This is a genomic window from Allochromatium humboldtianum, assembly GCF_013385175.1.
Classification (GTDB): Bacteria; Pseudomonadota; Gammaproteobacteria; order Chromatiales; family Chromatiaceae; genus Thermochromatium; species Thermochromatium humboldtianum.
Map to the genome: position 1 here is coordinate 114,283 of NZ_JABZEO010000009.1, position 57,671 is coordinate 171,953.

Sequence of the window (57,671 nt, forward strand, 5' to 3'; positions counted from 1 at the left end):
TCGAGACGCCCGAAGGCGTGCGGCTCGGCGAGCATCACGGGCTGGCCTATTACACCCTCGGCCAGCGTCAGGGACTCGGGATCGGCGGAGTCAGTCAGGGACGCGAGGCGCCCTGGTATGTCGCTGTCAAAGACAGCGCGAACAACCGGCTGATCGTGGTCCAGGACAGCCGGCATCCGCTGCTGATGTCGACCGGGCTGGAGGCGCTCCAGCCCCACTGGATCAGCGGCCGGGCGCCCGAGACGCCGTTTCGCTGTCTGGCGCGCCTGCGCCATCGCCAAGCGTTGCAAGCCTGCGAACTGGTCGAGATCGGGGCCGATGGATGCCGGGTGCGCTTCGACGAGCCGCAGCGTGCGGTCACGCCCGGTCAGTCGGTCGTCTTCTATCAGGGAACTGAGTGTCTGGGCGGGGCCGTCATCGAGCGTGGCTTGGCGTCCTGAGCCTCGAATGCGTTGTAAGATGGCGTCATCTGCCACAACGTATTGCGATCGAGATCCCTGTCCATGCCCCATACAAACCTGGAGCGCACCATCGCCCTCGCCGGCCTCTATCAGGCCGTCAACTGCGTCATCCGCATCGCCCGCCAGGGTTCGGTCGATGCCGAGATCATGCAGCCCTGCATCTACAGTCTGTTCCAGGTCGATGCCGAGAACGTCGAGTCGGTCTTCGGCGAGCCGGGCGTGCTGGCCAATGGCGCGCGCCGGCTCGTCGCCCAGTTGACCGGCCGGCCCGAGCGCGACCTGGAGCTGACGCGCTATGCGGTCCAGGTCATCAAGCTCGAACGCGAGCTGGCCAGACGGCCCGACCTGCTCGACATCATCGCCGAGGGCATCCGCGAGGCGCAGTCCAAGCGCGTCCATTTCGACCTGCTCCACCCCAATCTGCTGGCCCATTTCGCTGATCTCTACAGCCAGACGCTCAGTCATCTGCAACCGCGTATCCTGATCCACGGCGACCCGTTGCATTTGCGCAATCCAGACAACCAGAACCGGCTGCGCGCGCTGCTGCTGGCGGCGGTGCGCGCGGCGCGGCTGTGGCGTCAGGTCGGCGGCTCGCGCTGGCAACTGCTGTTTCGCAACCGGCCGATCCTGGAAGACGCACAGCATTATCTACAGGGAGCCTCATACTCGGGTTCGGGTTCTGAGCCTGAAAAATGAAACCGCTCGCGTTACCCGCCTCGCAGCTCATCTGGCTGGCCACCGCCGGCCTGGCCGTGGTCGTCGGCATCGGTCTTGCCACCCATGCAGCCACCCGGCAGACCCTCGATCAGCTCGCCTTCGAGAGCGAACAAGTCGTCACGCTCAATACGGAAAATCTGGAACGGATGCTGATCGAGGTCAGCCGCGACCTGGGCTATCTGGCGCGCGGCCGTCCACTGAGCGAAGCGATTGCCGACACCATCCCTGGCAAACTCGACAGCGTGCAGCATGACTGGCGCCTCTTCGCCTCGGCCAAGCCGCAATACGACCAGATCCGCTGGATCGACGAGAACGGACAGGAACGCGTCCGCGTCAATCAGTCGCCGAACGGCCCGGTGGCCGTCGCGGAGGCTGAGCTACAGAACAAGGCCGATCGCTACTACTTCGTCGAGGCCATGCGGCTGTCACCCGGCGACATCTATGTCTCGCCGCTGGACTTGAACATCGAGCACGGCATCATCGAACAGCCGCGCAAGCCAATGCTGCGTCTGGCCAAGCGTCTGTTCGACCGTGACGGCCACAGTCGCGGCATCGTCATCGTCAACTATCTGGCGCTCAATCTGCTCGAGGCCCTGGCCAATCAACACCGCTCCAACATCTGGCTGCTAAATCCGGACGGCTATTGGCTTCGCGGCCCTGATGCGGCCGACGAATGGGGCTTCATGTTCGAGCGTCCGGATCTCTCGCTGGCGCGACGCTATCCGATGGTCTGGGCGCGCATCCTCCAGGAGCGAAGCGGGCAGTTCGAGACGGCAAACGGGATCTGGAGCTTCGATACCGTGGTCCCGGCGGTGGTGATGGCCGGCGATCAGGGTGCGCGCCCGCTCCAGTCCGGAACCGACGCATGGCCGGGCGACACCTCGCTCACCGGCCAGGGCGACGCCTTCTGGAAAGTGGTCAAGAATGTGCCCCGGACCGAATACCGGGCCGAGCTTCAGGCGGTCTGGCTACGCTATGGCAGTTTGTTGCTCGGACTGCTGGCGATCGTCTTTGGGGCGGCGTATTCGCTGCGGCGCAGTCAGCAACGCGAGATCGAGGCGCACCAGACGCTGGCGCATCGCGAAACCGCCGAGGCACAGGCGGCCAACGAGGCCAAGAGCGCCTTTCTGGCCAACATGAGTCATGAAGTGCGAACACCCATGAACGCGGTGCTCGGCTTTCTCGACATGCTGCTCGACACCCCGCTCGATCAGGAACAGCGCACTCTGGTGCAAAAGGTCAAGCACTCGGCACGGGCGCTGTTGGGTATCCTCAACGACATTCTCGACTTCTCCAAGATCGACGCCGGCAAGGTGGAACTGGAGTCCACGCCGTTCCGGCTCGAACAGGTACTGCGTGAATGCGTCGAGCTGTTCGATATCACGGCGACCGAGAAAGGTCTGGAGGTGATCATCGACGCCCCGGCGGCACTCATCGGACGCTATCGCGGTGATCCGCTGCGCTTGAGCCAGATCCTCAACAACCTGCTCGGCAACGCCATCAAGTTCACTGAGCACGGGAGCGTGGTGATCGCCGTGCAGGCCTGCGGCGACGACGAAGACCGACAGCGCCGGCTGCGCTTCGAGGTGCGCGACACGGGGATCGGTCTGAGTTCCGAACTGACCGCGCGATTGTTCCAACCCTTCATTCAGGCCGATGTCTCCACCACGCGCCGCTTCGGCGGCACGGGTCTCGGACTGACCATCTGCAAGCGTCTCGTCGAACTGATGGGTGGAGCGATCGGCGTCGACAGCGAGGCGGGCGCCGGGGCAACGTTCTGGTTCGAGCTGCCGCTCGAGATCGAGGCGGGCGGAGAGGCGGCACCGCCGTCGCGTCTCAGACGCGAGCGCGTACTGGTGGTCGACGATCACGACGGCGCGCGGGCCGTCCTGGAACGCCGTCTGGTGAAGTGGGGGTTCGATGTCGACTGTCTGGCGGATGCCGAAAGCGCGCTCCAGTCGATCCTTCAGGCCGCGACCACCGGGCGCCCCTTCTCGCTGCTGCTCGTGGACTGGCGAATGCCCCACAAGGATGGTCTGTGGCTGCTGGCGCAGCTGCACGCCGCTCAGACCACCGGACGACTCAAGCGCACGCCGAGCGTGGTCATGGTCACGGCGCACGAGCGCCATGCTCTGTTGCGGGCGGCGGCCGACGGGCCGGTGCTTCCGGATGCCGTTTTGAGCAAGCCCGTCACCTCCTCGCAACTCTTGGACACCATCGCCGACTTGCAGCGCCACGGTTTCGTGCATCTGCCCGAGACCGAGTCCGGTGTCGTTGATCTCCAGACCCGCGCCGCGCGTATCCGAGGGGCTGAGTTGCTGCTGGTGGAGGACAACCCGACCAATCAGGAGATCGCCCAAGCGATGCTGCGCAAGATGGGATTGCGGGTGAGCCTGGCCAACAATGGTCGCGAAGCCTTGGACTGGCTCGCCGAGCACGAGGCCGACCTGGTCCTCATGGATCTGCAGATGCCGGTGATGGGCGGACTCGAAGCCACGGCCGCCATTCGCGCCACGGATCGGGGGCGGGAACTGCCGATCATCGCCATGACCGCCGCCGCCTTTGCGGACGACCGTCAGCGTGTACTCGACGCCGGCATGAACGATTATGTCAGCAAGCCCGTCGACCCCCAGCAACTGCTCGTCACCCTGCTGCGCTGGCTGCCGGAGCGAGCGGATACGGGCGCCCCGGCACCGACGGTCACGGCAATGCCCTCTGCCACGACCGAGCCATTGGTCGCTGCGCCGCCAGAGCCGGAGATCCGGCTCGCCGGATTCGATCTGACCGCGACCCGGCGCCGGCTGGACGGCGATGAGCCCTTGCTGATCCGGATTCTGCGTGGCTTCATGCGCGACTTTGCGGATTGGCCTGCCGAGTTCGCCGCCGCGCGCGCCGAGAACGATACGAGCCGCCTGCAACATCAGGCCCACACACTGAAGGGGGCCGCCGCCAATGTCGGCGCCGTCGAGGTCGCGACGACGGCCGTGGCCCTTGAACAGGCGCTGATCGAAGGGGCTGAAGCGCACCGGATCGACGCGCTCCAGACACGGTGTCTGACCGCGCTGACTGCCGCCATCGAGGCGCTACGCGACTACTTGGTCGACGATCTGCCGACACCTGTCTTGTATCAAACCGACACCGCGCTCACGGCCGCTTTGGCCGATCTCGCTGAACTGAAATCGCTGTTGACCCGGCATCGGCTGGTGCCGGAGTCGTTGCTTCAGCGTCTGCGCCAACATCTCGGTGTCCATCCGGCCGCGACCATGCTGGAGCGGCTGATCGAGCGGATCCAGTCGTTCGACTTCAAGGCGGCGCTGGACGAACTTGACGCATTGCAACGAACGATCGAATCCTGAACGCATGACCACACCACCCTTGTCCACCTCGAACCTCGACTGGACCCAGCCCCCGAGCATGGCCGTGGACGCCGACGAACTCCCACGCCTATTGCTGATCGACGATGATCCGAGCAGTCTGCGTCTGGCCGCCGGCATCCTCGGATCGGACTACACCCTCATCTTCGCCACCTGCGGTCGTGACGCACTCGATCTGGTGGCCGAAACGCCTGAGCTGATCCTGCTCGACTACCAGCTCCCGGACATCGACGGTTTGGAGGTGTGCCGCCGCTTCAAAGCCGATCCGGCCAGTGCCGACATCCCGGTGATCTTCATCACCGCCGATCAGGATCCGGTCCTGGAGGCCGCCGGACTCGAGGCCGGAGCCGTGGATTTCGTCACCAAGCCTTACTCGGCGGCCGTGCTGCGCGCGCGGGTGCGCACCCATATCCTGCTCAAGCGCAAGACCGACTTGCTCGCGCGACTCGCTCACCTCGATGGTCTCACCAATGTCGCCAACCGGCGGAGTTTCGATCAGATTCTGGAGAAGGAGTGGCGACGCGCTCAGCGCAGTGGCCGCCCCGTATCGCTGGTGATGATCGATGCCGATCACTTCAAGGACGTCAACGACGCCTGGGGGCATCAGATGGGCGACGAGTGTCTGCGCGGCATCGCCCATTTGGCCGCTTCGCAGATCCGGCGTCCGGCCGACTTGCTGGCGCGCTACGGCGGCGAGGAGTTCGTGCTGCTACTGCCGGAGACCGATGCCCATGGGGCCAGACAGTTGGCCGAAGCCATCCGCGCCGGGATCGAATCTGGATTTGCGCAACCGGCCAAGCAGGGAGAAGGTCCGGCACTGACGGCCAGCCTTGGTTGCGCCACCCTGATCCCCAGCCCCGGTGATCGGCCCGAAACGCTGGTACAACTGGCCGACCGCAACCTCTACCTGGCCAAGTCCAATGGACGCAACCGGGTGGAGCCGGCCGAGGACACGCCCTGACCCTCCCCGAGCGCTCGCCTATCCAAACGACAGCCTTTCGTTGCAGTGCAGCATATGGAATATCCCAGCACCGGACGCTAGAATCGAGCGCTCCAAACGATAACTAGCCGATCCATGCCACCGGAGCCCTCGATGCCCAATAGCTTCAACGCCAAGTCCAACCTGAACGTCGCCGGCCAGGAGTACGAGATCTTCAAGCTCGACGCCGTGCCGAACAGTGCGCGCCTGCCGTTCTCGATCAAAATCCTGCTGGAGAACCTGCTGCGCAACGAGGACGGCGTGACCGTCACGCGCGAGGACATCGAGTATTTCAGCCAGTGGAACCCCCAGGCCGAGCCTGACAAGGAAATCCAGTACCGCCCGGCGCGGGTGCTGATGCAGGACTTCACCGGCGTGCCGGCGGTGGTGGATCTGGCGGCGATGCGCGATGCCATGCGCGCGCTCGGCGGCGATCCGACCCGAATCAACCCGCTCCAGCCCGCCGAGCTGGTCATCGATCACTCGGTGCAGGTCGATCACTTCGGTTCGGATGGGGCGTTCGCGCTCAACGCGGAGCTTGAGTTCCAGCGCAATCAGGAGCGCTACAAGTTCCTCAAGTGGGGCCAGCAGGCGTTCGACGGCTTCAAGGTCGTGCCGCCGGATACCGGCATCGTGCATCAGGTCAATGTCGAGTATCTGGCGCGGGTGGTCTTCCCCAAGCCGGTCGACGGCACGACCCAGGCGTATTTCGATACCTGTGTCGGCACCGATTCGCATACGACCATGGTCAATGGCATCGGCGTGCTCGGCTGGGGCGTGGGCGGCATTGAGGCCGAGGCGTCGATGCTGGGTCAGCCGGTGTCGATGCTGGTGCCCAAGGTCGTGGGCTTCAAGCTCACAGGTACGCTCAAGGAAGGCGTGACCGCGACCGATCTGGTGCTGACCATCGTCGAGCAACTGCGCAAGCATGGTGTGGTCGGCAAGTTCGTCGAGTTCTATGGCCCGGCGATCGCCAGCCTGCCGATGGGCGAGCGCAACACCATCGCCAACATGGGGCCTGAATACGGCGCGACCTGTGGCCTGTTCCCCATCGATCAGGTCACGCTCGACTATCTGCGTCTGACCGGACGCGACGAGGCGCAGATCGCGCTGGTCGAGGCCTACTGCAAAGCGCAGGGCGTGTGGCACACCGCCGATGCGCCCGAGGCCGAGTATTCCGAGACCCTGGAGCTGGATCTGGGCGATGTGGCGCCCTCGCTCGCCGGACCGAAGCGTCCGCAGGATCGCGTCGCGCTCACCGACATGGCGAGCCACTTCCCCAAGGCACTCGCCGCGCTCAAGGCCGAACGCAATCTGCCCACCAAGGGCGCGGCCAAGGCGGTGATCGACGGCCAGGAGGTCGAGATCTCGGACGGCTCGATCGTGGTCGCGGCCATCACCTCCTGTACCAATACCTCGAACCCCAGCGTGCTGATCGGCGCGGGACTGGTGGCCAAGAAAGCCGTGGCGCTGGGTCTGAAGCGCGCGCCCTGGGTCAAGACCGCCTTCGGTCCTGGCTCGATGGCCGTCACCCGCTATCTCGACCGCGCCGGGCTGACCGAACCGCTCAAGGCGCTCGGCTTCCACAACGTCGGCTATGGCTGCACGGTCTGTATCGGCAACACCGGCCCGCTGCCCGAGCCGGTCTCCAAGGCTATCGCCGACCATGAGCTGTGCGCGGTCTCGATCCTGTCGGGCAACCGTAACTTCGAGGGCCGGGTCCATGCCGAGGTGCGCATGAACTATCTGGCCAGCCCGCCGCTGGTCGTGGCCTATGCTATCGCCGGTCGCATCGACATCGATCCCTACAACGACCCGCTGACCACGGATGCCAACGGCAAACCGGTCTATCTGAAGGACATCTGGCCGACCCAGGACGAGATCAACGCGGCGATTGCCGAGTTCGTCACGCCGGCTGAGTTCACGGCGGCCTATGCCGATGTGTTCGCCGGGGATGCGCGCTGGCAGTCGCTCGACGCCGTGGCCACCCAGACCTACGACTGGCCGGCTGATTCGACCTATATCCAGGAACCGCCTTACTTCAAGGGCATGAGCCTGGAGGTCGCCCCGGTCGAAGACATCAGCGGCGCGCGCTGTCTGGCCGTGCTCGGCGACTCCATCACCACCGACCACATCTCGCCGGCCGGTTCGATCAAACCCAACTCGCCGGCCGGCCAGTATCTGATCGAAAAGGGCGTCGATCCCAAGGACTTCAACAGCCTGGGTTCGCGGCGCGGCAACCACGAAGTCATGATGCGCGGCACCTTCGCCAACATCCGCCTGCGTAATCTGATGGCGCCGGGCACCGAGGGCGGCGTGACCCTGCATCAGCCCAGTCAGGAACAGCTGTCGATCTATGACGCGGCTATGCGCTATCAGACCGAGGGCACGCCCGCCATCGTCATCGCCGGCAAGGAGTACGGTTCGGGTTCCTCGCGCGACTGGGCGGCCAAGGGTCCGCGTCTGCTCGGCATCCGCGCGGTCATCGCCGAGAGCTATGAGCGCATCCACCGCTCCAATCTGGTCGGCATGGGCATTCTGCCGCTTCAGTTCCTGGCGGGTGACAATGCCGCGTCGCTCGGTCTGACCGGCACCGAGACCTTCGACATCGTCGGTCTGAACGGCGGCGAGGCCAAGCAGGTCGAAGTCCGTGCGACCGGCGCCGACGGCTCGGTGAAGACCTTCCAGGCGCGGGTGCGCATCGATACGCCGAACGAGGTGGATTACTACCGTCACGGCGGTATCCTCCAGTACGTGCTGCGCAAGCTCGCGGCCTGATCGGCCATCCCGCCCGACGACCGTGGCCGGCAAGCCTACGCTTGCGGGAACCCGGTCGTCGAAGTCCGGTCCCACGGGCCGGTTCAGCACGGATCAACTCAACATCACTCGAACGCCGACATCACAGGCGTTCGTCCACCAGAGGTGGCGAACCCATGTCCGTGATCCTCGATCTCACCATTTTCCCGACCGATCAGGGGAGCAGTCTCAGCCGGTTCGTCGCACCCGTGATCGCCATGATCCGCGACAGCGGATTCGAGCATCAGCTCTCGCCTATGGGCACCCAGGTCGAAACCGACACTCTGCCCGAGGCGCTGGCCATCATCGAGCGCGCCAACGCCATCCTGGAAGGATTCGGCGCCGAGCGCGTCTATGTGGTCGCTAAATTCGACATCCGCCCCGGAGCGAGCGGACGTCTGACCGGCAAGCTCGACTCGGTACGCCGCCGGCTCGACGCATCGGCGGCTGGCCAGTCATGAAGGTCGCCATCTTCTCCGATGTCCAGGGCAACCTGCCCGCCATGGACGAGGCCATCAGCCATATCCTCGACTGGGGGCCAGATCTGGTGGTCATGGCCGGGGATCTCATCAATCGCGGCCCCAGCAGTCTGGCCTGTCTAGAGCGCTTCGATGAATTGAGGCGCACGTGCGGCTGGCTGCCGGTCAATGGCAATCACGAGACCTGGATTCTACGCTGCGGACGTGAACCGCCGCGCGATGCGCTCGAAGCCGAGATGCGGCTGTTCGCCGACTGGACCTACCGGCAGATCGAACCCCGGCTCGACGCGCTCGTCGACTGGCCGGATCATCTCTGCTTCAACGCCGGCACCAACGACTCCTGGGTGCATGTTACCCATGGCACCATGGTCAGCAATCGTCACGGCATCGGTGCACGCTCAACAGATGAAGAACTGCGCGGCACCGTGCCCGACGATCTAGCGCTCTTCGTCACCGCCCACACCCATCGCCCGCTGGAGCGGGTGCTCGACGGCTTGCCCATCCTCAATGTCGGCTCGGTCGGCTCGCCTTTCGATGGCGATCCGCGCGGGAGTTTTGCCTTGCTGACGTTCGAGCGCGACGCCTGGAACTGGAAGATCGTGCGCTTCGCCTATGATCGCCAACAGGCCGCGCGCGACTTCGACGACCTCGGCTTCATCGAGCACGGCGGGCCGCTGGCGCGCATCCTGTTCGAGGAATGGAAACGCGCCCGACCGCTGATGCCGCTGTGGCGTCGCGATTTTGAGACGGCGGTGCTGGCCGGCGAGCGCGCGCTGCAACCGGCGGTCGATGAATTCCTGTCGACGCTCGACTGAGCGGCATCGAACGATTGCAATGTACTGAACGATACGCCGACACAACGCCTCGATGAGCAACGGAAAACCGCAGGATCAGAGCCAACTCAAGTGGATCGCTGACTTCATCTGGAACATCGCCGACGATCGGCTGCGCGATGTCTATGTGCGCGGCAAGTACCGTGACGTGATCCTGCCCTTCACCGTGCTGCGGCGGCTCGACGCCGTGCTCGAAGCGACGAAGGACGCGGTGCTGGAGCGCAAGAAGTTCCTCGACACGCACAAGGTGGCTGAGCAGGACGGCGCGCTGCGTATGGCGGCAGGCCAAGCCTTCTACAACGTCTCGGAATTCACGCTGGCCAAGCTGAAAGCCAGTGCGGCAGGCCAGCGCCTACGCGATGACTTCATGGCGTATCTGGACGGCTTCTCGCCCAACGTGCAGGAAATCCTCACCAAGTTCAACTTCCGCAACCAGATTCAAAAGCTGGTGGATTCCCACGTCCTGGGCTACCTGATCGACGACTTCCTCGACCCTGAGGTCAATCTCGCGCCGTTGCCGGTGAAGGATGCCGACGGCCGCATCAAGCTGCCCGCGCTGGACAACCACGGCATGGGCACGGTGTTCGAGGAGCTGATCCGCCGCTTCAACGAAGACAACAACGAAGAGGCCGGCGAGCACTTCACCCCGCGCGACGTGGTGCAGCTCATGGCCAAGCTGTTGTTCCTGCCGGTGGCCGACCGGATCGAGTCCAGCACCTATTCGCTCTATGACGGCTCCTGTGGAACGGGTGGAATGCTGACCGTTGCCGAAGAAGCCTTGCATGAACTGGCCGAGCAGCACGGCAAGGACGTGTCGATCCACCTGTTCGGACAGGAGATCAGCGACGAAACCTACGCCATCTGCAAGGCCGACCTGCTCTTGAAGGGCGAAGGCGCGGAGGCCGAGAACATCGTCGGCGGCGCGGACAAATCCACCTTGTCCGCCGACCAGTTCCGCAGCCGCGAATTCGATTTCATGATCTCCAACCCGCCCTACGGCAAGAGTTGGAAGACCGATCTGGAGCGCATGGGCGGCAAGAAGGGATTCGACGACCCGCGCTTCATCGTCAGCCACGCGGGCAACAACGAGTTCAAGCTCATCACCCGCTCCAGCGACGGGCAGCTCATGTTTCAGGTGAACAAGCTGCAAAAGATGAAGCACCACACGCTATTGGGCAGCCGCATTGCGTTGGTGCATAACGGCTCGGCGCTGTTCACCGGCGACGCCGGCCAGGGCGAGAGCAACATCCGCCGCTGGGTGCTGGAAAACGACTGGCTCGAAGCCATCATCGCCCTGCCGCTCAACATCTTCTACAACACCGGCATCGCCACCTATATCTGGGTGCTGGCCAACAAGAAGGCCGAAGCGCGTCGTGGCAAGGTGCAGTTGATCGACGCCTCGCCGTGGTTCCAGCCACTGCGCCGCAACCTAGGCAAGAAGAACTGCGAACTCTCGGATGGAGACATCCGGCGAATCCTCGACCTCTACCTCGGCGAAGTGCAGGAAACCGCCCAGTCCAAATGGTTCGACACCCTGGACTTCGGCTACTGGAAGATCACCGTCGAGCGCCCGCTGCGCCTGAAAAGCCAGCTCTCCGACGAACGCATCGAGCCGCTGCGTTTTGCCTCCGGCGATGAGGCGCTGCGCGCTGAGATCTACGCCACCCACGGCGAGGCGCTCTATACCGAGTTCGCCAAGCGCAAGCCGGCCATCGAGGCGTGGCTCAAGGCTGAGGACGAGAACGAAGACGACGACGGCGATGACAGCGGTGATGACAGTGAGGCGCCCGTCGCGCGCAAGGCTGTGCCCGCCAAGCGCCGCAAGAAGCTGCTCGACGCCTCGACGTGGCAGCGTGACAAGGGGCTGATGGAGGTGGCGCGACGGGCGCAGAAGGCTTTGGGCAGCGCCGTGTTCGACGATCACAATGCGTTCCGCTCCCGCTTCGATGCGGCGCTCAAGGCGCAGGGCGACAAGCTCGGGGCGTCGGAGAAGAAGGCCATCTACAAGGCGGTGAGCTGGCGCGACGAAACTGCGCCGCCGGTCGTCGCCAAGCGCAGCAAGCTCAAGGCGGGCGAGCATTTCGAGTCCGGCTTCGATGGCGTGTACCTGGAAACCGTGGGCAAGGATCGCTTCATGGTCGAGTACGAACCCGACAGCGAGCTGCGCGATACCGAACAGGTGCCGTTGAAGGAACCGGGCGGCATCGACGCCTTCTTCGCTCGCGAAGTGCTGCCGCATGCGCCGGACGCCTGGATCGCCACGGACAAGACCCAGATCGGCTACGAAATTTCCTTCGCTCGCTACTTCTACAAGCCCGCGCCGTTGCGCACGCTGGCCGAAATCCGCGCCGACATCCTGGCGCTGGAACAGCAGAGCGAAGGGTTGCTGCATCGGATCGTGGGGGGCGCGTGATGGCAGTGGCGTTTGCAAGCCCTTACCCGAGCTATCGGGAGTCTGGGCTGACATGGTTACCAAGCATTCCCAGCCACTGGGCGACGGTCAGGGCAAAGAATCTAGCTTCGCTTATTCAAACAGGCCCGTTTGGCTCCCAATTACATAGCGATGACTACGTTTCTGGCGGAATTCCTGTCATCAATCCATTGCATTTGGTGGCAGGGCGTATCAAGCCAAATGCCAAAGCAAGAGTATCGAAAGAAAAAGTGGCGGAACTTTCTCGTCACAAACTGCAGTTTGGTGACATTGTCTTTGCGCGCCGTGGAGACTTGGGGCGTTCAGCGGTCGTCACAGAATCTGAGGTCGGTTGGCTTTGTGGCACTGGCTCAGTGCTTTTTCGCCCACTGCACGATGGGCACCCGGAGTTCATTTCTCGTTTAATACAAACGCCGATGTACAAAGGGATGTTGGTTGCTTCATCCGTTGGCTCAACGATGGCCAATCTTAATCCAGCAACGCTAAGCGCGCTTCCAATCACACTCCCTCCGCGCCCCGAACAAGACCAGATCGTTGCCTACCTGCGCGCGCAGGACGCGCACATCGCCCGCTTCATCAAGGTCAAGCGCGAACTCATAAAGCTGCTCACTGAGCAGAAGCAAACCATCATTGAGGGAGCGGTAACGCAAGGTCTTGATGCCGCCACGGAGAAGCGTGATTCAGACATCGGCTGGATGATGCATATCCCGGCACATTGGGAAACGTGTAAGCTCAAGCATGTTGCGATTTTCAATCCATCGCGATCGGAGAGCACTGCGTTTCGCCTTAGCGACGCCTCGGTGTCGTTCCTGCCGATGGAGTGCATTACGACAGATGGAAAACTACAGCGTGTTGAGAACAGAAAGACCTCGGAAGTTTGGGAGGGCTACACCTACTTCCGTCGCAACGATGTGGTGATGGCGAAAATCACGCCGTGCTTCGAGAACGGGAAAGGCGGATTGCTTGACACGCTACCGACCGAAATTGGCTTTGGCACAACGGAGTTCATTGTGCTCAGGGCGATGGAGCGGCGAATTCGACCGGCGTTCTTGGCGACGTTGTTGTCGCTCAGGATATTCCGCGCTCTTGGCACCGACGCGATGACGGGAGCAGCTGGTCAGCAGCGCGTGCCGCTCAGCTTCGTCAAGAACTTCGGAATCGCTCTGCCCCCGCTGGACGAACAGGACCGGATTCTGGGCGCGCTCCAAACTGCAACAGCAGAACAAGACATCATCATCGAAAAAACTCGGAGCGAGATCGCCCTGATCCGCGAATACCGCGACCGCCTGATTGCCGATGTGGTCACGGGCCAAGTGGACGTGCGCGGCTGGCAGCCCGGCCCGGATGACGTTGTGGATGATACGGCGCTGGCTGCGCTCGGCGATGACCCGGAGGATGGGACCGAAGCGGAAGATGGCGATGGCGACGAGTAAGAAATCCACCGCCAAGAAGCCCGCGCCAGCGGCACAGGAAACCACCGCCGCGCCCGCACCGGACGCGCTGATGCAGCGTGTTGTCGAGATTCTGGAGGGGGCGCGCGGACAGGTTGTTCGTGCGGTCAATGCCTCCACCGTCACCGCCTACTGGCTGATAGGGCGTGAACTGGTCGAAGCCATGCAGCACGGCGAGCAACGCGCCGCCTACGGTCAAACGCTCATCGCACAGCTGGCGGAGCAACTGACGGCACGTTACGGCAAGGGCTTTTCGGCGGCCAACCTGAAGAATTTTCGCCAGTTCTATCTGGTCTATGCCGACCGGATTCTCTCCCCGCCGAGTAGAGAATCGGCGGCTCCAATTCGCTACCCGGTGGGTAGCGAATCCCTGGACTTGCCAGTGAGTCACCCGCCGGGCGGCGAATGGCCCGCCTTCGACCCCCAGTTGAGCTGGTCGCACTACCGGGCGCTCATGCGCGTGGACAAGCCCGAGGCGCGGCGCTTCTACGAGCAGGAGTGCGTGCGCGCCCAGTGGTCACGCCGCGACCTGGAGCGGCAGATCAACAGCCTGTACTACGAACGCCTGCTCGCCGGCAGCGACAAGGCGGGAATGCTGGCCGAAGCGCGCAGCGATGCGGATCTGCTACGCCCCATCGACGTGCTCAAAGACCCTTATGTGCTGGAGTTCCTTGACCTGCCGGACGTGCCGCGCCTGCGTGAAAGCCAGCTTGAAGACGCCATCATCACCCGCTTGCAGCAGTTTTTGCTGGAGTTGGGACGGGGCTTTTCCTTCGTGGCGCGGCAGCAGCGGCTGCGTTTCGAGGACAAGGATTTCTATGTCGATCTGGTGTTCTACAATTACCTGCTCAAATGCTTCGTGCTGGTGGATTTGAAGATTGGCGAGCTGACACATCAAGACATCGGCCAGATGGACGGCTATGTGCGGATGTATGAGGAGCAACGCCGTATCGACGGCGATAACCCCACGATTGGCCTGATTCTGTGCTCGGAGAAGAACGAGGCCGTCGCCCGCTATTCCGTGCTGCAAGACAGCCAGCAGCTTTTCGCCTCGCGCTACCGGCTGACCTTGCCCAGCGAGGAGGAGTTGCAGCGCGAACTGCAACGCGAACGGGCCTTGATCGAGAACCGTGCACCGCAAGGAGAGGAAGATGGCGATGGGGAAGAAGACTGAATCTGCTGTGGCCTCGAACGCACTGCTTGCCGAACTGCGTGACCTGATCGAGTCTGCTCGCCAGCACGTTGCGCAGACCGCCAATGCCACGCTGACCATGCTGTATTGGCATGTGGGGCAGCGCATCCGGGGCGAGGTTTTGAAGGAGACACGCGCAGGGTATGGCAAGGAGATTCTTGCGACACTGTCGCAAGAATTGGCAAAGGACTACGGCAAGGGCTTCAACATGTCGGCATTAACCCGCATGGCCAAATTTGCCGAGGTGTTTCCGGACGAGGAAATTGTCGTATCGCTGTCGCGACATTTGAGCTGGAGCCATTTCATCGAAATCCTGCCGCTCAAACAGCCGCTGGAGCGCGAGTACTACGCCGAGTTGTGCCGCGTCGAGCGCTGGAGCGTGCGCACCCTGCGCGAGCGCATCGGCAGCCAGTTGTATTTGCGCACGGCCATCGCCAAACAACCCGAAGCGGTGGTGAAAGCGGAAATCAGCCACCTGCGCGACGGCGGCCAGATGACCCCAGACCTGGTGTTCCGCGACCCCTACATGCTGGACTTTCTGGGCCTGCCGCAGGACTACAGCGAGCGTGATCTGGAGGACGCCATCCTGCGGGAGATGGAGCGCTTCCTGCTGGAGCTGGGCGTGGGTTTCACCTTCGTGGCGCGGCAGAAACGCATCAGTGTCGGCGCGGACGACTTCTACCTCGACCTGCTGTTCTATCACCGCCACCTGAAAAGACTGGTGGCGGTGGAGCTAAAGCTGGAGAAATTCCAGCCCGCGCACAAGGGGCAAATGGAGCTTTACCTGCGCTGGCTTGACCAGTACGACCGCGCCGCAGGCGAGGAAGCGCCCATCGGGCTGATTCTGTGCGCCAGCAAGGACGCCGAACAGGTGCAGTTGATGGACATGGAAGCGTCCAACATCCGCGTAGCAGAGTATCTGGCGCACATCCCAGACATGAAGGTGTTGCAGGCGCAGTTGCACCGCGCTGTGGAGCTTGCACGCGAACGCGCGGCGCGGGGCATGTTGTCGAACGAGAAGCGGGGGGCCAGCGAATGAAGCCCACCGACACCAGTGAAAAAGAACTGGAAAGGCTGATCGTGCGCCATCTGGCGGGCATCAGCGAGCATTCAGCCGTTGCGACCAATGCAGCGCAGGAGCCGGGGCCGGTGTATGCGCCGGGCGGTTATGTCCTGGGCCGGGCCAGCGACTACAACCGCGACGTGGCGCTGGATGTGGCGCAGTTGCTGGCCTTCTTGCAGGCCACCCAGCCCAAGGCGGTGGACACGCTGGAACTGGCGGCGGACGGCATCAAGCGCACCCAGTTCCTGCATCGGCTGCAGGGCGAGATCACCAAACGCGGCGTGGTCGATGTCTTGCGCAAGGGCGTCAGTCATGGGCCGGTACACGTCGATCTCTACAAGCTGCTGCCCACGCCGGGCAATGCGGCCACAGCGGACGCCTTCGGCAAGAACATTTTCAGCGTCACCCGGCAGGTGCGCTACAGCAACGATTCCGGCAACGCACTGGACTTGGTGATCTTCATCAACGGCCTGCCGGTGCTGACGTTCGAGTTGAAGAACTCGCTGACCAAGCAGACCCTGGCCGACGCCATCGTCCAGTACCAGACCACGCGCGACCCGAAGGAGCTGCTGTTCCAGCCGGGGCGCTGCATGGCGCACATGGCCGTGGACGACGCCGAAGTGGCTTTCTGCACCGAACTGAAGGGCAAGGCGTCGTGGTTCCTGCCGTTCAACCAGGGCTGGAACAGCGGCGCGGGCAACCCGCCCAACCCGGAGGGTCTGAAGACCGATTACCTGTGGAAGCAGGTGCTGACCCGCGAATCGCTGGCCAACATCATCGAGAGTTACGCGCAGGTGGTGGAGGAGGAAGAAGCGGACGCCAGAGGCAAGAAACGCAAGAAGCGCAAGCAGATCTTTCCGCGCTTCCATCAGTTGCGCACGGTGCGTGCCCTGCTGCGCCGCGCCCATACCGATGGGGTGGGCAAGCGCTATCTGATTCAACATTCGGCAGGCAGCGGCAAGAGCAACACCATTGCCTGGCTGGCGCACCAGTTGGTGGAGCTGCGCCGCAAGGACGACCCGATGACGGCGCAGTTCGACTCCATCATCGTCATCACCGACCGGCGCGCGCTGGACACGCAGATCGCCCGCACCATCAAGGGTTACGACCATGTGGCGTCGATCTTCGGCCACTCCGACAACGCGCAGGAACTGCGCGAGTACCTGCACCGGGGCAAGAAGATCATTGTCACCACGGTGCAGAAATTCCCGTTCATCCTCGACGAGCTGGGCGACCTCTCAGGCAAGCGCTTCGCGCTGTTGATCGACGAAGCGCATTCCAGCCAGGGCGGCAAGACCACGGCACGGATGCACGAAGCCCTCGGCGGCAAGGTGGTCGAGGAGGCGTTCGAGGAGGACAGCACGCAGGATGCGGTCAACGCGGAAATCGAGCAGCGCATCGCCTCGCGCAAGCTTCTGGCCAACGCCAGCTACTTTGCGTTCACCGCCACACCCAAGAACAAGACGCTGGAGTTGTTCGGCGAGAAGTTCCTCGTCGGCGACACGGTGCAGTTCCGCTCGCCCAAAGAACTGACCTATACCACCAAGCAGGCCATCCAGGAGAAGTTCATCCTCGACGTGGTGGAGCACTACACCACCTACGACAGCTTCTACCAAGTGGCCAAAACGGTGGAGGACGACCCGGTATTCGACAAAGTGAAGGCGCTGAAGAAAATCCGCCGCTACGTCGAATCGCACGACAAGGCCATCCGCCGCAAGGCCGAGATCATGGTCGATCACTTCATCGCACAGGTCGCGGGCAAACAGAAGATCGGCGGCAAGGCGCGGGCCATGATCGTGTGCAACGGCATCGCGCGGGCCATCGACTACTGGCGCGAGGTGTCGGACTATCTGGATGACATCAAGAGCCCGTACAAGGCCATCGTGGCGTACTCGGGTGATTTCGAGATCGCGGGCGAGAAGAAGACCGAAGCCGATCTGAACGGGTTTCCGAGCAAGGACATTCCGGCCAATCTCAAACAAGACCCGTATCGCTTCCTGATCGTCGCCAACAAGTTCGTCACCGGCTTCGATGAGCCCTTGCTGCACACGATGTACGTGGACAAGCCGCTGGCGGGCGTGCTGGCGGTGCAGACTCTGTCACGCCTGAATCGTGCGCACCCGCAAAAGCACGACACCTTCGTGCTCGACTTCGCCGACAACGCCGAGGCGGTGAAGGCGGCGTTTCAGGACTACTACCGCGCCACCATCCAGACCGGCGAAACCGACGCCAACAAGCTGCACGATCTGAAGGCTGAACTCGACGGGCAGCAGGTGTACAGCCGGCAGCAAGTGGAAGACTTGGTGGCGCTGTACTTGAGCGGCGCTGACCGGGACAAACTCGACCCCATCCTCGATGCCTGTGTGGCCGAGTACACGGACAAGCTCGGCGAGGACGATCAGGTCAAGTTCAAGGGCAAAGCCAAGGCCTTCGTGCGCAGCTACGGCTTTCTTGCCGCGATCCTGAGCTATGGCCACCCGACGTGGGAGAAGCTGTCGATCTTCCTGAACTTCCTCATCCCCAAGCTGCCCGCGCCCAAGGAGGAAGACCTCTCCAAAGGGGTGCTGGAGACCATCGACATGGACAGCTACCGAGTGGAGGCGAACGCGGCGCTGAAGATGGCGATGGACGACGCGGATGCCTCAGTCGAGCCGGTGCCGCCCAGCGGTGGAGGCGGCAAGGGCGAGGCAGACATCGACAGGCTCTCCGCGATCATCAAGACCTTCAACGACCTCTTCGGAAACATCGAGTGGAAGGACGAGGACAAGATCCGCAAGGTCATCGCCGTGGAGATCCCGGCGCGTGTGGCGCAGGACAAGGCGTACCGGAACGCGCAGGCGAACTCCGACAAGCAGAACGCCAAGCTGGAGCACGACAAGGCGCTCAACCGCGTGGTGCTGGAACTGCTCGCCGACCATACCGAACTTTTCAAGCAATTCAGCGATAATCCGAACTTCAAGCACTGGCTCACAGAGACGGTCTTCGAGGCGACCTATCAGAGTCCCCTCACCTCCCTCGCTGGAGAGGGTGGGTAAGCGCTGCCGGTTGTTGCACGATTACAGATTGAACGCACTCCAAACATGAACGACTCGGATACACTCTCACGCTTTCTCTTCGAACACGCCGGCATTCGCGGCAATCTGGTCCATCTGGACGCGAGCTGGCGCGCCGTGCTGGAGGCGCATCCCTACCCCGAGCCGGTGGCGGCGCGGCTGGGTGAAGCGCTGGCGGCGGCCTCACTGCTGGCGGCGACCATCAAGTTCGAAGGGTCGCTGATCCTCCAGATTCAGGGCTCAGGCCCGATCCGCACCCTGGTCGCTCAGGCCACGCATGCGCGCACGGTGCGCGGTCTGGCGCGCTGGGAGGGCGAGGTTCCGGCGGTCGAGTCGCTGAGCGATCAGTTCGGCGCCGGACAACTGGTGCTGACCATCGACCAGGGGCGCGGCCAGCCCTATCAGGGCGTGATCCCGCTGGCCGGTGCGCGTCTGACCGATGCCATCGAGCACTATTTCACCGACTCCGAGCAGATCCCGACCCGACTGTGGCTGGCAGCGGGTCCGTCGCGCGCCTCGGGCCTGCTGCTGCAACGCTTGCCCGAGGCCGGCGCAACCGAAGAGGACTGGAACCGCGTGACCCTGCTCGCCGACACGCTCACGCCCGGCGAATTGTTGGACCTGGCGACCGAACCGCTACTGCACCGGCTCTTCCACGAAGAGACCGTGCGGCTGTTCGAATCAGAGCCGGTCTCTTTCCGCTGCGGCTGCTCGCGCTCGCGTATCGCCGACATGGTCAAGCTGCTCGGCGAGTCCGACATCGACAGCCTGCTCGACGAGCAAGGCGCCATCGAAGTCACCTGCGAGTTCTGCAACCGGCTCTATCGCTTCGACCCGGTCGACGCGCGCCAGCTCTTCGCCAGCCTCACCCGCCATGCCCCGCCGGCGACTCAGCAATGATCCTGTAGCGCCCACTGCCGCCTCATGGACCATCCTGACATCCTGACGCGACTCCAGCCGCTGCTCGGTCTGCTGGCGTTGCTAACGCTCGCCTGGCTGTTGAGCGAGAATCGGCGCGCCGTGCGCCCCCGGCTGGTGCTCGCCGGTCTGGGGCTGCAATTCTTCATGGCACTGGCGCTGCTCAAGCTGCCGGGGGTCAAGGACGGCTTTCTGCTGCTCAACCAACTGGTGCTGTCCATCCAGACCGCCACCCAGGCCGGCACCGAGCTGGTGTTCGGCTATCTCGGCGGCGCGGCTGCACCGTTCGAGACGGTCTATCCGCACAACAGCTTCGTGCTGGCCTTTCGCGCCCTGCCGCTGATCCTGGTCATCAGCGCGCTCTCGTCCCTGTTTTTCCACTGGCGCATCCTGCCGCTGGTCGTGCGTGGCTTCGCCTGGCTGCTGCGCCGCACCCTGGGCACAGGCGGGCCGCTGGGTCTGGCAGCAGCGGCCAATGTCTTCGTCGGCATGACCGAGGCGCCCCTGCTGATCCGGCCCTATGTGTCGAGCCAGTCGCGTTCGGCGCTGTTCGGACTCATGACCTGCGGCATGGCCACCATCGCCGGCACCGTGATGGTGCTCTATGCCAGCCTCATCGGGCCGGTGGTGCCGGACGCCATGGGCCATATCCTCACCGCCTCGCTGATCAACGCCCCGGCGGCGTTGGTGATCGCCGGTCTCCTGATCCCTGAGCCGGCCGGAAACACGCCGGTTCTCGACACTCGGATCGAGCGCTCAACCCACGGCGCCATGGACGCCATCACGCGCGGCGCGCTGGAGGCCATTCCGCTCTGGCTCAATATCATCGCCATGCTGATCGTCATGGTCGCGCTGGTCAGTCTGTTCAATCAGGCGCTGGGTCTGCTGCCGGAGGTCGCCGGTGAACCGCTCACGGCGCAACGGCTGCTCGGCTGGCTGATGGCGCCGGTGGTCTGGCTGATCGGCATTCCCTGGTCCGAGGCCCAGACCGCCGGCGCGCTCATGGGCGTCAAGACCGTGCTCAACGAACTGGTCGCCTATCTCCAGCTCGCCGCGCTGCCGCCCGAAGCGCTCGGCGAGCGCAGCCGGATCATCCTGACCTATGCGCTGTGCGGCTTCGCCAATCTTGGCAGTCTCGGCATCCTCATCGGCGGACTCGGCGCCCTGGCTCCCGAGCGCCGCCCCGAGATCGTCGCGCTCGGCTTCAAGTCAATCCTCGCCGGCACGCTCGCGACCCTGATGACGGGGGCGGTGGTGGCGATCCTGCTGTGAGGCGATCTTCGAGAAGGCATCACCCTCTCGACATTTCAGACTATACTGCTGACCAGACAGACTAGTCTGATACTGGAGGCGATGATGCGTGAATGGGCCTTACAAGACGCCAAGGCGCGTCTGAGCGAAGTCGTGCGCTTGGCGCTCGAACACGAGCCACAGGAGATCACATTGCGCGGCGAGCCGGCCGTCGTGGTGCTGTCGCGTGAGGACTACGACCACCTGACCAAGCCGCGCGAATCATTGGTTGAATTCATGCGCCGCTCGCCGCTGTATGGCGCCGATGACCTCGATTTTGCGCGCAATCCCAGCCTGACACGCGAGATCGAACTGTGAGCTACCTCATCGACACCAACGCGCTCTCGGAGCTGAAGAAGCGCCAGCCCAATGCCAACGTGGAGCGCTGGTTCGCCGATCAGCCAGCGACCTCGCTCTATCTGTCCGTGCTCACGCTGGGCGAACTGCGCAAGGGGATCGCGGCGATGCCGGAAGGCGCGCGCAAGACGTCCTTCTCCGCCTGGCTGGACACCGAAGTTCCGCGCTATTTCTCCAGTCGCATTCTCGATGTCGGTGCGCGTGTGGCGGATCGCTGGGGGCGATTGTGCGCCGAGGCGGGCCGCCCGCTTCCCGCTATCGACAGCCTGTTGGCTGCAACGGCCCTCGAACATGGCCTGACGCTGGTCACGCGCAACCTGGATGATTTCGCGTTGCCGGGCGTTCGGGTCATCAATCCCTGGCAAACCGGGTCAACTACCCCGCCCTGAAGGGCGGAGCTTGTGAGAGCAAGCTGGGTTGACCAGCCTCAGCCCGCCTGACCAGGAGGGTCGAAAGGGGCTACGTGCGCCACAGGTCGTTAAGACTCACCGGCGGATGCTTCCTCAGTCCGCCGCTCTGAAAGGCCCGGATCACGCTGACGAAAGGCAAAGCGTCGAAGGTTCGGGTCGCCGCCGCCCGGTGGGAGCCGGTGGCGCACATTGGCGAGGGGAGCGACCACGCCGCGAGGCGTCGTCCGTCACCAGGCCCTTACGGGCAGAGCCTCACGGCCCGGCAGGTGGAAAGCCTGCACCTGTTTCCGGCGGCTGCACTGTCGTGGCCGCTATCCCTCCCCGCCCTGAAGGACGGGGTTTCTCGCGGAGGAACTGATGACGTCCTGCCATTCAGCATCATAGAATTCGAATGTTCTGAATTGAGAACGGCAGGCAATGCCGCTATCTAGGCCAACCACACGACAATTCTGATGACAGAGAGGAGCAAGACATGGCCATCGAGGTCAACGGCCGCACCATCGCCACGACGGATACAGGTTATCTGGAGAACCACGCCGACTGGAACGAGGACGTCGCCCGCAAGCTCGCCGAGATCGAAGGTATCGAGCTGACCGACAAGCACTGGGACGTGATCAACTATCTGCGCGACGAATACATCAACAACGGCCAGAACCAGCCGATGGAGCGCGTGGTGCTCAAGGACATGGGCAAGATGTGGGGCACCAAACCCACCAGCAAGGATCTCTACCTGCTCTTCCCGCTGGCGCCCACCAAGCAGGGCACCAAGATCGCCGGGCTGCCGGCCGTCAAGCGCAAGGGCGGTTACTAACCCCCGCAACCGTCGAGGCGCGAAGCCGGGCATCGCCATCCCTAGCGTCCTTCGCGCCCTGGCGGTTCAACATCCGCTTCCCCGCCTCATCAATCCGAAATCGACCCCGCCAACTGACGCACACGCCGCACCATCGCCTCCAGTCCGTTGCGCCGTGTCAGGCTCAGATGCTGGTCGAGTCCGATCTGTTTGAAGAACGCTTCGACATCGAACGCCAGGATGTCGCACGCCCGCTGCCCTGAGTAGAGCTGCTGGAGCAGCGCGATCAGACCGCGCACGATGTTCGCGTCGCTGTCGGCCAGGAACTCGATGACATCCGTGGTTCCGGGCCGCACCCGCGCGGCGATGTGGACCTGACTCTGACAGCCGTGGACCGCGTTGGCCTCGGTCTTGAGCGAATCGGGCATGGGCGGCAATCGATCGCCCAGGTCGATGATGTGCTGATGGCGCATCGGCCAGTCGGGCAGCAGTTCGAAGACCTCGGCGATCTCGTCGGCGGCGGCTCGCGGGGAATCGGCCACGGCGGCCGGGTAGCTCAGGGTTGGTCCCGTCCCCTCCCCGCTTCCAGGGCTTGCACTCTCCCCAGCGGCTCCCAATGTCACCTGAGACGCGCCCGATGCGTGCCGCTGACGACTCGCCGAGGCGCGGATCTCGCTCAGCGCCTCGGCGAGCGCCTCGACCTCGTCCGGGCGATTGTAGACGCCGAAGGAGGCGCGCGCCGTCGAGGTCACGTCCAGCCGGTCCATGAGCGGCTGACAGCAATGATGCCCGGTGCGGATGCAGATGCCGCGCAGATCGAGCGCGGTGCCGATGTCGAGGGTGGCGATCGGCGGATCGTTCATCACCCAGGAGACGACGCCGCTCTTGTGCCGGGCCGTGCCCTTGATCGTAAGCCCCGGAATCTGCGCCAGCCGTCCGGTGGCCTGATGCAATAGCGCCTGCTCGTGCGCGCCGATGGCCTCCAGTCCGATCGACTCGACCCAGTCGATGGCCGCCGCCAGCCCGACCGCGCCCGAGATGTGCGGCGTGCCGGCCTCGAAGCGGTTTGGCAGTCCGGCATAGGTGGTGTGCTCGAAGGTGACGCGCTCGATCATGTCGCCCCCGCCCTGATAGGGCGGCATGGACTCCAGCAGCCGGCGCTTGCCGTAGAGCACGCCGATGCCGGTCGGTCCATAGAGCTTGTGGCCGGAGAATACATAGAAATCGGCGTCGAGCGCCTGGACGTCGGTCGGGCCGTGCGCGACCCACTGCGCCCCATCGATCAGCACCAGCGCCCCGACGGCATGGGCTTCGGCGGTGATCTCGCCGACCGGATTGATGGTGCCGAGCGCGTTGGAGACCTGATTGACCGCCACCAGCCGCGTGCGCGGCGAAAGCAAACGTCGATAGGCGTCCAGATCCAGATCACCAGCATCGTCGATCGGGATGACGCGGAGGCACGCGCCCGTGGTCGCGGCGACCATCTGCCAGGGAACGATGTTGGAATGATGCTCCAGGGTCGAGATCAGGATCTCGTCGCCGGGCTGGAGATTGGCGCGGCCCCAGGTGGCGGCGACCAGATTGATCGACTCGGTCGTGCCGCGCGTGAACAGACACTCGACCGGATCGGCGGCGTTGAGGAAGCGGGCGACTCGTTCGCGTGCCGCCTCGTACATCCGGGTCGCGGTGCGCGAGAGCCGGTAGGCGCCCCGATGGATGTTGGCATGATGGCCGCGATGATAGTCGGCCACGGCGTCGATCACGCACTCGGGCTGCTGGGTGCTGGCGGCGCTGTCGAGGTAGATCAGCGGTTGGTCGTCGGTCGGCGTCGTCAGAATGGGGAATTGGGCGCGGATCGCCTCCACGTCGAGTGCGGGGCGATCCGGGTGTTCAGGAGAAGTATTGAGCATGATGTAGGCCGTCTGTCCAAGGGCGGACTCGTCGATTCGAGCCGGTCGCGCGCTGAACCCAGTATGACAGTTGGACAATTCGAGCGGAAGGGGCGTGTGTCGGGCGCGAAGTCGCGCAGAGACTGGTCGCGCGGTCGGCGACGAAAAGTGGGATGCAAAAACGTTATGAATGCATCGGTTTTGGCTGCCGCGACTCCAGTATGGGCACAGGTCACGACAGCAGCCACGTTTAAGATGTCACATTTTTGTGACCCCGGACACTTTACGCATGGGACAAATCCGCTACTCTGGCGCCGAGTAAATCGTTTCGAATCAAATCAGTAAATACTGGAGCAATTCTTGCTTAATTATTTGCAAGTTCATTGAACACTGGGTCCGGCGCACGGCGTCAGGGGCCACGACAGGGGATGGTGTCATGCGCAAAAAGACGATTCTGCTGACGGCCTTGACTGCGGCACTGACGGCGACAGGCGCCTCAGCGGCCACATTCGATGTCTTCAACGATGAAACTCAGTGGGATGAACGCGTCGTCAACTGGACGACAGAGGACTTCGAGGACTCCGCCCTGGCCAAGGGTTTGCAGAACATCGAATCCAAGACCGGAATCGGACGTATCGAGCGCGGCCCCTGGACCATTGAGACGAGCGGCCTGCTGAAGTCCAACAGCCTCAATTTCGGTCCCGAGGAAGGCCAATGGCGAGACGTGCTGACCAAGCACGGCAGTCCGGGCGGTCTGGCCAGGACGACGATCCGCTTCGACATCGACGTCACGAGTTTCGGCGCCCTGTTCGACATCCTGCCCGCCAGCAAGGGCACCAGTATCCTTATGACCTTCAATCACGGCGGCAAGACGGTCTTCAGCACGGAGGTCGCTTACTTCAAGGGCGGCACGGGTTTCTGGGGTCTCGTCTCGGAGAACGTCTTCGACGAAATCGTCATGACCCATGGCGACAGGCCCGCGCTCAAGGAGACCTATGCCATGAATTACATGAAATACGACCGAAAGTCGCTGGCCGCTGACTCGCCGGCGGTTCCGCTGCCCGGCGCGCTCTGGATGTTCGTCTCGGCCCTCGTCGGCATGACCTTCGTCCGTCGCAACCCCCGCGCGAAACGCGCCCGCGCCTGATACCCCCAGAGACCCCGACGCCCCTCGACGAGCCGCGCGCGCCGAGGGGCGTCGCCGTCGCGTCGCCACGAATCCGCCATATCCTTCACCCGCGCCATGCGTTAGCATTGCCGCCGGTTCGGGCGCTCTCCTCCCCGCGCGCCCTGTGATCTCATCCCCGATTCGTCGCGAGGAGCATCCATTGTCCAGTCAAGCCACCAAAACCCCGCGTCTGCTGCTGTCCCTGTTCCTGCTGACCGTCGGCGCCACCGCGCTGGCCGAGGAGCAGGTCCATGTCTACAACTGGAACGACTACTTCGCCGAGGATACGCTCTCCGGCTTCCAGGAACGCACCGGCATCCGCCCCGTGCTCGACCTCTACGACTCCAACGAGGTGCTGGAGGCCAAGCTACTGGCCGGCGCGAGCGGCTATGATCTGGTGTTCCCGACCGCGCATCCCTTCGCCGCGCGTCACGTCAAGGCCGGACTCTACCTGCCGCTCGACAAGTCCCGGCTCCCTGGCTTGGACCAGCTCGATCCGGCCATCATGGCCAGTCTGGCCAAGATCGATCCGGGCAATGCCCATCTGGTGCCCTATCTGTGGGGGACCACCGGAATCGGCGTCAATCCCGACAAGGTCCGCGCCGCGCTCGGCGAGGACGCCCCGCTCGATACCTGGGCGCTGATCTTCGATCCCGAGAAGGCATCGAAGCTCGCCGGCTGCGGCATCAGCCTGCTCGACGACCCCACCGAGGTGTTCGCCGCCGCCCTGGCCTATCTGGGCAAGAATCCCAACAGTCAGGCGCCCGAGGATCTGGACGCCGCCGCCGAGCTGATCAAGGCCGTGCGTCCGCACATCCGCTACTTCCATTCGTCGCAATACATCAGCGACCTGGCCAATGGCGCCACCTGCGTGGCCCATGGCTATTCGGGCGATGTGCTCCAGGCGCGCGAGCGGGCCGAGGAGGCCGACAAGGGCGTGACGGTCGCCTATCGCATTCCGCGTGAGGGCGCCGTGCTCTGGACCGATGTCATGGCCATCCCCAAGGATGCGCCCAACCCGGAAGCCGCTCAGGCGCTGATCGCCTATCTGCTCGACCCCGAGGTGATCGCCGATGTCTCGGACTATGTCTATTACGCCAACCCAAATCAGGCGGCCACGCCCCTGATCGAGGCCGAGCTGCGCGACGATCCCGGCATCTATCCGCCGGCTGAAGTCCGGGCGCGGCTGTTCACGCCCGATGAGCGCAGTGAGCGCGAGATCCGCAACCTCAATCGGTTGTGGACACGCCTGAAGTCCAACCAGTAAGCCGGCGAGTCCTTGCGTGCCCAGTCCCTCCGATCGCCGTCCGCTGGAATCCTGGCAGGATCCCAAGGCCGCGCCCTATGTGCGCATCGACCGCGTCACCAAGCAGTTCGGCGATGTCTATGCCGTCGACGATGTCAGTCTGAACATCTTCCAGGGCGAGTTCTTCTCGCTCCTGGGCAGTTCGGGCTGCGGCAAGTCGACCCTGCTGCGACTGCTGGCCGGTCTGGAGTATCCGACCAGCGGGCGCATCTATATCGACGGCGTGGATGTCACCGACGTGCCGCCCTACTCGCGGCCGGTGAACATGATGTTCCAGTCCTACGCGCTCTTTCCGCACATGACGGTGGAGCAGAACATCGAGTTCGGGCTGAAACAGGATCGGTTGCCGCGCCGCGAGCGTGCCGAGCGCGTCGGCGAGATGCTCGACCTGCTCCGGATCACCGAACTGCGCAAACGCCGACCGGATCAGCTCTCGGGCGGTCAGCGCCAGCGTGTCGCACTCGCGCGAAGCCTCGCCAAGCATCCCAAGCTGCTGCTGCTCGACGAACCGCTCGGCGCGCTCGACAAGCGCCTGCGCGAGAACACCCAGTTCGAGCTGGTCAACCTCCAGGAGCGTCTCGGCATCACCTTCGTCACCGTCACCCACGATCAGGAAGAGGCCATGACCATGTCGAGTCGCATCGCGGTCATGGACGCTGGCCAGATCATGCAGGTCGACACGCCGACGGCGATCTACGAGTTCCCCAACAGCCGCTTCGTGGCCGAGTTCATTGGCTCGGTCAATCTGTTCGAGGGCAAGATCGTCGCGATCCAGGGCGACGACGTCCTGATCGAGGCCCAGTTCGGCGGACTGATGCGGATGCGCAGTCTCCAGCCGCATCCGATCGGCACCCCGGCGGTAGTGGCGATCCGGCCCGAGAAGCTGCGTCTGTGCCAGACACCGAGCGATGACGGCGTCAACCGGCTCCAGGGCGTGGTCGAGGACATCGCCTATCTCGGCGACGTGTCCATCTACCGGATTCGCACTGGCGGCGGCACCCTGGTCGAGATGACCCTGACCAACATCCAGCCGCGCACCGAGCAGGCCCTGACCTGGGAGCAGGAGGTCTGGGTCGAATGGTCGCCGACCAGCGGCGTGGTTCTGACCGACTGAGCGCCCGTCCATGAAGCCTCGACACGCCAGCGACGAACACCGCCTGAGCCGACTGGTCAACATCGGCCTGCCCTATCTGTGGCTGGGGCTGTTCTTCCTCTTGCCCTTTGTCATCGTGCTGCGCATCAGTCTGGCCGAGCCGCAGCTGGCCCAGCCGCCCTACACCGCGCTCTGGGAGTGGGTCGAACAGGGCATCCTGCAAATCCGCCTCAATCTGGGCAACTTCCAGTTGATCCGCGAGGACGACATCTATCTCGCCGCCCTGCTCAACTCGCTCTGGGTGGCTCTGATGGGTACGCTCGGCTGTCTGCTGCTCGGCTACCCGATGGCCTATGCCATTGCCACCGCGCCCGAGCGGCGGCGCATTCCGCTGCTGATGCTCATCATCCTGCCGTTCTGGACCTCGTTCCTGATCCGGGTCTATGCCTGGATCGGGCTGCTGAACGCCAATGGGCTGCTCAACAATTTTCTGCTCCAGCTCGGGGTCATCGACACGCCGCTGAAGATCCTGCACACCCAGACGGCCGTCTATATCGGCGTGATCTATTCCTATCTGCCGTTCATGATCCTGCCGCTCTATGCCAATCTGACCCGGCTCGACCCGACCCTGCTGGAAGCGGCGGCGGATCTCGGTTGTCGGCCGTTTCGGGCCTTCACGCGCGTGACCCTGCCGCTGTCGATGCCGGGGATCGTCGCCGGCAGCATGCTGGTGTTCATCCCGGTGGTCGGTGAATTCGTGATCCCGGATCTGCTCGGCAGTCCGGGGAGTCTGATGATCGGCAAACTGATGTGGACCGAGTTCTTCGCCAACAAGGACTGGCCGCTGGCCTCGGCGCTGGCGATCGTGCTGCTCGCGGTGCTGGTGGTGCCCTTCGTGCTCATGCAGCGCCTGCAACAGAACGACGAGGACGGGCGGACATGAAACGACGCTCCTGGCCGCTATTGAGCGTGCTGGCCTTCGGCTATGCCTTTCTCTATGTGCCGATCCTGCTGCTCATCCTCTATTCGTTCAACGAATCACGGCTGGTGACGGTCTGGTCGGGCTTCTCGTTCAAGTGGTACGGCGAGCTGCTGCACAACCGGCAACTGCTGGATGCCGCCTGGTTGAGCGTGCGCATCGCCGCCGTCAATGCCACCATTGCCCTGGTACTGGGTACGCTGGCGGCCAATGCCCTGGTGCGTCACGGACGCTTTCGCGGCCGCACCGGACTGGAGCTGCTGCTGACCGCGCCGCTGGTGATGCCGGACGTCATCATCGGTCTGTCGATGCTGTTGCTGTTCGTCGCGCTGCAACAGACCATCGGCTGGCCGGACGGACGCGGTTTCAGCACCATCACCATCGCCCACATCACCTTCAGTCTGGCCTATGTCGCCGTGGTGGTGCGCTCGCGTCTGGCGCGGATGGACGCCTCGCTGGAGGAAGCGGCGATGGATTTGGGCGCGCGTCCGCTGACGGTCTATCGGCGCATCACCCTGCCGCTGATCGCCCCGGCACTGCTCTCCGGGTGGCTCTTGGCCTTCACCCTATCGCTCGACGACTTGGTCATCGCCAGCTTCGTCTCCGGCCCCGGCTCGACCACGCTGCCGATGGTGATCTATTCGAGCGTGCGCATGGGCGTCTCGCCCCAGATCAATGCGCTCGCGACCCTGGTGGTCGCCGTGGTCGCGCTGGCGGTGGTGATCGCCGGTTTCTCACTGCGGCGGCGTTAGTCCATATCGCCGGCTAGGCGCAAACATCCTGATTCGAGCCGCTCAGTCCGCGCGCCAGATCGACCCGGATGTCGGCCAGATCCTCCAGGCCGACCGCCAACCGGATCAGACCCTCGCCGATCCCGGCCTCGGCGCGCTGCTCGGGCGTGAGACGACCGTGGGTGGTGGTCGCCGGATGGGTGATGGTGGTCTTGACGTCGCCCAGATTGGCGGTGATCGACAGCAGTCGCGTCGCATCGATCACCCGCCAGGCCGCCTCGCGAGCGCCGCGCACCTCGAAGGCGACGATCGCCCCGCCGGTGCGTTGCTGCGACCCGACCAGATGGTGCTGCGGATGGTTCGCCAGTCCCGGATAATGGACGCGCTCGACCGCCGGCTGCCTCTGCAACCATTCGGCCAGCTCCGCCGCGGCACGCGACTGAGCCAGCATCCGCAATTCCAGCGTCTCCAGTCCCTTGAGAAAGACCCAGGCATTGAAGGGACTCAGGGTCGGGCCGGCGGTGCGCAGCACGCCGTAGACCTCCTCGCCGACCTGCTTGCGGTCCCCCACCACGGCCCCGCCGACACAGCGCCCCTGGCCATCGAGATACTTGGTCGCCGAGTGCACCACGATGTCGGCGCCGAGTTCGAGCGGACGTTGAAGCGCCGGGGTGCAGAAACAGTTGTCGACCGCCAGCAACGCTCCATGCCGATGGGCGAGCGCGGCCAGTTGGCGCAGATCGACCATCTCGGTGAGCGGATTGGATGGCGTCTCGCAGAAGAGCAGCCGCGTGCGCCGCTCGCCGTCGCGCTCCAGCGCCGCCTCCCAGGCCGACAGATCGCTCAGCGGCACATAGTCGGTCCGGATGCCGAACCGCGCCAGATATTTGTCGAACAGCATGGTGGTGCTGCCGAACAGACTGCGTGCCGCCAGGATCCGGTCGCCCGTCTTGAGCAGCCCCATGCAGACGGCCAGGATCGCCGCCATGCCCGAGGCCGTGGCCACGCAGGACTCGCCGCCCTCCAGCGCCGCCAGCCGCTCTTCGAAGGCACGCACCGTGGGGTTGGTGAAACGCGAATAGATGTTGCCGGCCTGCTCGCCGCCGAAGCGCGCGGCGGCCTCGGCGGCACTGGCGAAGACAAAACTGGAGGTGGCGAAGATCGGCTCGCTGTGCTCGTTCTCCTCGGTGCGCCGATGGCCGACGCGGATGGCGCGCGTGGCGAATCCGGGCGCGTCCTCCGCGCCATCCCAGTCGTCCGGCAGCGGATCAGTTGGAGTTGTGGAGGTCAAGGATGCTCTCGCTGCGGGCGGCGCGCTGCTCCTTGGCGCCATCGTTACGGCGATCTTCGAGCGCCTGGAGGTACTCGGGCGTCACGTCGCCCGTCACATACTGACCGTCGAACACCGAGGTGTCGAAGCGGTCGACGTGCGACTTGCCCTTTTTCTGCACCGCGTCGATGAGATCCTCCAGATCCTGGAAGATCAGCCGGTCCGTACCCAGCTCGCGCGCCACCTCGTCCTCGGTGCGGCCATGGGCGATCAGCTCGCTGGCCGCCGGCATGTCGATGCCATAGACGTTGGGGAAACGCACCGGCGGCGAGGCCGAGGCGAAATAGACCCGGTTGGCGCCGGCATCACGCGCCATCTGGATGATCTGCTGCGAGGTGGTGCCGCGCACGATGGAGTCGTCGACCAGCAGCACGTTCTTCTTGCGGAACTCAAGATCGATGGCGTTGAGCTTCTGGCGCACCGAGCGCTTGCGTACCTTCTGGCCCGGCATGATGAAGGTGCGGCCGATGTAGCGGTTCTTGATGAAACCCTCGGCATAATGAACGCCGAGTTGATTGGCCAGTTGCAGCGCGGCGGTGCGGCTGGTGTCCGGAATCGGGATCACCACATCGATGTCGTGGTTGGGCCACTCGCGCTTGATCTTGGCCGCCAGCTTCTTGCCCATGCGCGAGCGCGCCTTGTGCACCGAGATGTTGTCGATGATGGAATCGGGACGGGCGAAGTAGACGAACTCGAAGATGCAGGGCGAGAGCACCGGATTGGCGGCGCACTGACGAGTGTGGAGCTGACCGTCGAGCGTGATCAGCACCGTCTCGCCCGGTGCGACATCGGACACCAGCTCGAAGCCGCTGGTGTCGAGCGCGACGCTCTCTGAGGCGATCATGTACTCGGCCCCCTCGGGCGTCTCGCGCCGGCCATAGACCAGCGGTCGAATGCCGTGAGGATCGCGGAAGGCGAAGACACCGAAGCCGGGGATCATGGCCACGGCCGCGTAGCCGCCGCGACAGCGCCGGTGCACACCGGCCACGGCGCGGAAGATGTCCTGTTCGTCGATGCGCAACCGGCCCTGGATCTGCAACTCGTGGGCGAGGATGTTGAGCAGGATCTCGGAATCGGACTCGGTGTTGAGATGACGCAGATCCTCGACGATCAGGTCACGCTTGAGTTCCTCGGCATTGGTCAGATTGCCGTTGTGGGCCAGTACGATGCCGTGGGGCGAGTTGACGTAGAAGGGCTGGGCCTCGGCCGAGCTGGAGGCTCCGGCGGTCGGATAGCGCACGTGCCCCACACCCATGTCGCCACGCAGGCGGATCATGTGCTCGGCTTGGAACACGTCGCGCGCCAGACCATTGTCCTTGCGCAGATGGAGTCTGCCGCCTTCGCAGGTGACGATCCCGGCCGCGTCCTGGCCGCGATGCTGCAGGACGAGCAGCGCGTCATAGAGTGATTGGTTGACCGGAGCCTGGCCGACGATTCCGACGATTCCACACATGAATTAAAGCCTCGGCCGCGCCATTGGGGCGAGCCAGCGCGGGTGATTGGGGACCGTGCAGATTAACCGAAGCCCGCTAGCGTCATCAAGACGGTTCGAAGCGTTCGCGGCAAGACCGATTCACCCTTGGCGGAGCGAGTTATACTGTTTCGTTTTCGCCCTCTGTCCGACCACGAGCCTGAGCACCATGCTGGACAAGAACTACGACCCACAGACCCTGGAAGCCCACTGGTACCGCCACTGGGAGGAACGCGGCCATTTCGTCCCGGCCGCGAGCGACGCCGGCAACAGCGCCTACTGCATCATGATCCCGCCGCCGAACGTCACCGGCAGCCTGCACATGGGCCACGCTTTCCAGGACACCATCATGGATGCCCTGACGCGCTATCACCGTATGAAGGGCGAGCGGACACTCTGGCAGGCCGGCACCGACCACGCCGGCATCGCGACGCAAATGGTCGTCGAGCGCCTGATCGAGGCTGAGGGCAAGACCCGCCACGACTACGGACGCGACGCCTTCATCGAGCGCATCTGGGAGTGGAAGGCCGAATCCGGCGGCGCCATCACCCGCCAGTTGCGCCGCATGGGCGCCTCGCTCGACTGGGCGCACGAGCGCTTCACCATGGACGAGGGTCTCTCGGAGGCCGTGCGCGAAGTCTTCGTGCGGCTCTACGAGGAAGGCCTGATCTATCGCGGCAAGCGACTGGTGAACTGGGATCCGGTGCTGCACACAGCGGTGTCGGATCTCGAAGTGCTGTCGGAGGAAGAGAGCGGCTTCATGTGGGAGATGCGCTATCCCATCGTCCAGCCGCCGGGCGCTGCCGGCCCGCAATATCTGGTCGTCTCCACCACCCGCCCCGAGACCATGCTCGGCGACTGCGCGGTAGCGGTGAACCCGGAAGATGAGCGGTATAAACACCTGATCGGCGCCTTCGTCGAGCTGCCGCTGACCGGACGACGCATCCCCATCGTCGCCGACGAGCACGCCGATCCCGAGTTCGGCACCGGCTGCGTCAAGATCACCCCGGCGCACGACTTCAACGACCATCAGGTCTGGCTGCGCCATCGCGACGAGACCGCCATCGCCGAACAGCCGCACGGCGGTCTGATCAACATCTTCACGCCCGACGCCGCCATCCGCGCCAACGAACCGGAAGAAGGCCAGTTGCTGCCGGCGGCCTATATCGGACTCGACCGCTACGAAGCCCGCAAGCGCATCGTCGCCGATCTCGAAGCCGCCGGACTCCTGGCCGCCGTCAAGGATCACCGCCTCCAGCAACCGCGTGGCGACCGCTCGGGCGCGGTCATCGAACCCTATCTGACCGACCAGTGGTACGTGCGCGTCGCCCCGCTCGCCGAGCCGGCCATCGCCGCCGTCGAGAACGGCGACATCCGCTTCGTCCCCGACAACTGGAAGAACACCTATTTCGAGTGGATGCGCAACATCCAGGACTGGTGCATCAGCCGCCAGATCTGGTGGGGCCATCGCATCCCGGCCTGGTACGACAGCGAAGGCAACGTCTATGTCGGACGCTCCGAGGACGAAGTGCGCGCCAAACACGACTTCGGCCCCGAGGTCGAACTGCGCCAGGACGAGGACGTGCTCGACACCTGGTTCAGCTCCGCACTCTGGCCCTTCAGTACCCTCGGCTGGCCGGAAGACACCGAGCGACTCAAGACCTTCTATCCGACCTCGGTGCTGGTGACGGGCTTCGACATCATCTTCTTCTGGGTCGCGCGGATGATCATGATGGGGCTGAAGTTCATGGGCGACGTGCCCTTCCGCGAGGTCTACATCCACGGACTGGTGCGCGACAAGAACGGCGACAAGATGTCCAAGTCCAAGGGCAACGTCCTCGACCCCATCGATCTGATCGACGGCATCGACCTGGAATCCCTGGTCGAGAAGCGCACCAAGGGCATGATGCAGCCGCATCTGGCCGAGAAGATCACCCGAGACACGCGCAAGGACTTCCCCGACGGCATCCCGGCGTTCGGCACCGACGCGCTACGCTTCACCTTCGCCGCGCTCGCCACCACCGGACGCGACATCAAGTTCGACCTAGGACGCACCGAGGGCTATCGCAACTTCTGCAACAAGCTCTGGAACGCCTCGCGCTATGTGCTGATGAATACCGAGGGGCAGGACTGCGGCCTGGGGTCTGAGCCGGTCGAACTGAGCGCGGCGGATCGCTGGATTCGCGCCGAACTCGACCGCACCATCGGCACCGTCACCGAGTCCATCGACGTCTACCGCTTCGATCTGGCCGCGCAGGCGATCTACGACTTCACCTGGAACGAGTTCTGCGACTGGTATCTGGAGCTGTCCAAGCCGGTGCTGACCGGCGCGCAGTCTTCGGATGCGGCCAAGCGCGGCACCCGCCGCACCCTGGTTCGGACGTTGGAGACTCTGCTGCGTCTGGCCCATCCGATCATGCCGTTTATCACCGAGGAGATCTGGCAGAAGGTACGGCCGCTCGCCGGAGTCGAGGGCGACACCCTCATGCTGGCGCCCTACCCCGCGCGCGATCCGTCCGCTGAGGACGCGCAGGCCGTCGGCGAGATCGACTGGGTCAAGCAGTGCATCCTCGGCATCCGGCGCATCAAGGGCGAGATGAACATCGCTCCCGGAAAGCCGCTGCCGATCCTGGTCGTCGACGCGACCGAACAGGAACGCTGCTGGCTGGAGACGGCACGGCCCTATCTCGATTTCCTCGCCCGCACCGAGTCGATCACGGTGCTCGACGACGAAGCTCAAGCCCCGGAGTCAGCGATTGCGCTGGTCGGATCGATGAAGATCCTGATCCCGATGGCGGGCCTGATCGACAAGGACGCTGAATTGAAACGTCTGGACAAGGAGATCGCGCGTCTGACCGACGACATCGCCCGCACCGAGGCCAAGCTCGCCAATCCGGCCTTCGTCGACAAGGCCCCGGCGGCGGTGGTCGACAAGGAGCGGGCCAAGCTCGCCGATCACGCGGCGGCGATCGCCAATCTGCAATCACAGCGCGCAAAGATCGCGGCGTTGTAAGGATCTGGAGTCTTGAATGAAACCGCGCCCCGCCAAGGGGCGCCGCGCATATGGTCGGCGTGGCTCTGGACGCGGGAGGGTCGAACGGGAAAGCCGGACGGCAATCAGGCCGTGACCCACTGCTCGAAGTTGTCGGTGGTCTTCTCTTCGCCGTCGCTGTAACCGGCTTCATAGGCTTCGGTGAGGCGTTGCTCCTCACGCTTGGGGTTCTGCAGGAAACCACACTGCCAACCCTGGATGTACTCGTCGTCGACGCCCAGCTGTTCCATCTTGGTGACGGCATCGTAGTAGAACTGATTCATTTCCGGTCTCCGAGCAATTTCATTGGGTGAGGGCTCAGTCGTCGGGGGACTTCGCCAACTCGATTTCGTTATGAGGCGGGCCGATCGTCACCGGTCGTGGCCGCCTTGTCCTCTCTCGCTACAACTCTCGGACGGAACGCCGCCCGAGCACGGGGCGCGATCACGGGGACGAGAAGGGGGATAAGAATACAGCGTTTTTCTAATAGGCGACAAGTATGCTTGGATGAATGGCGCACCGCGCCCGGTTCCGGTATCGACCGCAACGCCCGGACTTGCGAAGCGCCGACAGTGCACGCATCTTGGCTGGAATCCATACCCTGCCCGACCGGAGGACTCGGCCCCATCATGCGCCCCGCCCAACTGCTCCGCGTTCTGGATCGCGAATTCCTCAGCACGGCCGACGGCCACCACACGCCCGTGATGCTCTGGGGACCGCCGGGCGTGGGCAAGTCACAGATGGTGGCCCAGATCGCCGCGCGCCATGCCGTGCCTGTGATCGACATCCGGCTGTCGCAGATGGAGCCGAGCGATCTGCGCGGCATCCCCTTCCGCCAGGGGGAACGGGTCGAATGGGCCGTGCCCGCCATGCTGCCGGACGTCGAGCGTCACGGACCAAACGGCGTGCTCTTTCTCGACGAGATCACCTCGGCGCCGCCCGTGGTCTCGGCGGCGGCCTATCAGTTGATCCTCGATCGGCGGCTCGGCGAGTACCGCGTCCCGAACGGCTGGGCGATCTTTGCCGCCGGCAACCGCCAGGGCGATCGCGGCGTGACCTACAGTATGCCCGCGCCGCTCGCCAACCGCTTCTCGCACTTCAAGGTCGAGACCCATCTCGACGACTGGGCGGCCTGGGCCTATGCGAGCGGGATCGACGAACGGGTCATCGCCTTTCTGCGCTTTCGGCCCGAGTTGCTGTTCGACTTCGATCCCGCGCACAATCCGGTTGCTTTCCCCTCGCCGCGCTCCTGGGAGTTTGCCCATCGCGCGCTCAGAAAGTTCGCCGATGCGCCCGATCTCCTGCCGGGCGCGCTGCAAGCCTGCGTGGGACCGGCGGCCGGAATCGAGCTGAGCGCCTTCGTCGCCAACCTCGACCAGATGCCGGATCTCGACGCCATCACGCGCGGAGAGCCGGTCTCCGTGCCGCGTGAGATCGACCTCCAGTACGCCGTCGCCGCCGCGCTGGTCGGACGGGCGATCCGCGCGCTCGACACGCCGGACGGACAGGCGGTCATCGGCCATATCCTCGATTACGCCGGACGCTTCCCCGAGCGCGAGATGGGCGTGATGCTGGTCTCGGACCTGCACCGGGCGATCGGCGGACGGCTGTTCGAGGCGCCGGCCTTCGCCGGCTGGGCGCAGTCGGTCGCGGATGTGATGCTCCATGCCTGAGACGTTGCCTTCGACCGCGCCCGATCCGGTCGCCATCGAGACCAAGCTCACGGCGGCGCGCACCCGGCTGATCCTGGACAAGCCCTTTCTCGGCGCCCTGGTGCTGCGTCTGCCGCTGTGCGCGGCCACGGGTGATTGGTGCCGCACCACGGCCACGGATGCGCGCGCCTTCTATTACAATCCGGCCTACATCGATGCACTGAGCCTGGAGCAGACCCAGTTCATGCTCGCCCACGAGGCGTTGCACTGCGCGCTGTCGCATTTCGCGCGGCGCGGTCATCGTCAGCGTCATCGCTGGGATCTGGCCTGTGACTATGCGATCAACCCGCTGCTGATCGAGGACGGCCTGACACCGCCGCCGAACGCCCTGGTGATGCCGCTCTACCGGGGACTGACCGCCGAGGAGATCTATCCGCTCATCGACGAACGGGACGACTCGGAGACGCTCGACACCCATGCCTATGACCGCGACCAGCGTCAGGGCGGCAGCCAGTCCGGGCTGAACGAACGCGATATCGATGACGAACGCCAACGTCGGCAACGCTCGCCGTCGCGCGCCGAGTCCGAGAGTCAGGCGGGACATCAGCCGAAGCCGCCGAGTTCGTCCAGCCAAACGCACGCCGGCAAGTCCCAGACGTCGGAGGCCGAATCAGACACGTCGACACCACAGACCGAAGAGCCGCTGCGTCCCGATTCCCATGAACCGCCCGCGCCACTGACCCCGGACGAACGCGAGCGACTGGCCGTACAATGGCGTCAGCGACTGGCCGGCGCGGCTCAGCAGGCGCTCCAGGCCGGCAAGCTCGGCGGCGAGCTGGCACGTCAGATCGACCATCTGCTCCAGCCCAGCCTGCCCTGGCGGATGCTGCTGGCGCGTCATCTGACGGCGATCGCGTGCGAGGACTACAGTTATCAGCGTCCCTCGCGTCGCGAAGGTGATTTCATCCTGCCGGGACTGCGCGGTCAGCAGGCCGAGCTGGCGGTGGCGATCGACACCTCGGGTTCGATCCAGGACGGCGAGCTGAGCGAGTTCATCCAGGAGATCGACGCGCTCAAGGGCCAGATCCGCGCGCGTATCACCCTGCTGCCCTGTGATCGTGCGCTGGCGCCCGGAGCGCCCTTCCAGTTCGAACCCTGGGAAACCTTCACGCGCCCTGAACGTCTACAGGGAGGCGGCGGAACCAGCTTCAGCCCCGTGTTCGACTGGATCGACCGCCAGGACAGACACCCCGATCTGCTGGTTTACTTCACCGATGCCCAGGGCGAATTCCCCGAGCGCGAGCCGTCCTATCCGGTGATCTGGCTGGTCAAGGGCCGCGCCACAGTGCCTTGGGGACAACGCATCCAGCTCAACTGAGAATCCATGACGAAACGGACAGCCCCCCGACCCCGCTCGATACGGCCACTGATCGCCTTCGGCGCCCTGCTGCTGGCCGGTCTGCCCCAGCTCCAGGCCCAGGACTACCGTCTCCCCGACATGGGCAGTTCGGCCGACACGCTCATGACCACGGGCGCCGAGGCGCGTCTGGGTCAGGCCTTCATGCGAAGCGTCCGTGAGTCCCTGCCGGTCCTCGACGACCCGCTGCTGACCGACTACATCGAATCGCTCGGCAACACCCTGGTCGCCGCCGACCGCGACGCCACGGGCCGCTTCAACTTCTTCGTCATCGACCAGTCGGTGATCAATGCCTTCGCCGGACCGGGCGGCAACATCGGCGTCTATGCCGGACTCATCCTGGCCGCCGAGACCGAGAGCGAGCTGGCCGCCGTCATGGCCCACGAGATCGCGCACGTCACTCAGCGCCATCTGCTGCGCGGACTGGAAGATCAGAGCAAGATGACCGTCCCGACCATGGCCCTGATGGTCGCCGCCGCCATCCTCGGCGCCCAAGTCTCGGCCGACGCTGGAGCCGCCGCGATGCTCGGCGTCCAGGCCGCCGCCCTGCAACGCCAGATCAACTTCACGCGCGAGAACGAACACGAGGCCGACCGGCTGGGCATCACGACCCTGGACAAGGCGGGCTTCGATCCCTATGCCATGGCCGGTTTCTTCGAGCGGCTGTCGAAGTCCAGCCGTGTCTACGAGAACAACGCCCCTGAGTTCCTGCGCACCCATCCGGTCAACGCCAACCGTATCGCCGAGGCGCTCGGCCGGGCCGACGACTTCGGCGCCCAGCAGCGCCCCGACAGTCTGCGCTTCCAACTCGCACGCGCGGCCCTGCGCGAACGCTCCTACAAACGCCCGGAACAGGCCGTCGCCCATTTCCGCGACACATTGCGCGAAGGCCGGCATCGCAATGCCGTCGCCGAACACTATGGCTATGCGCTGGCTCTGACGCGCGCGGGTCAGTTCGACGCCGCACGCGCGGCCCTGGCCACGGCCATGAAATCGCACTCCAGCCTGCCCGAGTTCATCGTCCTGGAGGCCCGGCTCGATCTCGAACAGGGGCAGGTCGAGCGTGCCGTGCGTCATCTGGGGCAGGCCGTGGGTCTGTCGCCGAGCCATTGGCCGCTGCGCGTGGCCTATGCCGAGGCGCTGATGAAGGCTGGGCGGCCCGCACCGGCCATCGACGAGCTGACCACGGTCGCGCGGCTGCGTCCCGGCAACCCCATGTTGTACGATAGGCTGGAGCAGGCGGCCTTTCGCGCGGGCAATCAGGCAGCGACCCACCGTTTCCGCGCCGAGAAGCTCTATGCCGAGGGCGACCGCGAGCCGGCGATCCGTCAGCTCGAGATCGCACTGCGTCAGCGCGACCTCCCCTACCATGAGGCGGCGCGCATCCAGGCGCGGCTCGAAATCTGGAAAGAAGAAGAACGCGAAGCCAAACGCAAAGACAAGAGAGGAGATAAATCATGATCGATGCCAAACGCCGGACACTCGTCAAAGGCTCGCTGGCCGCCGGAGCGGTCGTCGGCGCCGGACTGATGGCGCCGCGCGCCTTCGCCGACTGGAACGCGGCCGCCTTCCAGGCCAAGGACATCCCGACGGCCATGACCGGCCTGCTCGGCAGCGACTCGGCGGAAGTCAGCGACAGGATCAAGATCAAGGCGCCGGACATCGCCGAAAACGGCGCCGTGGTTCCGGTGACGGTCGAGACCGATCTGGAGGGCGTCACCTCCATCAGCATCATCGCGTCCAAGAACCAGACCCCGCTGATCGCCTCCTTCGAATTCGTCGACCCGTCCGTGATCCCCTTCGTCTCCACCCGCATCAAGATGGCCGAGACCGCCGACGTCATCGCCGTGGTCAAGGCCGGCGACAAGCTCTACAAGAACGCCAAGAACGTCAAGGTGACGATCGGCGGCTGCGGCGGCTGACCGGCCGCGCGCGCCTCTCAGGTATCCAAGACTACATAACGAACACGAGGAGTCGAGACGATGTCCGACATCAAGATCCGCGCCAAGCTCGAGGGTGACGAGACGACCGTCAAGTGTCTGATGAGCCACCCGATGGAGACCGGTCTGCGCAAGGACAGCAAGACCAACGAAGTCATCCCGGCGCACTTCATCCGGGAAGTAGTGTGCAAGGTCAAGGGAGCCGTGGTGATGAAGACGTCCTGGAGCGGCGGCGTCTCCAAGAACCCCTATCTGTCGTTCAAGTTCAAGGGCGGCGCCGTCGGTGATCCGATCGAGATCGCCTGGACCGACAACACGGGCGAGAGCCAGAGTGCCACGGCCGAGATCAGCGGCTGACGGAACGTCGAGGCCCCGGAGATCCGGGGCCTCGAACCACGACTAGAATTCGAAACCAGCCGGCTCGGGCGCATTGCGCAGCGGCGCCACCTCGACCTCGAACAGCGACTCGCGCCGATAGTCGTGGCGCCCGACGCGGGTCACGCACACACACTCCATCGCGGGCGCCGTGCCCAGGATGCAGAACAGCCGTCCGCCGATGGTCAGCTGCTCGCGCAGCATCGGCAGCGCGTCCTCGGTCGGCATCGAGCCCTTGACGGCGATCGCGTCGAACGGCGCCCCGCTCACGGGTCCGGCCAGACCATCCCCCTCGCGAACCTCGACCCAGTCGAACTTGAGTGTTTCGAGCCGCTCGGCCGCCTCGGCCGCCTGCATCGGGTCGATCTCCAAACTGATCACGCGCGCACCGAGCCGGCTCAGACAGGCGGCGACATAACCCGACCCCGTGCCGATCTCCAGCGCCCGATCGCCCGGCTGGACGGCGAGCGCCTGCAACAGATGACCGACCACCTTGGGCGCGAGCATGAGGGTGCCGTTGCCGTTGGGGATCTCGATGTCGGCATAGGCCAGCGCCCGATAGGCATCCGGTACGAAGCGCTCGCGCTCGACCGTGCCCATCACCTCCAGCACCCGGTCGTCGAGCACGCCCCAGGGCCGGATCTGCTGCTGGATCATGTTGAAGCGGGCCAACTCACTGCTGTTGTCCATGAAATGGAAGTCCCCCGTCTGAACTCATGTTTTTGGAAAAGCGACCGCGTCCGGCGAGACGCGGGACGAAAGATTATATAATAGGCGCCCAATCAGCCGACCGAGTCGACGCTCGGCCTATTCCTGTCAGTTCAGTGGAGAGTCTCTTCATGCCCAGCGCCCCGAGCAAGTCGCTCGAAACCTTCCCCAATCCCCAGCCCGAGCGCGACTATACGATCCGCATCCGGGTGCCCGAGTTCACCTGTCTCTGCCCCAAGACCGGCCAGCCGGACTTCGCCGAGCTGATGCTCGAATACGTCCCCGAGCAGAAGTGCGTCGAGCTGAAGGCACTCAAGACCTATGTCTGGTCCTATCGTGACGAGGGCGCCTTCCACGAGGCCGTCACCAACCGCATTCTCGGTGATCTGGTCGAGGCCACGGCACCGCGCTTCATGCGCCTGACCGCCGAATTCAACGTGCGCGGCGGCATCTATACCACGGTGGTCGCCGAGCATCGCGCCGCTGACTGGCAGCCGCCGGCGCCGGTCACGCTGCCGTGAGCGGTTTGAACCCTCGGCCCTGCGCCGCCGGCCGGGTCGGCTGACCCCGTGGCCAAGCGACGACTCTCCGCGCGCCAGATCGAGCGCATTCAAGCCATCCAGGAACGCCGCCGCGAACGGCTCGCCGCGCGGCCCGAACGGGCGCTGGCCGAACTCGACGACGAGCTGGAGCCGGAGGAAGGACGAGTCGTCGTCCGACACGGCGCCAATCTGGCGGTCGAGGACGCGCACGGCCATCTGATCCACTGTCTGGCGCGCCAGAACATCGGGCATGTGGTGTGCGGTGATCGCGTCGTCTGGCAGCGTCTGCCCGATGGCCAGGGTGTGGTGACAGCCACCCTGCCGCGCATCAGCACCCTGAGCCGACCCGACTACAGCGGGCGCGACAAGCCGCTCGCGGCCAATCTGACGCGGCTCGCCATCCTCATCGCCCCGGAACCGGAGCCGAGCGGCTATCTGATCGATCAGTATCTGGTCGCCGCCGAACTCATCGGTGTCGAGGCGATTTTGGTCGGCAACAAGATGGATCTGCTGACCGGGGCCGAGGAGCGCACGGCCTTTCAGGCGCGCTTTGCCCATTACGGCGCCATCGGCTACCGGACCTTCTGGATCAGTTTGCTCGAACCCGAGTCGATCGGCGGGCTCGTCGCCGAGCTGGCGGGGCAGACCAGTGTGCTGGTCGGCCAGTCGGGCGTGGGCAAGTCGTCGCTGGTCAAGCGGTTGCTGCCCGATCAGGAGATCCAGATCGGGCGTCTGTCGCAGGCGACCGGACTTGGGCGTCACACCACCTCGGCGGCGACCTGCTATCGTCTGAGCGGCGATGGGTTTTTGATCGACTCGCCGGGCGTGCGCAGTTTCCGGCTCGGGGACATCGACCGCGCCGACCTCCAGCAGGGATTTCGCGAGTTCCGGCCGCATCTGGGGCGCTGCCGCTTCGGCGATTGTCGGCACGATCAGGAGCCGGATTGCGCGATTCGTCAGGCGGTCGAGGATGGGTTGATCGCGCCGGAGCGGCTGGCCAATTTCCATCATCTGCTCGGTGATTGACGGATCCGACGGCATGGAATTCGTGCTGAGTGACCATGCAAGAAAGCGTTGCATCAGGCGGCGAATCTCGATCGAGTGGCTTCGAGCGGCCCTGAATCATCCGGCCCGCCTCGAAAGCGACGCTGAAGATGAAAGCCTGGTACATGCGCTCTATGCTGTGCCCGAACGCGCTTTTCGCGTACTGCGCGTGATCTACAATGAGACACGAGAGCCGGTAGTCATCGTGACTGCCTACTTTGACGATGAGGCCAAAGACGTATGAAACTCGAGTTCGATCCACAAGCGGATGCCGCCTATTTTGAGATTTCCTCGGCTGATGTGGTGACGACGAAGGAGATCGAGTCGGGCATCCTCGCCGATTATGACGAGCACGGCCATCTGGTCGGACTCGAAATCCTCTCCGTGAGCAAGCGGGCCATTCAAGCGCCATTGGACCGAGCGGCCTGAAACCATGGAGAGATCCACTGTCCTGGACGCTGCTCAAAGCAGCCGCACGATACCGGACTCGGGCAGCCCCAGCATCTGGACGCCGACCTTGAGCGCCTGATCAGCGAAGCGGTCGAGATCGCCCCAGCCGTCGTCGGTGTCGAGTGTCTCGGTCATGGCCTCGCTCACGACCCGCAAGCGATAGGCGCCATCGGCCCGTTCGGCCGGGGGTGTCTGTTCGGAGCAGACATAGAGCACGGGTTCGGCCTGACCCTGGGCCACGAAGGCGCAGATGTAGCGATAGCTCCGACCATCGCCGCTCTCGATCTCGCCGAGCAGCGAGGCGGCATGGCGTCCGGCTTGATAGCGGCGCTTGGGGATGGCGGTCTTGATGATGGGACGTTCCTGCATGTCGGTGACCTCGTGGGTTTGAACCGTTCACATGAAAGCTAATCCGACTCGGACTCGACTTCGCCGGCATTATCGAGTGCACCCAGTTCGCTCTCGATCTGTTCGATGCTCGGCAGTGCCGTCCGCAGTTCAGCAGGCAGGGATTCGAGCAATTTGTATTCGGCAATGCCCATCGGCTGGGTCTTGTCGCTGAGTGCGTACTCGGCAACCACCTCGTTCTTGCTCTTGCACAGCAGCAGACCAATGGTCGGGCCATCGTGCTCGGTTTTGATCTGGCGATCGACAGCGGTCAGATAAAAGCCCAGTTGGCCGAGATGTTCAGGCTTGAACTTGCCGGCCTTGAGCTCGATGACCACATAGCAGCGCAGTTTCAGGTGGTAGAACAGCAGGTCGATGAAGAACTCGTCGCCGCCCACGTCCAGCAGCACCTGGCGGCCAACGAAGGCGAAGCCAGCCCCCAGCTCCAGCAGGAACTGGGTGACATGCCGCACCAGCGCGCCCTCTACCTCCCGCTCCTGAGCGTCGTCGGTCAGACCGAGGAAGTCGAAGCGATAAGGATCCTTCAGCGATTCGCGAGCCAGATCGGATTGCGGCGCCGGCAGGCGTTCGGTGAAATTGGTGATGGCTTGGCCGGAACGGGCACGGGCGTTGGTCTCGATCTGCATCACCAGCACATTGCGCGACCAGTTGTGCTCGATGGCTTTCGCGGCATACCAGCGTCGTGCCTGCGTGTCGTCGAGCTTATCGAGTAAGGCGAGCTGGTGGTACCAAGGTAATTGTGCAAGCACGTCTTGCACAAATTCGGCATCCGGCCATGCCTGGGCAAAGGCCCGCATGTATTTGAGGTTGCGCGGTGAAAAGCCCTTCATGTCCGGGAAGGCGTTGCGCAGATCTTGGGCCAGTCGGTCGATGATTTTGGCGCCCCAGCCTTCGCGAGCCTGGCGCTCCAGAATATCGCGGCCGATCTGCCAATAGAGCCGCACCAGTTCGCGGTTGACCGCCAGCGCTGCACGCTGCTGGGCGTGGTGGATACGGCCTTTCAGTTCGGCCAGCCAGTCGGCATAGCCAGCGGGTGGCGGCGCGAGGGAGGCAGGGTGATCGGTCATGATGATCCGGCGCCATAGTCGATGGTGATCTCACTCCCGACTGCGATCGTCCGCCGCGCATAGAGTTCGAACCCGTCGAACTCGGCGTTCGGATCATCGCTGTGGTTGAGCCAGCGCAGCACATTGGTTCCGCGTCGGCCGGTCAGGCGACCGCGCTCGGGATCATAGACCCAGAGTACATGGGGACCGTCCTCCGCGACCTCCACGCCCTCGAACGTGCCGATCGCCTCGCCCGGCTCGAAACCGATTCGGGCGAAACAGCCTTGGCCGTGGATGGACGAAGGTGCTGCCAGTAGCCGACGATCCAGCCGATCACACACCGGCTTGCGACTCATCGCCCACTCCTCGCGATCTCATGCGGCGAACGACATTGGCCACTGAGCGGCGAAGCGGCACAATAGCGAGACTTATCCAATCGACTCGTACTCCAAGGGTGGCATCAGTTCATGGATCTCCAAACAGACAGGAACCCGTTGCGTGAAGGAACTTTGGTTCGCTGGGACGATGCCAAGGGCTTCGGTTTCATCCGGCCCAACGACGGCGGCAAAGATGTCTTTGTGCATATCAGCGCCTTGCCGATGCGCCCGGTTCCGGATATTGGCACCCGATTGATCTTCAGTGCGACCGATGACCCACAGGGACGCGGGCCGCGTGTACTCAAGGCGGTCCTGGCCAATGCAGTACCTGGAATCGACCGCCCCCAACCTGCGGGTGAAATCAGTCGCCGTCGACCGGCACGGGAGGACAACAGACAGCCATTTTCCACGCATGAATCCCGCGCGCGCGATCGACAGCGGGAAGGTGCACGGCGCGACAGGCGGCAGGACGAGACATTGAGGCCCCTGAAGTTCGACGCCAAAACGCTGTTCGTCTCACTGCTGGCGCTTGGCTGTATCGCCGGCGCTATCACGCTGTTTCCCATCAGTCCAATTCCATTGATCGCTTATCCAGCCGCCAGTCTGGCGGCCTTTCTGCTGTACGCCCGCGACAAATTGAGCGCCATTCGTGGACAATGGCGTGTCCCCGAATCCACGCTCCATCTAGCCGAAGCCCTGGGCGGCTGGCCAGGTGCCTATATCGCCCAGCAAACCATGCGTCACAAGACTGTCAAGACCAGCTATCAGGCGGTCTACTGGATCATCGTCTGTCTGCATGTCGCCTTCTGGAGCCTCTGGTTCATCTCACCGCAGACATTGTTGGATCAGTGGCCGCTGGTTCTGGATTTGCTCGGGATACGCTGATTGCGTCCCAAACGGGGCGCGCTCGTTGACAGCCAGGACTCAAGACTTTTGCGCCTTGGCAAAAGCATCGGCCAGGGCGCCACCCATACCGGACGCTGGCGCGCTGCCCGGACGATTACGCTCCTTGCCGCCACCGCGTGCCTTTTCCGAAGCGGTGTTTTTGGGCGGGGACTGACGACCGCCCCGCTCCCCCGTCTCCGACCGCCCCGAGCGCGCGCGTTCGGCCGGCTCGTCCAGACGCCGGCTCAAGGCGATTCGCTTGCGCTCCAGATCGACTTCCATCACCTTGACCTTGACCAGATCGCCGGATTTGACGACCTCGTGCGGATCTTTCACGAAGCGGTCGGACAGCACTGAGATGTGCACCAGCCCGTCCTGATGCACACCGATGTCGACGAAGGCGCCGAAGTTGGTGACATTGGTCACGGTGCCTTCCAGGATCATGCCGGGCTCCAGATCCTTCAGGGTCTCGACGCCCTCTTTGAACTGCGCGGTCTTGAACTCGGGACGCGGGTCGCGGCCGGGTTTCTCCAGCTCGGCCAGAATGTCTTTCACGGTCGGCAGACCGAAACGCTCGTCGGTGAAGGCGGCCGGATCGAGCCGGCGCAGGGTCGCGGTGTCGCCGATCAGACCGCGCACATCCTTGCCGGTGAACTCGGCGATGCGCCGCACCACTGGATAGGCTTCCGGATGCACCGCCGAAGCGTCGAGCGGCTCCTCGCCATCGGGGACACGCAGAAAGCCCGCGCTCTGCTGGAACGCCTTGTCGCCGAAACGCGGCACAGCCATCAGTTTCTTGCGGCTGGAGAAGGCGCCATTGGCCTCGCGGAAGGCGACGATGTTCTCGGCCAGACTGCGGTTGAGCCCCGAGACCTGAGTGAGCAGCGGCACCGAGGCGGTATTGAGATCCACGCCGACCGCGTTCACGCAGTCCTCGACCACGGCGTCCAGGGTGCGCGCCAGCCGCGTCTGGTTGACGTCATGCTGATACTGGCCGACACCGATCGCCTTGGGCTCGATCTTGACCAGTTCGGCGAGCGGATCCTGCAACCGGCGCGCGATCGAGACCGCGCCGCGCAGCGAGACATCCAGCTCGGGCAGTTCCTTCGAGGCGAACTCCGAGGCCGAATAGACCGAGGCGCCCGCCTCGTTGACGACCAGCGATTTCAGCCCCAGCTCGGGATGGCGCGCGATCAGGTCGCGAGCGAGCTTATCGGTCTCGCGCGAGGCGGTGCCGTTGCCGATGCTGATGAGCTTGACGTCATGCGCCCTGGCCAGTTGCGCCAGCCGAGCAATCGATGCATCCCACTGGTTCTTGGGCACATGCGGATAAATCGTATCGGTCGCGGCGACCTTGCCGGTGGCATCGACCACCGCGACCTTGACCCCGGTGCGCAGCCCTGGGTCCAGCCCCAGGGTCGGCAGTCGTCCGGCCGGCGCGGCCAGCAGCAGCGCCTTGAGGTTGAGCCCGAACACGCGGATCGCCTCGTCCTCCGCCGACTCCAGCAGCCGCCCCTTGAGTTCGAGATCGAGCCGGGTGAACAGCTTCACGCGCCATGCCTTGCGCACTGTCTCGATGAGCCAGCCGTCGCCCGGACGCCCCTGATCGCGGACGCCGAAGCGCGCGGCGACCAGCCCGCGACAGACCGCTTCGGGATCTTCGCCCTCCCCCGCCAGCAGCTCCAGATTGAGCACGCCCTGATTGCGCCCGCGAAACAGCGCCAGCGCCCGATGCGAGGGCACCCTGGCGATCGGCTCGCGATAGTCGAAGTAATCTGAGAACTTGTTGCCCTCCTGCTCCTTGCCCGCGACCACGGTCGAGACCAGGATGCCCTGCTCCCAGAGATGATCGCGCAGGCGTCCGGCCAGCTCGGCGTCCTCGGCGAAGCGCTCCATCAGGATCTGACGCGCGCCCTCCAGCGCGGCGGCGACATCCGCCACGCCCTTGCCTGCATCGACGAAACCGGCGGCCAGCGACTCGGGCGACTGCGACGGATCGGCGAGCATGGCATCGGCCAGCGGCTCCAGTCCGGCTTCGCGCGCGATCTGCGCCTTGGTGCGCCGCTTGGGCTTGAACGGCAGATAGAGGTCTTCGAGCCGCTGCTTGGTGTCGGCGGCCTCGATGGCGGTCTGGAGTTCAGCGGTCAGCTTGCCCTGCTCCTCGATGCTCTTGAGCACCGCCGTCCGGCGCTCGGAGAGTTCGCGCAGATAGCCGAGCCGCTCTTCGAGATGACGCAACTGGATATCGTCGAGACCGCCGGTGGCCTCCTTGCGATAGCGCGCGATGAAGGGCACGGTGGCGCCCTCGTCGAGCAGCCGCACGGCCGCCTCGACCTGGGCCGGACGCGCGGCGAGTTCCTGACTGATGGTCTCGATGATCGGGGTCATGATGGATGAGCGGACTCTGTCTGAAGGATCGGAAGCGGGGGTTGGGGACGGATGGGCGACGCAGGACGGTCACTGGATCACAGACGGCAGGTATCGCCATAGACGGCCATGATCTGTTTCAGCTCGGCGAGCAACCGGACGCGCTCGTCGGCGGTCAGTCCCTGGGTCTCGGGCAGCTCGGCGCCGGATTCGAGCGCGGCGATGTCGCGCCGGACCTGACGACAGCCCTTGGCGCACAGCGCCTCCAGACGCGCTTCGAGCGATGAGTCATCCGGGTTTCGCACGTCCATCCCCTATCATGGCTGGATGCGCGATTATACGGCGACACGCGCCGCGCTTCATCCGCGCGCGGATGGATACGGCCATCGCACGAACGGCGGACACACTCGATCGACCGACTGGACACATGAATCGTCACATCACTCCCTGGCGCCCGGCGCCCAATCGACCGAATCCGGATTTCGACGCGCGACTCGAACCGGGTGAGCTGCATCTGTGGCGCATCGACACAGGTGAAGGCGGGGCAGATCCGGACAGGTGCGGGACACTGCTGAGCGAGGCGCAGCGCGCGCGTGTCGACGCCCTGCGTCATGACACGCACCGGGCGCGCTATACCCGCGCCCTGGCCGGTCTCAACCGCATCCTCGCTACCTACCTGGACCGGCCGCCCGCACAGATCCGGATCGAACGCCACCCGACCGGCAAGCCCTATCTGGATGGCGCCGATCGCTGGCTGTCCTTCAGCTTCAGCCATAGCGGCGATCTGGCGCTGGTGGCATTGAGCGCCGGCCCGGACGCCGCACTCGGCGTCGATTGCGAGTGGGTCCGGCCGCGCGCCAATCTGCCGGCCATCGCCCGGCGTCTGTTCGAGCCGGCGACGGTCGCCGAACTGGAAGCGCTCTCCGAGCCTGAGCGGCTGGAGTGTTTCCACCTCGCCTGGACGGCTCTGGAAGCCGACGTCAAATGCGATGGGCGCGGACTCTTCCGCCCGCGCCCGCCCGGAAGCGCCGCCCCCGAGATCGCTCACCTTGTCCCGGCCCCCGGCTATATCGCTGCCGTGGCGTGCGCCCGATTGCCGCCCGTCGAGACCTGGCGAATGCTGGAACTTTGCGACTGATCCGGCGCTATACTACGCGCCCTGTCTCCGAGAGCGCTGCGTCAGTGGAAACCATCCAAATCCTCGTCCTGGCCTTCGTCCAGGGCCTCACCGAATTCCTGCCGATCTCCAGCTCGGGCCATCTGGTGCTCACGCCGCTACTGTTCGGTTACGAGCTTCAGAGTCTGGCCTTCGACGTGGCCGTGCATCTGGGTACGCTCGCTGCCGTGGTGTTCTATTTCCGGCGTGAGATCGCGCGGATGCTGGTCGCGGTGCTGGACTCGCTGCGCACGCGACGCTTCGACGACCCGGACGCGCGGCTCGGCTGGATGATCGTGCTGGCCACGCTGCCGGTGGTGGTGCTGGGACTGCCGCTGAAGTCGGTGCTGGAATGGCTGCGCGAAGACGATCAGCTCATCGCCCTGGTGATCGCGGGTACGACCATCGGTTTTGGTCTGCTGCTGTGGTGGGCCGACTGGCGCGGACGGCGCGAGCGCGACGAATACGGACTCGGCTGGGGCGATGCGCTCGTCATCGGTCTGCTGCAAGCCGTCGCCATCATCCCCGGCACCTCGCGCTCGGGCATCACCATCACGGCGGGCCTGCTGCTCGGACTCACGCGCCAGGCCGCCTCACGCTTCTCGTTCCTGCTCGCCATCCCGACCATTCTCATGGCCGGCGGACTGGAGACGCTGGAGCTGGTTCAGACCGCCGAGCCGGTCGACTGGAGCGGACTGGTGCTCGGCGCCATGGTGTCCTATCTGGTCGCCTATCTCACCATCCGCTTCTTCCTGAGCTTCATCGAGCGCATCAGTATGCTGCCCTTCGCGCTCTATCGCCTGCTGCTCGGCGGGGTCATCCTGGGGCTGCTCTATCTCTGATTCACCCTGAAAGCGATTCCATGCGAATACGCACCACCGCCCCCTGAACCGAGTCCAGCGCCTCGATACGCGCAATGGCCGTGTTCATCTGGCCCTCGATCACGCGATGAGTGAGCATGACCAGCGTCACCTGGGTCTCACCCTTGTTCGGCGCCTTCTGCTTGATCGCCTCGATACTGATGCCCTCCTCACCCAGGATACTGGCGATACGCGCCATGACGCCTGGACGGTCGAGCGCCGTGAGCCGCAGATAATACGACGTCTGGACCGCGTCCATCGACAGCACCGGAGTGTCGGCCAGCTCATCGGGCTGGAAGGCCAGATGCGGCACCCGGTTGTTGGGATCGGTGGTCAGGGCGCGCGTCACGTCGACCAGATCCGCGACCACGGCCGAGGCGGTCGGCAGCGCGCCGGCTCCAGCCCCGTAGTAGAGCGTCGGACCGACCGCATCGCCCTTGACCAGCACCCCGTTCATGACCCCATCGACATTGGCCAGCAGCCGCCGCTCGGGGATCAGGGTCGGATGCACGCGCAGCTCGATCCCGCCGGGCGAGCGGCGCGCGATGCCCAGATGCTTGATGCGATAGCCGAGTTCAGCGGCATTGGCCACGTCCTGGGCGTCGATGCGTGAGATGCCCTCGGTGAAGCAGCGCTCGAATTGCAGCGGGATACCAAAAGCAAGCGAGCCGAGGATGGTGAGCTTGTGCGCCGCGTCGATGCCCTCGACGTCGAAAGTCGGATCGGCCTCGGCATAGCCGAGCGCCTGAGCCTCGGCCAGCACGTCTGCAAACGCCCGCCCCTTGTCGCGCATCTCGCTGAGGATGAAGTTGCCGGTACCGTTGATGATGCCGGCGATCCATTCGATGTGGTTGGCGGCCAAGCCTTCGCGCAGGGCCTTGATGATGGGGATGCCGCCCGCGACCGCCGCCTCGAAGCCGACCATGACGCCCTTCTCGCGCGCGGCGGCGAAGATCTCATTGCCGTGCTTGGCGATCAGGGCCTTGTTGGCGGTGACGACGTGCTTGCCGTTGTCGATGGCGCGCATCACCAGTTCCAGCGCCGGCGAGTAGCCGCCGATCAGCTCGACGACGATCTGGATGTCCGGATCCTCGACCAGATCGAAGGCGTCGTCGCCGATGTGACCGATCTGGTCCAGGCCCTCGATCAGCTCGGGGCGATACTCGCGCGCGGCCGCGCGGGCGATCTCGATGCCGCGACCGGCGCGGCGGGCGATCTCGCGCGCATTGCGCGTCAGCACCGTCACCGTGCCGCCGCCGACGGTTCCCAAGCCCAGTAGACCGATCTTCACCGGATCCATGCAATCACCTGATTCTGTTTCTTCGATATGTCGTTGAAAGTCGTTTCGCGGAAGTGGCGTTGCGAGTTGACTGTAACCAACAGCGCGCCACTACACGTCATGCCCAGCGAACGACAGTGCGGATTCGGCTTGAGACGCCTGTTGGATGCTATTTGATGGGTTCGACACCAAGATCCTTGCAGATTTTCACGGCAAGAATGTCGCTGATTTCCTTGTGTCTTGGGATGGAAGACCGCTTGTTTTGAGCGGGATTCCACCACCAAGAGTGATTTCCGCCTTCGCGGAGCAGGTCGCAGCCGTGTGAGCGCAAATATTTCAGCAATGCGCCCCGCTTCATACCGCTATCGCTTCTTCCACATAATTCGAGCCGGCTGCCGCAATGGCATCGTCCCGGTTGAATTGCAGGGCTTCCCGCAGGGTGACACGTAGCGAATTCAGTAATTCTTCACGTGTTTTTTCCTGGCAGTTGACGCCGGCGACCTCTTCGATCCAGCCAAGCCACCAGTCACCTTCTTGTTTTACGACAGCAGTGTAAACGGGGTTCATTGCAACCTCTTCAGGCAATGGGTCTCCGGATCAGGCGCCTGCACGCGCGTCGCGCCGGAACATCTCCTTGATGCCGCGAATGGCCTGGCGCGTGCGGTGCTCGTTCTCGATCAGACCGAAGCGCACATGGGTGTCGCCGTATTCGCCGAAGCCGATGCCGGGCGCAACGGCAACCTTGGCATCACGCAAGAGCTTCTTGGAGAACTCCAGCGACCCCATGGCCCGATAGGGCTCGGGGATCGGCGCCCAGACGAACATGGTCGCCCTCGGCGGCTCGACCGGCCAGCCGGCGGCGTTCAGACCCGAGCACAGTACGTCGCGCCGGCTCTGATACATGTCGCTGATCTCGCGCACGCACTCCTGCGGACCCTCCAGCGCGGCGATGGCCGCGACCTGGATCGGCGTGAAGGTGCCATAGTCGAGATAGGACTTGATACGCGCCAGCGCCGAGACCAGGGTCTTGTTGCCGCACATGAAGCCGACGCGCCAGCCGGGCATGTTGTAGCTCTTCGACAGGGTGAAGAACTCGACCGCGATGTCCTTGGCCCCAGGGATCTGGAGGATCGAGGGCGGCTTGTAGCCGTCGAAGGCGATGTCGACATAGGCCAGGTCATGGATGACCCAGATGCCGTGCTCGCTCGCGATGTCGATGACCTTCTGGAAGAAGTCCAGCTCGACGCACTGCGTGGTCGGATTGCCGGGGAAATTGAGCACCAGCATCTTGGGCTTGGGCCAGGACTCCTGGATCGCCTTCTGCAGCTCCTCGAAGAAGTCCACGTCCGGCGTCAGACGCACATGACGCACATCGGCCCCGGCGATGATGAAGCCGTAGGGGTGGATCGGATAGGCCGGATTGGGCACCAGCACGGTATCACCGGCACTCATGGTGGCGAGTGCCAGATGCGCCAGACCCTCCTTGGAGCCGATGGTCAGGATCGCCTCGCTCTCGGGATCGAGATGCACGTCGAAGCGATCGCGATACCAGTTGCAGACGGCGCGGCGCAGACGCGGAATGCCGCGCGACATCGAATAGCGATGGGTGTCCGGACGCTGGGCCGACTCGACGAGCTTGTCGACGATGTGCTTGGGCGTGCCCTGGTCCGGGTTGCCCATGCCGAAGTCGATGATGTCCTCGCCCCGGGCTCGCGCCTCGGCCTTCAACTCATTGACGATGTTGAAGACATAGGGCGGCAACCGCTTGATGCGGTGAAAGTCTGACTCGGGGGCGACCACGGCGAAACCTCATGGGGTAATGGTGGATGAAAGCGGTCAAGTCTACCGCCGCGATCGGGAGAAATCATCACTCAGAAGAGATCGTCCATGACACGCGGCGCCGAGCGCTGACCCGAACCACTGCCACGGCGCGCGCCATCACCGGCCGGACTCGCGACCCGGACCGGCTCGGGACCGAGCAGAGCGTCGCGATACTCCTCCTGCACCAGCTCCACGACACCGCTCTTGGCCTTGGTCTCGACCCCCCGGGCCGGATCGACCCGCACCTCGACCAGCCCGGGCGGCGGCTCCAGCGTGGCGACGGGGCGATCCTTGAGTGCCTGCTCCATGAAGTCGGCCCACAGGCCGAGCGCCGCCTTGCCGCCCTCCTCGCCCCGGCCGAGCTTGCCGAAGTCGTCGAAGCCCATCCAGGCGATGGTGACGAACTCGGCCTGATAGCCGGCGAACCAGGAGTCGCGGATGTCGTTGGTGGTGCCTGTCTTGCCGACGATGTCGGGCCGGTCGAGCTTCTTGGCACGGGCGCCGGTGCCGCGCTCGATGACCTCGCGCAGGAGCGAGGTCATCTGATAGGCGGTGCGCGGATCGATCACGCGCTCGGCCAGCCCCTGCCCCTGGGCGGCCAGTCCACGGGTGGCGGCGGACGTGTCGCCGGTCTTGTACCAGCAATCCGGACAGGCGCGCGCCGGACGCGCCTCGAAGACGATCTGGCCATCCCCATCCTCGATGCGCTGGATGAAATAGGGCGTGACGTGATAGCCGCCGTTGGCGAAGACCGCATAGCCCTCGGCGAGCTTGACCGGCGAGAGTTCGCCGGTGCCGAGCACCATGGACAGTCCGAGCGGCAGGGCCTGGGTGTCGAAGCCGAAACGGCGGATGTAGTTCTGGGCCTCTTCCAGCCCGACGCTCTGCAGCAGATTGATGCTGGCCAGATTGCGCGACAGCGCCAGCGAGCGGCGCAGACTGATGGGGCCGAGTTCCTTGTGGTCGGCGTTCTTGGGATTCCAACGCTGATTGCCCTTGAGCTTGACGGCCTGATCGCGCACCAGGCTGACCGGCGTCCAGCCGCGTTCGAGCGCGGCGGCATAGACGAAGGGCTTGAAGCTGGAGCCGGGCTGGCGACGCATGTCGACGGCGCGGTTGAACTTGGAGTCGCTGAAGGCGTACCCCCCGACCAGCGCCCGGACGGCGCCGTCATGCGGATCGAGGCTGACCAGCGCCCCTGAGACGGCGGGGATCGGCGTCAACACCCAATCGCCCTTGGATGAGCGTCTGAGGCGCACCAGATCACCGACGGCGACCGCATTCGGACCGCGCCGCCGCTCACCGCGCCAGCGCGCCAGATTGCGCTGGGTGCGCGCCCAACTGAGCGCCTTGCGCGGCAGCTCGACCCGCTCGCCGCGTCCGACGTAGATCTCGGCTCCGGACGACGAGACGCGGGTCACGAGTCCGGGCGCCAGTTCGGGGACGCGCGTGACCTCGTCCAGATAGGCGTCGAGTTCGGCCTCGCTCAGTCCGGCGATGTCCAGGGTCGCCTCCGGGCCGCGATAACCGTGACGGCGATCGTACTGACGCAGCGCGGTGCGCACTGCGTCCTGCGCGGCCAGCTGCAAGCGCGGTTCGAGCGTGGTCGTGACGCGATAGCCGCGATTGATGGCGTCCTCGCCGTAGAAGCGCACGATCTCGGCGCGGGCCATCTCGGCGACATAGCCGGCCTCCAGATCCGGGCCTGGACGGTGGGCCTGGGCCGTGTCGGGCGTGGCGACGGCGGCGGCGTGCTGGTCGGCGTCGATGTAGCCGAGTTCGAGCATGCGTCCGAGGATGTAGTCGCGCCGTTCCAGGGCGCGCTCGGGATTCGTGATGGGGTTGTTGGTCGAGGGCGCCTTGGGGACGCCGGCGAGCATGGCCGCCTCGGCGATCGTGAGCTGGTCGAGCGGCTTATCGTAGTAGAAGGCCGCCGCTGCCGAGATGCCATAGGCGCGATGCCCGAAGAAGATCTGGTTCAGATAGAGTTCCAGGATCTCCTCCTTGGTCAGGGTCTGCTCGACGTGCAGGGTCAGCAGCACCTCGGCGAGCTTGCGCTGGAAGGTCTTCTCGGGTGAGAGGAAGACGTTGCGCGTGAGCTGCATGCTGATGGTACTGCCGCCCTGCGCCTTCTCGCCGGTACTCAGATAGCTCAGGAGTGCGCGCCCGAGCCCCTGGGTGTCGATGCCGCGATGCTCGAAGAAGCGGCTGTCCTCGGTGGCGAGGAAGGACTCGATGACCAGAGGCGGGATCTGGCGGATCGACACCGGACGCCGGCGCTCGATGCCGAACTCGCCGATCAGACGTCCATCGGCGCTATAGACGCGCAGCGGTTCCTGGAGCTGGACGTCGCGCAGGGTCTGGACGTCGGGCAGTTCGGGCAGGGTGACGGCAACGAAGACGCCCGCGCCCACCAGCCCCAGCGTCAGCACCTGCAAGGGAGCGCCGAGTCCCGAGCTGACGAGTTGGAAGAACCAGTGGCTCGCCGAACGCGAGCCGGCGCGCCTCGCTGTCCCCACCCCTCGCTTCGCGGTGTCCAAGTCGCTCGATCGAGCCGTGTCTTTGGTCTTGTTCAAGGTTCAATCACCTGTCGAGCGGCATGAGATGGCCCAGGCGACGTCGGCGGCCTGCCGGTTGGCGGCCACATCGTGCACGCGAAAGAGTTCCACACCCTGCATCACACCCAGGGCCGTGGTGGCACAGGTGGCCGCCACGCGCTCATCGGCGGCCACATCGCCACAGAGCGCGCCGAGAAAGCGCTTGCGGCTCGTCCCGAGCAGGACCGGGAAGCCCAGTTCGACCAGGCGACCCAGTCCGGCCAGCAGTGTCAGGTTGTGCTCCTGATCCTTACCGAAGCCGATGCCGATGCCCGGATCGAGCAGGATGTCGCACTCGCGCACACCGGCGGCCAGGGCGGCCTCGGCGCGCGCGGCCAGATGATCGCGGACCTCGGCGACCACGTCCAGGTACTCAGGGGCGCGCTGCATGGTCTGCGGCGTACCGCGACGGTGCATGAGCACGATGGGCGCCTGGAGTTCGGCGGCCAGGGGCAGCATGTCGGGATCGTCGAGTCCGGCCGAGGTGTCGTTGATCCAGTCGGCGCCGGCGGCGAGCGCGGCGCGCGCGACACGCGCCCAGGTGGTGTCGATGCTCAGCGGGATTCCAGCGGGGATGCGGTCGCGCAACTGCCGGACCACATCCAGGATGCGCCGTTCCTGCTCCTCGGGCGGAACCGGAGCCGAGCCGGGGCGGGTCGACTCACCGCCGATGTCGAGGATGTCGGCGCCCTCCTCCAGCATCCTCAGCGCCCGCGCGACGGCGGCCTCGCGCTCCAGGTAACGGCCGCCGTCGGAAAAGCTGTCCGGTGTGATATTGAGGATGCCCATGAGGCGCGGTGGACGTGACGAAGGTGATGGATGAGCGATGGACATGGTGTCTGGAGTTGTGCAGGCTGGAGGTCGAGTGATCCTTGATCGGCCCAATGGTTCTATACTGAAGTATAGGGATTGAACCGGATGGCGATTCGATCGCGCCCGCGAGGGCAAGGGTTCGATGATAAAGCTTCCTTGGATTCAGGTAATGAGGGTCGAGACCATGATCCCAGACAAGACTGTCGACGAGCGACGTAGTTTCCGACGGGTACCCTGGACGGGACAGGCGCGCATCTTTCCGCTCAGTCTGGAGGCCTTCGGCACGCTTCCAGGCATCCAGGAAGTGACCTCGCAGGATATCAGCGAGGGCGGCATCCAGGT

The 57,671-nt window shown here is 64.5% G+C and carries 52 protein-coding genes and 1 pseudogene (2 of these 53 only partly in view); 37 read left to right on the forward strand and 16 right to left on the reverse strand.

Annotation, left to right across the window (positions count from 1 at the left end):
• The 17 genes from mnmA to HW932_RS14125 all read left to right on the forward strand — a co-directional run.
• On the forward strand, positions 1-440 hold the end of the coding sequence (mnmA, locus tag HW932_RS14045; RefSeq protein WP_176977112.1) for a tRNA 2-thiouridine(34) synthase MnmA. It extends 676 nt beyond the left edge of the window; only the last 440 of its 1,116 coding nucleotides appear in the window; its start codon lies off the left edge, out of view; it ends in the stop codon at positions 438-440.
• A 63-nt stretch (positions 441-503) separates the two neighbouring features.
• Positions 504-1,157 carry a high frequency lysogenization protein HflD gene (hflD, locus tag HW932_RS14050; RefSeq protein WP_176977113.1) on the forward strand — a complete coding sequence of 218 codons (654 nt, stop codon included), beginning with the start codon at positions 504-506 and terminating at the stop codon, positions 1,155-1,157.
• Positions 1,154-4,534, forward strand: coding sequence for a response regulator (locus HW932_RS14055; RefSeq protein ID WP_176977114.1), 3,381 nt, complete (start codon positions 1,154-1,156; stop codon positions 4,532-4,534). Before hflD ends, HW932_RS14055 begins: the two co-directional genes overlap by 4 nt.
• Positions 4,535-4,538: 4 nt before the next feature.
• The gene (locus HW932_RS14060; protein WP_246296840.1) at positions 4,539-5,513 is read left to right on the forward strand and encodes a diguanylate cyclase domain-containing protein; all 975 of its coding nucleotides are present in this window, start codon (positions 4,539-4,541) and stop codon (positions 5,511-5,513) included.
• Between the two features lie 132 nt (positions 5,514-5,645).
• Positions 5,646-8,309, forward strand: a complete 2,664-nt coding sequence (gene acnA, locus HW932_RS14065) for an aconitate hydratase AcnA (RefSeq protein ID WP_176977115.1) — start codon at positions 5,646-5,648, stop codon at positions 8,307-8,309.
• A gap of 155 nt (positions 8,310-8,464) precedes the next feature.
• A complete protein-coding gene (locus tag HW932_RS14070; protein ID WP_176977116.1) occupies positions 8,465-8,788 on the forward strand; it encodes an MTH1187 family thiamine-binding protein in 324 nt (107 codons plus the stop codon).
• Entirely contained in the window at positions 8,785-9,621 is an 837-nt protein-coding gene (locus HW932_RS14075; RefSeq protein WP_176977117.1) for a metallophosphoesterase family protein, read from the forward strand. The genes HW932_RS14070 and HW932_RS14075 overlap by 4 nt, the downstream gene beginning before the upstream one ends.
• Positions 9,622-9,673: 52 nt before the next feature.
• On the forward strand, positions 9,674-12,052 hold the full coding sequence (locus HW932_RS14080; RefSeq protein WP_176977118.1) for a type I restriction-modification system subunit M: 2,379 nt from the start codon (positions 9,674-9,676) through the stop codon (positions 12,050-12,052).
• The gene (locus HW932_RS14085; RefSeq protein WP_176977119.1) at positions 12,052-13,503 is read left to right on the forward strand and encodes a restriction endonuclease subunit S; all 1,452 of its coding nucleotides are present in this window, start codon (positions 12,052-12,054) and stop codon (positions 13,501-13,503) included. The genes HW932_RS14080 and HW932_RS14085 overlap by 1 nt, the downstream gene beginning before the upstream one ends.
• Positions 13,490-14,695, forward strand: coding sequence for a PDDEXK nuclease domain-containing protein (locus HW932_RS14090; protein WP_222932383.1), 1,206 nt, complete (start codon positions 13,490-13,492; stop codon positions 14,693-14,695). The genes HW932_RS14085 and HW932_RS14090 overlap by 14 nt, the downstream gene beginning before the upstream one ends.
• Positions 14,673-15,752 carry a PDDEXK nuclease domain-containing protein gene (locus HW932_RS14095; RefSeq protein ID WP_343047368.1) on the forward strand — a complete coding sequence of 360 codons (1,080 nt, stop codon included), beginning with the start codon at positions 14,673-14,675 and terminating at the stop codon, positions 15,750-15,752. The genes HW932_RS14090 and HW932_RS14095 overlap by 23 nt, the downstream gene beginning before the upstream one ends.
• Complete coding sequence (locus HW932_RS14100) at positions 15,749-18,811, forward strand: type I restriction endonuclease subunit R (RefSeq protein WP_176977121.1); 3,063 nt, start codon at positions 15,749-15,751, stop codon at positions 18,809-18,811. Before HW932_RS14095 ends, HW932_RS14100 begins: the two co-directional genes overlap by 4 nt.
• A 45-nt stretch (positions 18,812-18,856) precedes the next feature.
• A complete protein-coding gene (gene hslO, locus HW932_RS14105; protein WP_176977122.1) occupies positions 18,857-19,729 on the forward strand; it encodes an Hsp33 family molecular chaperone HslO in 873 nt (290 codons plus the stop codon).
• Between the two features lie 24 nt (positions 19,730-19,753).
• Positions 19,754-21,019 carry a NupC/NupG family nucleoside CNT transporter gene (locus HW932_RS14110; protein ID WP_176977123.1) on the forward strand — a complete coding sequence of 422 codons (1,266 nt, stop codon included), beginning with the start codon at positions 19,754-19,756 and terminating at the stop codon, positions 21,017-21,019.
• A gap of 84 nt (positions 21,020-21,103) precedes the next feature.
• Positions 21,104-21,355 carry a type II toxin-antitoxin system Phd/YefM family antitoxin gene (locus HW932_RS14115; RefSeq protein WP_176977124.1) on the forward strand — a complete coding sequence of 84 codons (252 nt, stop codon included), beginning with the start codon at positions 21,104-21,106 and terminating at the stop codon, positions 21,353-21,355.
• Complete coding sequence (locus HW932_RS14120; RefSeq protein ID WP_176977125.1) at positions 21,352-21,783, forward strand: PIN domain-containing protein; 432 nt, start codon at positions 21,352-21,354, stop codon at positions 21,781-21,783. The genes HW932_RS14115 and HW932_RS14120 overlap by 4 nt, the downstream gene beginning before the upstream one ends.
• Positions 21,784-22,276: 493 nt before the next feature.
• Complete coding sequence (locus HW932_RS14125; protein ID WP_176977126.1) at positions 22,277-22,615, forward strand: TusE/DsrC/DsvC family sulfur relay protein; 339 nt, start codon at positions 22,277-22,279, stop codon at positions 22,613-22,615.
• 89 nt (positions 22,616-22,704) lie between these two features.
• Here the strand turns inward: HW932_RS14125 and HW932_RS14130 are convergent, their stop codons facing one another.
• On the reverse strand, positions 22,705-24,504 hold the full coding sequence (locus HW932_RS14130) for a SufS family cysteine desulfurase (RefSeq protein ID WP_176977127.1): 1,800 nt from the start codon (positions 24,502-24,504) through the stop codon (positions 22,705-22,707).
• Positions 24,505-24,919: 415 nt separating this feature from the next.
• Here HW932_RS14130 and HW932_RS14135 point away from each other — a divergent pair, with 415 nt between their 5' ends.
• The 5 genes from HW932_RS14135 (at position 24,920) to HW932_RS14155 (ending at position 29,781) form a co-directional block, all read left to right on the forward strand.
• Entirely contained in the window at positions 24,920-25,630 is a 711-nt protein-coding gene (locus HW932_RS14135; protein WP_176977128.1) for a hypothetical protein, read from the forward strand.
• 181 nt (positions 25,631-25,811) lie between these two features.
• Positions 25,812-26,918 carry a polyamine ABC transporter substrate-binding protein gene (locus tag HW932_RS14140; protein WP_176977129.1) on the forward strand — a complete coding sequence of 369 codons (1,107 nt, stop codon included), beginning with the start codon at positions 25,812-25,814 and terminating at the stop codon, positions 26,916-26,918.
• 16 nt (positions 26,919-26,934) lie between these two features.
• Positions 26,935-28,071, forward strand: coding sequence for a polyamine ABC transporter ATP-binding protein (locus HW932_RS14145; protein ID WP_176977130.1), 1,137 nt, complete (start codon positions 26,935-26,937; stop codon positions 28,069-28,071).
• Positions 28,072-28,081: 10 nt separating this feature from the next.
• A complete protein-coding gene (locus tag HW932_RS14150; protein ID WP_176977131.1) occupies positions 28,082-28,993 on the forward strand; it encodes an ABC transporter permease subunit in 912 nt (303 codons plus the stop codon).
• On the forward strand, positions 28,990-29,781 hold the full coding sequence (locus HW932_RS14155) for an ABC transporter permease subunit (protein WP_176977132.1): 792 nt from the start codon (positions 28,990-28,992) through the stop codon (positions 29,779-29,781). Before HW932_RS14150 ends, HW932_RS14155 begins: the two co-directional genes overlap by 4 nt.
• Before the next feature lie 13 nt (positions 29,782-29,794).
• Here HW932_RS14155 and HW932_RS14160 read toward each other — a convergent pair whose 3' ends face one another.
• Both HW932_RS14160 and purF read right to left on the reverse strand, forming a co-directional pair.
• Positions 29,795-31,051 carry an O-succinylhomoserine sulfhydrylase gene (locus HW932_RS14160; RefSeq protein ID WP_176977133.1) on the reverse strand — a complete coding sequence of 419 codons (1,257 nt, stop codon included), beginning with the start codon at positions 31,049-31,051 and terminating at the stop codon, positions 29,795-29,797.
• Entirely contained in the window at positions 31,029-32,543 is a 1,515-nt protein-coding gene (purF, locus tag HW932_RS14165; protein ID WP_176977134.1) for an amidophosphoribosyltransferase, read from the reverse strand. Before purF ends, HW932_RS14160 begins: the two co-directional genes overlap by 23 nt.
• A gap of 187 nt (positions 32,544-32,730) precedes the next feature.
• On the opposite strand from purF, the gene HW932_RS14170 reads away from it, so the two are divergent.
• Entirely contained in the window at positions 32,731-35,574 is a 2,844-nt protein-coding gene (locus tag HW932_RS14170; protein WP_176977135.1) for a valine--tRNA ligase, read from the forward strand.
• A 104-nt stretch (positions 35,575-35,678) separates the two neighbouring features.
• Here HW932_RS14170 and HW932_RS14175 read toward each other — a convergent pair whose 3' ends face one another.
• Positions 35,679-35,876, reverse strand: a complete 198-nt coding sequence (locus HW932_RS14175) for an Alvin_2107 family globule sulfur oxidation protein (protein ID WP_176977136.1) — start codon at positions 35,874-35,876, stop codon at positions 35,679-35,681.
• A 345-nt stretch (positions 35,877-36,221) separates the two neighbouring features.
• On the opposite strand from HW932_RS14175, the gene HW932_RS14180 reads away from it, so the two are divergent.
• The 5 genes from HW932_RS14180 to soxZ are packed head-to-tail and all read left to right on the forward strand — an operon-like array spanning position 36,222 to position 40,958.
• The gene (locus tag HW932_RS14180) at positions 36,222-37,265 is read left to right on the forward strand and encodes an AAA family ATPase (RefSeq protein WP_176977137.1); all 1,044 of its coding nucleotides are present in this window, start codon (positions 36,222-36,224) and stop codon (positions 37,263-37,265) included.
• Positions 37,258-38,622 (forward strand): vWA domain-containing protein, encoded by a 1,365-nt coding sequence (locus tag HW932_RS14185; RefSeq protein WP_176977138.1) that lies wholly within the window; start codon positions 37,258-37,260, stop codon positions 38,620-38,622. Before HW932_RS14180 ends, HW932_RS14185 begins: the two co-directional genes overlap by 8 nt.
• 6 nt (positions 38,623-38,628) lie before the next feature.
• Entirely contained in the window at positions 38,629-40,122 is a 1,494-nt protein-coding gene (locus HW932_RS14190; protein ID WP_176977139.1) for a beta-barrel assembly-enhancing protease, read from the forward strand.
• A complete protein-coding gene (gene soxY / locus HW932_RS14195; RefSeq protein WP_176977140.1) occupies positions 40,119-40,583 on the forward strand; it encodes a thiosulfate oxidation carrier protein SoxY in 465 nt (154 codons plus the stop codon). The genes HW932_RS14190 and soxY overlap by 4 nt, the downstream gene beginning before the upstream one ends.
• Positions 40,584-40,643: 60 nt before the next feature.
• A complete protein-coding gene (gene soxZ / locus HW932_RS14200) occupies positions 40,644-40,958 on the forward strand; it encodes a thiosulfate oxidation carrier complex protein SoxZ (RefSeq protein WP_012971306.1) in 315 nt (104 codons plus the stop codon).
• Positions 40,959-41,000: 42 nt separating this feature from the next.
• Here the strand turns inward: soxZ and HW932_RS14205 are convergent, their stop codons facing one another.
• Positions 41,001-41,666, reverse strand: coding sequence for a protein-L-isoaspartate O-methyltransferase family protein (locus tag HW932_RS14205; RefSeq protein WP_176977141.1), 666 nt, complete (start codon positions 41,664-41,666; stop codon positions 41,001-41,003).
• A 149-nt stretch (positions 41,667-41,815) separates the two neighbouring features.
• On the opposite strand from HW932_RS14205, the gene queF reads away from it, so the two are divergent.
• The 4 genes from queF to HW932_RS14225 are packed head-to-tail and all read left to right on the forward strand — an operon-like array spanning position 41,816 to position 43,699.
• Positions 41,816-42,205, forward strand: a complete 390-nt coding sequence (gene queF, locus HW932_RS14210) for a preQ(1) synthase (RefSeq protein WP_176977142.1) — start codon at positions 41,816-41,818, stop codon at positions 42,203-42,205.
• Between the two features lie 48 nt (positions 42,206-42,253).
• The gene (gene rsgA, locus HW932_RS14215; RefSeq protein WP_176977143.1) at positions 42,254-43,252 is read left to right on the forward strand and encodes a ribosome small subunit-dependent GTPase A; all 999 of its coding nucleotides are present in this window, start codon (positions 42,254-42,256) and stop codon (positions 43,250-43,252) included.
• A gap of 13 nt (positions 43,253-43,265) precedes the next feature.
• Positions 43,266-43,514: a DUF4258 domain-containing protein gene (locus HW932_RS14220; RefSeq protein ID WP_176977144.1), complete on the forward strand. Its 249-nt coding sequence runs from the start codon at positions 43,266-43,268 to the stop codon at positions 43,512-43,514.
• On the forward strand, positions 43,511-43,699 hold the full coding sequence (locus HW932_RS14225) for a DUF2283 domain-containing protein (protein WP_176977145.1): 189 nt from the start codon (positions 43,511-43,513) through the stop codon (positions 43,697-43,699). Before HW932_RS14220 ends, HW932_RS14225 begins: the two co-directional genes overlap by 4 nt.
• A 33-nt stretch (positions 43,700-43,732) precedes the next feature.
• Here HW932_RS14225 and HW932_RS14230 read toward each other — a convergent pair whose 3' ends face one another.
• The 3 genes from HW932_RS14230 to HW932_RS14240 are packed head-to-tail and all read right to left on the reverse strand — an operon-like array spanning position 43,733 to position 45,530.
• Positions 43,733-44,089: a hypothetical protein gene (locus tag HW932_RS14230; RefSeq protein WP_176977146.1), complete on the reverse strand. Its 357-nt coding sequence runs from the start codon at positions 44,087-44,089 to the stop codon at positions 43,733-43,735.
• A 38-nt stretch (positions 44,090-44,127) separates the two neighbouring features.
• Positions 44,128-45,195 (reverse strand): PDDEXK nuclease domain-containing protein, encoded by a 1,068-nt coding sequence (locus HW932_RS14235; protein WP_176977147.1) that lies wholly within the window; start codon positions 45,193-45,195, stop codon positions 44,128-44,130.
• Complete coding sequence (locus tag HW932_RS14240) at positions 45,192-45,530, reverse strand: SET domain-containing protein (protein ID WP_176977148.1); 339 nt, start codon at positions 45,528-45,530, stop codon at positions 45,192-45,194. Before HW932_RS14240 ends, HW932_RS14235 begins: the two co-directional genes overlap by 4 nt.
• A 111-nt stretch (positions 45,531-45,641) precedes the next feature.
• On the opposite strand from HW932_RS14240, the pseudogene HW932_RS21885 reads away from it, so the two are divergent.
• A pseudogene (locus tag HW932_RS21885) lies at positions 45,642-45,767 on the forward strand (cold-shock protein); the annotation flags it as partial.
• A gap of 261 nt (positions 45,768-46,028) precedes the next feature.
• Positions 46,029-46,436: a DUF1294 domain-containing protein gene (locus tag HW932_RS21890; protein ID WP_246296846.1), complete on the forward strand. Its 408-nt coding sequence runs from the start codon at positions 46,029-46,031 to the stop codon at positions 46,434-46,436.
• A 39-nt stretch (positions 46,437-46,475) separates the two neighbouring features.
• Here the strand turns inward: HW932_RS21890 and HW932_RS14250 are convergent, their stop codons facing one another.
• Positions 46,476-48,824: a Tex family protein gene (locus tag HW932_RS14250; RefSeq protein ID WP_176977150.1), complete on the reverse strand. Its 2,349-nt coding sequence runs from the start codon at positions 48,822-48,824 to the stop codon at positions 46,476-46,478.
• Positions 48,825-48,901: 77 nt separating this feature from the next.
• Positions 48,902-49,114: a hypothetical protein gene (locus HW932_RS14255; RefSeq protein ID WP_176977151.1), complete on the reverse strand. Its 213-nt coding sequence runs from the start codon at positions 49,112-49,114 to the stop codon at positions 48,902-48,904.
• A gap of 116 nt (positions 49,115-49,230) precedes the next feature.
• Here HW932_RS14255 and HW932_RS14260 point away from each other — a divergent pair, with 116 nt between their 5' ends.
• Both HW932_RS14260 and HW932_RS14265 read left to right on the forward strand, forming a co-directional pair.
• Positions 49,231-49,941: a 4'-phosphopantetheinyl transferase family protein gene (locus tag HW932_RS14260; RefSeq protein WP_176977152.1), complete on the forward strand. Its 711-nt coding sequence runs from the start codon at positions 49,231-49,233 to the stop codon at positions 49,939-49,941.
• 44 nt (positions 49,942-49,985) lie between these two features.
• Complete coding sequence (locus HW932_RS14265; RefSeq protein ID WP_176977153.1) at positions 49,986-50,801, forward strand: undecaprenyl-diphosphate phosphatase; 816 nt, start codon at positions 49,986-49,988, stop codon at positions 50,799-50,801.
• A 1-nt stretch (position 50,802) separates the two neighbouring features.
• Here the strand turns inward: HW932_RS14265 and HW932_RS14270 are convergent, their stop codons facing one another.
• From HW932_RS14270 to folP, 6 genes are all read right to left on the reverse strand, one after another.
• Positions 50,803-52,119 carry a homoserine dehydrogenase gene (locus tag HW932_RS14270; protein WP_176977154.1) on the reverse strand — a complete coding sequence of 439 codons (1,317 nt, stop codon included), beginning with the start codon at positions 52,117-52,119 and terminating at the stop codon, positions 50,803-50,805.
• A 148-nt stretch (positions 52,120-52,267) separates the two neighbouring features.
• Positions 52,268-52,456 (reverse strand): type II toxin-antitoxin system HicA family toxin, encoded by a 189-nt coding sequence (locus HW932_RS14275; protein WP_176977155.1) that lies wholly within the window; start codon positions 52,454-52,456, stop codon positions 52,268-52,270.
• Positions 52,453-52,683, reverse strand: coding sequence for a type II toxin-antitoxin system HicB family antitoxin (locus tag HW932_RS14280; protein ID WP_246296841.1), 231 nt, complete (start codon positions 52,681-52,683; stop codon positions 52,453-52,455). The genes HW932_RS14275 and HW932_RS14280 overlap by 4 nt, the downstream gene beginning before the upstream one ends.
• Positions 52,684-52,695: 12 nt before the next feature.
• The gene (gene alaC, locus HW932_RS14285) at positions 52,696-53,898 is read right to left on the reverse strand and encodes an alanine transaminase (RefSeq protein WP_176977156.1); all 1,203 of its coding nucleotides are present in this window, start codon (positions 53,896-53,898) and stop codon (positions 52,696-52,698) included.
• A gap of 71 nt (positions 53,899-53,969) precedes the next feature.
• Complete coding sequence (locus tag HW932_RS14290) at positions 53,970-56,495, reverse strand: penicillin-binding protein 1A (RefSeq protein ID WP_484476990.1); 2,526 nt, start codon at positions 56,493-56,495, stop codon at positions 53,970-53,972.
• Between the two features lie 3 nt (positions 56,496-56,498).
• The gene (gene folP, locus HW932_RS14295; protein WP_246296842.1) at positions 56,499-57,305 is read right to left on the reverse strand and encodes a dihydropteroate synthase; all 807 of its coding nucleotides are present in this window, start codon (positions 57,303-57,305) and stop codon (positions 56,499-56,501) included.
• A gap of 208 nt (positions 57,306-57,513) precedes the next feature.
• Here folP and HW932_RS14300 point away from each other — a divergent pair, with 208 nt between their 5' ends.
• Positions 57,514-57,671 carry the start of a PilZ domain-containing protein gene (locus HW932_RS14300; RefSeq protein WP_176977159.1) on the forward strand. 235 nt of this gene lie beyond the right edge of the window, so only the first 158 of its 393 coding nucleotides appear in the window; it begins with the start codon at positions 57,514-57,516; the stop codon falls past the right edge of the window.

Bases quoted from the DNA above. Each gene is read 5' to 3' on its own strand.
- hflD (WP_176977113.1), top strand. From the start codon at position 504: ATGCCCCATACAAACCTGGAGCGCACCATCGCCCTCGCCGGCCTCTAT.
- HW932_RS14055 (WP_176977114.1), top strand. From the start codon at position 1,154: ATGAAACCGCTCGCGTTACCCGCCTCGCAGCTCATCTGGCTGGCCACC.
- HW932_RS14060 (WP_246296840.1), top strand. From the start codon at position 4,539: ATGACCACACCACCCTTGTCCACCTCGAACCTCGACTGGACCCAGCCC.
- acnA (WP_176977115.1), top strand. From the start codon at position 5,646: ATGCCCAATAGCTTCAACGCCAAGTCCAACCTGAACGTCGCCGGCCAG.
- HW932_RS14070 (WP_176977116.1), top strand. From the start codon at position 8,465: ATGTCCGTGATCCTCGATCTCACCATTTTCCCGACCGATCAGGGGAGC.
- HW932_RS14075 (WP_176977117.1), top strand. From the start codon at position 8,785: ATGAAGGTCGCCATCTTCTCCGATGTCCAGGGCAACCTGCCCGCCATG.
- HW932_RS14080 (WP_176977118.1), top strand. From the start codon at position 9,674: ATGAGCAACGGAAAACCGCAGGATCAGAGCCAACTCAAGTGGATCGCT.
- HW932_RS14085 (WP_176977119.1), top strand. From the start codon at position 12,052: ATGGCAGTGGCGTTTGCAAGCCCTTACCCGAGCTATCGGGAGTCTGGG.
- HW932_RS14090 (WP_222932383.1), top strand. From the start codon at position 13,490: ATGGCGACGAGTAAGAAATCCACCGCCAAGAAGCCCGCGCCAGCGGCA.
- HW932_RS14095 (WP_343047368.1), top strand. From the start codon at position 14,673: ATGGCGATGGGGAAGAAGACTGAATCTGCTGTGGCCTCGAACGCACTG.
- HW932_RS14100 (WP_176977121.1), top strand. From the start codon at position 15,749: ATGAAGCCCACCGACACCAGTGAAAAAGAACTGGAAAGGCTGATCGTG.
- hslO (WP_176977122.1), top strand. From the start codon at position 18,857: ATGAACGACTCGGATACACTCTCACGCTTTCTCTTCGAACACGCCGGC.
- HW932_RS14110 (WP_176977123.1), top strand. From the start codon at position 19,754: ATGGACCATCCTGACATCCTGACGCGACTCCAGCCGCTGCTCGGTCTG.
- HW932_RS14115 (WP_176977124.1), top strand. From the start codon at position 21,104: ATGCGTGAATGGGCCTTACAAGACGCCAAGGCGCGTCTGAGCGAAGTC.
- HW932_RS14125 (WP_176977126.1), top strand. From the start codon at position 22,277: ATGGCCATCGAGGTCAACGGCCGCACCATCGCCACGACGGATACAGGT.
- HW932_RS14130 (WP_176977127.1), bottom strand. From the start codon at position 24,504: ATGCTCAATACTTCTCCTGAACACCCGGATCGCCCCGCACTCGACGTG.
- HW932_RS14135 (WP_176977128.1), top strand. From the start codon at position 24,920: ATGCGCAAAAAGACGATTCTGCTGACGGCCTTGACTGCGGCACTGACG.
- HW932_RS14150 (WP_176977131.1), top strand. From the start codon at position 28,082: ATGAAGCCTCGACACGCCAGCGACGAACACCGCCTGAGCCGACTGGTC.
- HW932_RS14155 (WP_176977132.1), top strand. From the start codon at position 28,990: ATGAAACGACGCTCCTGGCCGCTATTGAGCGTGCTGGCCTTCGGCTAT.
- purF (WP_176977134.1), bottom strand. From the start codon at position 32,543: ATGTGTGGAATCGTCGGAATCGTCGGCCAGGCTCCGGTCAACCAATCA.
- HW932_RS14170 (WP_176977135.1), top strand. From the start codon at position 32,731: ATGCTGGACAAGAACTACGACCCACAGACCCTGGAAGCCCACTGGTAC.
- HW932_RS14175 (WP_176977136.1), bottom strand. From the start codon at position 35,876: ATGAATCAGTTCTACTACGATGCCGTCACCAAGATGGAACAGCTGGGC.
- HW932_RS14180 (WP_176977137.1), top strand. From the start codon at position 36,222: ATGCGCCCCGCCCAACTGCTCCGCGTTCTGGATCGCGAATTCCTCAGC.
- HW932_RS14185 (WP_176977138.1), top strand. From the start codon at position 37,258: ATGCCTGAGACGTTGCCTTCGACCGCGCCCGATCCGGTCGCCATCGAG.
- HW932_RS14190 (WP_176977139.1), top strand. From the start codon at position 38,629: ATGACGAAACGGACAGCCCCCCGACCCCGCTCGATACGGCCACTGATC.
- soxY (WP_176977140.1), top strand. From the start codon at position 40,119: ATGATCGATGCCAAACGCCGGACACTCGTCAAAGGCTCGCTGGCCGCC.
- soxZ (WP_012971306.1), top strand. From the start codon at position 40,644: ATGTCCGACATCAAGATCCGCGCCAAGCTCGAGGGTGACGAGACGACC.
- HW932_RS14205 (WP_176977141.1), bottom strand. From the start codon at position 41,666: ATGGACAACAGCAGTGAGTTGGCCCGCTTCAACATGATCCAGCAGCAG.
- queF (WP_176977142.1), top strand. From the start codon at position 41,816: ATGCCCAGCGCCCCGAGCAAGTCGCTCGAAACCTTCCCCAATCCCCAG.
- HW932_RS14220 (WP_176977144.1), top strand. From the start codon at position 43,266: ATGGAATTCGTGCTGAGTGACCATGCAAGAAAGCGTTGCATCAGGCGG.
- HW932_RS14225 (WP_176977145.1), top strand. From the start codon at position 43,511: ATGAAACTCGAGTTCGATCCACAAGCGGATGCCGCCTATTTTGAGATT.
- HW932_RS14230 (WP_176977146.1), bottom strand. From the start codon at position 44,089: ATGCAGGAACGTCCCATCATCAAGACCGCCATCCCCAAGCGCCGCTAT.
- HW932_RS14235 (WP_176977147.1), bottom strand. From the start codon at position 45,195: ATGACCGATCACCCTGCCTCCCTCGCGCCGCCACCCGCTGGCTATGCC.
- HW932_RS14240 (WP_176977148.1), bottom strand. From the start codon at position 45,530: ATGAGTCGCAAGCCGGTGTGTGATCGGCTGGATCGTCGGCTACTGGCA.
- HW932_RS14250 (WP_176977150.1), bottom strand. From the start codon at position 48,824: ATGACCCCGATCATCGAGACCATCAGTCAGGAACTCGCCGCGCGTCCG.
- HW932_RS14255 (WP_176977151.1), bottom strand. From the start codon at position 49,114: ATGGACGTGCGAAACCCGGATGACTCATCGCTCGAAGCGCGTCTGGAG.
- HW932_RS14260 (WP_176977152.1), top strand. From the start codon at position 49,231: ATGAATCGTCACATCACTCCCTGGCGCCCGGCGCCCAATCGACCGAAT.
- HW932_RS14270 (WP_176977154.1), bottom strand. From the start codon at position 52,119: ATGGATCCGGTGAAGATCGGTCTACTGGGCTTGGGAACCGTCGGCGGC.
- HW932_RS14275 (WP_176977155.1), bottom strand. From the start codon at position 52,456: ATGAAGCGGGGCGCATTGCTGAAATATTTGCGCTCACACGGCTGCGAC.
- folP (WP_246296842.1), bottom strand. From the start codon at position 57,305: ATGGGCATCCTCAATATCACACCGGACAGCTTTTCCGACGGCGGCCGT.